A 50,117-nucleotide genomic window follows, 5' to 3' on the forward strand; every position below is an offset into this window, starting at 1 on the left:
CCCGGGCGATTAGCTCAGCGGGAGAGCACTTCGTTCACACCGAAGGGGTCACTGGTTCGATCCCAGTATCGCCCACCGGACAGCATGCAGGCCCTGATCGGGATACCGGTCAGGGCCTGCGGCGCGTTCGGGGCCGCCCCGCTACGCCGCCGCCTCGCAGCCGTGCTCCGGTTCCAGGCGCCGCCCGCAGCCGCACCTGGCCGGCCGCAGCGGCCAGGACAGGTCCACCCGCTCCGGCGTCCCCGACCGGTCGAACCAGTTCTGCAGCCCCCGCGCCTGCGCCGCGTGCCAGATCGCCTGCCGCAGGTGCAGCTCCGCCGCCGTGAGCCCGCCCAGCGCCGCCGGGTAGCGGGCGCCGATCGTCCGCGTCAGCGCGAGCGCCGCCGAGGCGTCCGCCGCCGCGTCGTGCGCGCCGGCCAGCTCCACGCCGTAGTGCGCGCACAGGTCGGTGAGCGTCCGGCGGCCCTTGCGGTAGCGGTCCACGTGCTTGTCCAGCACCCGCGGATCCAGCACCACCAAACCGGCCGCGCCCAGCCCACCCGTCAGCGGGAGGCCGTGGTGGCGGCGCAACTCCCGGTCCAGCAGCGTCAGATCGTAGGGCGCGTTCATCACCACCACTGGCCGCCCGGCCCTGGCCTGCGCGGCCAGGGCCCGGGTTATCTCCGCCACGACGGCGCGGGCCGGACGGCCGTGTGCGCGCACGTGGTCGTCGGTGATGCCGTGCACCGCCCGGGCGCCGTCCGGGATCGGGACCCCGGGATCGGCCAGCCAGGTCTCGGTCTGCACGGGCGCGCCCGGGGCGAGTTGGACGACCAGGGCGGCCGAGACGATCCGGTCGTGCTCGACGTCCACGCCGGTGGTCTCGGTGTCGAAGGAGGCGAGTGGGCCGGTGTACCAGTAGTGCTGCATGACTGCCCCTCAGACGTGCGGTCCGCACCCCGGTGATACCCGGTTCTGACGCCCGCTCAACCGTTTGGCGCAGGCCGGGCCGGGGATCCTGCCGGTAGGACCGGGGGGAGGGGCGATGGCGCTGACACAGCCGCAGCCCGACGGGGCGGCGGCGGTCCTGCGGGGGAACCTCGCGGTGACGGCCTGCATGGAGACGCTGCAGGTCGGCTACCTGCACGCGGTCGCCGCGGCGGCCGGCTGCTCGCTCTCCCAGCCCTTCCCGGACAACGGCATCGACTGGCAGGTCAGCCACGGCTCCCGGGCGCACGAGGTCGACGACGAGGTCACCATCAAGATCCAGCTCAAGGCGACCCAGCAGATCGCGCCCGACCCGGCCGGCCCGTTCTTCAGCTTCACCCTGGACAACGACCACCTGCGCAAGCTCGCCCGGGCCCGCGTCGCGGTGCCCCGGATCCTGGTGGTCATGCTGCTGCCGCGCCGGGTCGACCACTGGCTGGCGGCCCGGCCGGACGCGCTCGAACTGCGGCACTGCTGCTACTGGGTCAACCTGGCCGGCCACCCCGTCACCGGGCAGCGCCGCACCAACGTCCGGGTGCCCACCACGAAGGTCTTCGACGACCGCGCGCTGTGCGACATCATGGCCAGGGTCGGCGCGGGCGACAGCCCGTGACGGCCCGGCCCCGGCCGGGAGGAGCCGCACCCATGACACCACCCCACGCACCGGGCGAGCCCGAGCGCGTCCTGCCCGACCCGGCCACCGTCGACCCGGCGGTGCTCGCCACCCTGCTCGCCCGGCACGGCTGGGTGCGGCGCGGCGGCCCCGCCGCCCGCTACGGCCGCTGGACACCGCCGGACGACGACCCCGGCACGAGCCTGCTCGTCCCCGCCGGCGACGGCTTCGACGACGCGGTCGACCTCCTCGCCGACGCCGTCACCGCCCTCTCCCGCTCGCGCAGCCCCTCCGCCCGCTCGATCCTGCTCGCCCTCGCCGTGCCGGGCGACGAACTGCGCTGGCACCGCGAGGTGCCCGGACCGGCCGGCACCGCGCCCTGGGAGGACGCCGAACGCCTCGGGCGGGCCGCGCGCGGCATGCTCGCCGCCGGCGCCAAGGCCGGCCGGACCAGGGCCGCCTACTTCGGCGCCCGCCTGGACACCTGGGCCGACGACTTCCTGGACCGCGTCCTGGTCGTCGAACAGGGCGCCGGCCTCACCGCCTACACCCCCGCCCCGGAGGGCCGCGCCGCCGTCACCACCCTCGTCCGCGCGCTGGAGGCACTGCGCGACGCCGTCGACTACCGGCGGGTCAGCGGCGGGCCCGAGGCCTTCGAGAACGCCGTCCAGGCCGGGGTCAGCCGCGAGCTCGTGCAGTCCGTCGAGGACCTCGTGCGCGGCGCGACCGCCGCCCGCCTCGCCGTCGCCTGGTCGCCCGCCGCCGGGACGCCGGGCGGCTTCGGCGATCGCCGCGTCGTCCTCGACTTCTCGCCCGGGGACCTGCCGGCCCTCGCCGAGGCCGCCGAACTCCTGGAGAGCATCGAGCCCGCCGTCGCCGTCACCGTCGTCGGCGTCGTCGTCCGCCTCAAGCGCGCCGACCCGACCGGCCCCGGCACCGCCCGCCTGCGGGTGCTGGCCGGCGCCGAGGTCCGCGAGCTCAAGGTCCGGCTGCCCGACCCCGACTACCGGCTCGCCGTCGAGGCCCACCTCGGGGGCGTCCCGGTGCGGGTCACCGGCCGGCTGGAGAGCCGCGGCGGATTCCGTCGACTCACCCGCTCGCACGGCCTTGAACTGTGCGGATGGGACGAGGGCGACCGGGAGCGCCTGCTCAAGGGACTCCACGACGGGCTCCGCGACGGGGGCGACGGCCCCTAGACCGCCGTCGGTGGACGGTGGGGGCGGCGCTCTCGGTACCATCGTCACGCGCAGCGCAGTGCTGCGTCCTCTAATCCAGCACGTCAGGAGAGACCGGTGACGGACGTCCGGGTAATCATCAGCCGCGAACCCGATCGGGAAGAGCGCGTGGTGACCACGGGCACTACGGCCGCCGAGCTCTTCGCCGACGACCGTTCGATCATCGCCGCCCGCGTCGGCGGCCAGCTCAAGGACCTCGCCTACGCCGTCCAGGACGGCGACGAGGTCGAGCCGGTCGCGATCGACAGCAAGGACGGCCTGGACATCCTGCGCCACTCCACCGCGCACGTCATGGCGCAGGCCGTGCAGCAGCTCTTCCCCGAGGCCAAGCTGGGCATCGGCCCGCCGGTCAAGGACGGCTTCTACTACGACTTCGACGTCGAGAAGCCCTTCCACCCCGATGACCTCAAGGCCATCGAGAAGAAGATGCAGGAGATCATCAAGCGCGGGCAGAAGTTCTCCCGCCGCGTGGTCACCGACGAGTCCGCCCGCGAGGAGCTGGCCGCCGAGCCGTACAAGCTCGAACTGATCGGCCTCAAGGGCTCCGCCGCCACCGCCGGCGAGGGCGCCGACGTCGAGGTCGGCGCCGGCGAGCTCACCATCTACGACAACCTGGACGCCAAGACCGGCGACCAGTGCTGGGGAGACCTCTGCCGAGGCCCGCACCTGCCCAGCACCCGTCACATCCCGGCGTTCAAGCTGATGCGCAACGCGGCCGCCTACTGGCGCGGCAGCGAGAAGAACCCGATGCTCCAGCGCATCTACGGGACCGCGTGGCCGAGCAAGGACCAGCTCAAGGCCCACCTCGACTTCCTGGAGGAGGCCGAGAAGCGCGACCACCGCAAGCTCGGCAACGAGCTCGACCTCTTCTCCGTCCCCGAGGAGATCGGCTCCGGCCTCGCCGTCTTCCACCCCAAGGGCGGCATCATCCGCCGCGCCATGGAGGACTACTCCCGCAAGCGGCACGAGGAAGAGGGCTACGAGTTCGTCTACACCCCGCACGCCACCAAGGGGAAGCTCTTCGAGAAGAGCGGCCACCTCGACTGGTACGCGGACGGCATGTACCCGCCCATGCAGCTCGACGAGGGCGTGGACTACTACCTCAAGCCGATGAACTGCCCGATGCACAACCTGATCTTCGACGCGCGCGGCCGCTCGTACCGTGAACTGCCGCTGCGCCTCTTCGAGTTCGGGACCGTGTACCGGTACGAGAAGTCGGGCGTCGTGCACGGCCTGACCCGTGCCCGCGGCTTCACGCAGGACGACGCGCACATCTACTGCACCCGCGAGCAGATGGCGGAGGAGCTCGACTCCACGCTGACCTTCGTGCTCAACCTGCTCCGCGACTACGGTCTGACCGACTTCTACCTGGAGCTGTCGACCAAGGACGAGGAGAAGTTCGTCGGGTCGGACGAGACCTGGGAGGAGGCCACCGCCGTTCTGGCGGCCGTGGCCGAGAAGCAGGGCCTGCCGCTGGTGCCGGACCCGGGCGGCGCGGCCTTCTACGGCCCGAAGATCTCGGTGCAGGCGCGGGACGCCATCGGCCGGACCTGGCAGATGAGCACCATCCAGCTGGACTTCAACCTGCCGGAGCGCTTCGACCTGGAGTACACGGCGGCGGACGGCTCGCGTCAGCGGCCGGTCATGATCCACCGCGCGCTGTTCGGCTCGATCGAGCGGTTCTTCGCGGTGCTGCTGGAGCACTACGCCGGCGCCATGCCGCCGTGGCTGGCCCCGGTCACCGTCACCGGCATCCCGATCACCGACGAGCACGTGCCCTACCTGCTGGAGGTCGCGGCCGAGCTCAAGAAGCACGGGATCCGCGTCGAGGTGGACACCTCGGACGACCGCATGCAGAAGAAGATCCGCAACGCGCAGAGGTCCAAGACCCCGTACATGCTGATCGCGGGCAACGACGACGTCGAGGCGGGTGCCGTCTCGTTCCGCTACCGCAACGGCGAGCAGAAGAACGGCGTGCCGCTGGCGGACGCGGTCGCCGAGATCGTGGACGCGGTGAAGAACCGCATCCAGGTGTGACGTAGCGGTTCGATCGACCCCGGTGTGGGGCAGGCTCCCGAGGAGTCTGCCCCACGCGGCTTTGCAAGCACCGTCGGGCGAATATGCTGATCAGCATGACGACTGAGCCGGAACTGCAGCGGGGCGTCGGTGAGCCGGACGGCTTCCGCCGCCTGTGGACCCCCCATCGGATGGCGTACATCCAGGGTGAGAACAAGCCCACCGGCCCGGCTCCGGACGACGGTTGCCCGTTCTGCTCGATCCCGTCGCTGAGCGACGAGGACGGGCTGGTCATCGCACGCGGCGGCTCGGTGTTCGCGGTGCTGAACCTCTACCCGTACAACGGCGGTCACTTGATGGTCGTCCCGTACCGGCACGTCGCGGACTACACGGACCTGGACGCGGCCGAGACCGCCGAGCTGGCCGTGTTCACCAAGAAGGCGATGACCGCGCTGCGGGCCGCCTCCGGTGCGCACGGGTTCAACATCGGGATGAACCAGGGCGCGGCGGCCGGCGCCGGAATCGCGGCGCACCTGCACCAGCACGTGGTGCCGCGCTGGGGCGGGGACACCAACTTCATGCCGGTGGTGGGGCACACGAAGGTGCTGCCGCAGCTGCTGGCGGACACCCGCAAGATGCTGGCCGAGGTCTGGCCGCAGGACTGAGCGGGCGATCGCGCAGAGGAAGGGGCCCGTCACCGGGAGGATTCGGTGACGGGCCCCTTCGTCGCGGTGGGCCGGCTCAGCCGGCGTCGAACTGGTCGACCTTGTACGGCCGGGTGCCCTGCGCCTCGGACTTGATGATCGAGGTGCGGTTCTTGAAGAAGCGCTCGGTGTCGAGGTCGTGCTCCTCCAGGAACTCCAGCGTGGCGGCGTGGACCGCGCTGAGCACCGGGACGGAGGCGTTGAGCGCGTTGTCCGTCATGAAGCGGCTGCTCCACGGCGGGTTAGCCCAGGCGTGCCGGAAGCCGAAGGGCTCGGGCAGGCCGATCCCGCCGCCGAGCCAGGCGAGCAGGCCGGGGACGCGGACGAGGGGCGCGCGCAGGGCCTGGCGCACCACTTCGTCGTTGTCGATCAGGGGGAGCTGGACGGTGCGCTCCTCCCAGAACTTGCCGGTCTTCTGGATCGTCTTCTCCTTGGGAGCGGGCTTGTCCCCGAAGACGCCGGCGACCGGGCCGAGCGCGTAGCCGGCGACCGTCACGGTGAGGGTGTTGGCGAGCAGGGTGACGGTGACGGTGAAGGTGATGATCAGCTTGCCGTCGAAGGTGATGAACTGGGTCGCCAGGTAGTGACGGGCGCCGCCGCCGGAGAAGGTCTGCTTGTCGGCGATGGCCTGGACGGCGAAGTCGCGCATCCGGTCGCCGTCCATGTCCGCGCCGGCGGGGCGGGAGATCTCGTCGGCGTTCTCGCCGACTTCGAGGACCGCCCACTGCTTGATCGAGACGTTGGTCATGCCGCTGTTGGCGACCTCGCTGATCGAGAGCCCCTTGAGGTGGGCGCCGATCTTGCGGACGAGGTCCCAGGGGTGGAAGGCGCGGAAGTCGCTGTGGCCCTCGGCGGGGCGCAGCACGTCGACGAGTCGCCATTCGCCCCAGCGGCGGCCGACGCCGAGGATGCCCTTGGGTCCGGCGTAGTGCTGGACGTTGGTCTCCTGCTCGGCTTCGAGGCGGCCGAGTTTGTCGCGCAGGTCGACGGCCTTCTTGTCGAGGTCGTCGCGGGGGACGGCCTTGGCGACGGTGGCGGCGACGGCGTTGCCCTCGACGAGGGCCTGCCAGCGTGCGCGGAGTTCGCGGGTGGTGCGCAGGACGATGCGTTTGGCGAGGAACCAGCCGATCACCGGGGCGATCATGGTGATGCGCAGGTAGAGGCCGAGGATCCCGGCGGCCGGGGGGCGCAGGGCGAGGAGGACGGCGACGGCGCCGGCGGCGAGGAGGGCGAGGCCGCCGTAGACCTCGTTCTGGCGGGACTTGTCCTTGAGGAGCCAGGTGCGGAGGTAGAACGCGGCCAGCCAGATGAGGGTGCCGGGCAGGGCGAGGACGCCGAAGACCACGGTGATGGTGGTGAGTTGGCGGTCCCGGTTGGCGCGGAACTCCTGGGCGGCGAGGCAGTGTTCGACGATCTGGCGGGTGTCGGTGCCGAAGGAGGGCACGATGGGCTTGCGGGTCGCGCCGAGGGCGCGGGCGATGACGGCGGCGCTGAAGGCCTCGCCGAGATTGGCTCGGAACAGTCGGAAGCGGGGCTTCTTGTAGGTGGCGGCGCCGACCTTCTCGACGAAGGGTTCGATCTCGCCGTCCCGGTAGGCGGCGGAGGAGAGCGCCTGGGTGACGGCGGTCTGCGGGCCGGCGTCGGTCCGGGGTATCTGCGCACCCGGGGTCATGTCGAGTGTGGTCACGGTGGCGTCCCCTCCTCCCCTTGTCAGCGGCAGGTTACCGTGCCGTGGTGGTGCTGCGCGGATGATCGTCTGAAGTACCGTCGCGATCGGGCCGCGTTGGTTCGAGAGGCATGATGCCCAGCTTCGCCGGTGTCGATGCCCGGTGGACGGGGTCCGGTGGGGTGGGTGCAAGATGATCGTGACGTGCGATGGAAGGGGATGCCGTGAAGGATCCGGTGCTGGTTTTCGACGGGGACTGCGCGTTCTGTTCGTCGTGCCTGGGGTGGGCGGAGCGGTACCCGCGGCAGACGCTGGCGTCGGGGGGCTGGGAGGCGGTGCCGTTCCAGTTCGCCGATCTGGCGGCGCTGGACGCGCGGGCGGGTGGTTCGGGGGAGGTCAGCTGGGAGCGTGCGGAGCGCGAGGTGCTGTGGGTGACTCCGGCGGGGCGGGTGTACGGGGGTGCGCAGGCGGTGGCGCGGCTGCTGATGCGGTCGGGTGGCGCGTGGGCGTACCTGGGCGCGGTGTTGACGCTGGCTCCGGTGCGGCCGGCGGCGGCCGTGGTGTACCGCTGGGTGGCGAAGAACCGGCACCGGCTGCCGGGTGGTACGGCGGCGTGCGCGCTACCGAGGCGGGACACGGCTCGGTCCGCGTAGGACCTCAGTCGTCGTAGCGCTCGGCGACGGCGGGCGGCATGGGCTCGTGCCGCAGGTAGGCGCGGGTGAACTCGGCGGTGCCGTGGGTGAGGGAGCGCAGGTCGAGGGGGTAGCGGGTGAGTTCGAGCTCGGGGACCTCGGCGCGCAGGAGGGTGAGTCCGGGGCTGGCGTTGTCGGTGCCGAGGACGCGGCCGCGGCGTGCGGAGAGGTCCCCGAGGACGGCGCCGAGGTAGTCGTCGGGGAGCAGGACGCTGACGGCGGCGACGGGTTCGAGCAGGCGGATGACGGCGTGTTCGGCGGCGTCGCGCAGGGCGAGGGCGGCGGCGGTCTGGAAGGACGCGTCGGAGGAGTCGACGGAGTGGGCCTTGCCGTCGGTGAGGGTGACGCGCACGTCGACGAGCGGGTGGCCGGTGGCGATGCCCTTGGCGAGCTGGGCGCGGACGCCCTTCTCGACGGACGGGATGAAGTGCTTGGGCACCGCGCCGCCGACGACGTGTTCCTGGAACTCGAAGCCGGAGCCGGCGGGGAGGGGTTCGACCTCGAGGTCGCAGATGGCGTACTGGCCGTGGCCGCCGGACTGCTTGACGAGGCGGCCGTGGCCGGCGGCGGCGCTGCCGAAGGTCTCGCGCAGGGCGACCTTGGGTGCGACGGTGTCGACGTGGACGCCGTGGCGGGTGCGCAGGCGATCGAGGACGACGTCGGCGTGGGCCTCGCCGGTGCACCAGAGGACGAGCTGGTGGGTGTCGGGGTTCTGTTCGAGGCGCAGGGCCGGGTCCTCGGCGGTGAGGCGGGTGAGGGCCTGGGAGAGCTTGTCGTCGTCGGCCTTGCTGTGGGCTTCGACGGCGATGGGCAGCAGGGGTTCGGGGAGGGTCCAGCCGTCGAGTTCGACGGGGTGGCCGGGGTCGTGGACGATGTCGCCGGCGCGGGCGGTGGTGAGTTTGGCGGCGCAGACGAGGTCGCCGGCGACGGCGTGCGGGACGGGTCGCTGGAGTTTGCCGAAGGGGCTGCTGAGGGCGGTGACGCGTTCGTCGCCGTCCTGGTCGCCGGCGTGCGCGGGGCCGGTGAGGTGGATGCGGGTGTCGGGGCGCAGGGTGCCGGCGTAGACGCGCAGGAGGCTGACGCGGCCGACGTAGGCGTCGCCGGTGACGCGGACGACCTGGGCGGCGAGGGGGGCGTCGGGGTCGCAGGCGGGGGCCGGGCGGGTGCGTTCGGTGGGGTCGGGGAAGGTGTGGGCGATGAGGTCGAGGAGTTCGGCGGCGCCGAGGCCGTTCTCGCTGGTGGGGACGGCGGGGTGGAGCGCGCAGGCGAGGACTTCGCGGCGCATGCCGGCTTCGAGGGCGTCGGTGTCGAGGGTGTCGCCGGCGAGGTAGCGCTCCATGAGGACGTCGTCCTGGCCGGAGATGGCCTCGACGAGGCTCTCGCGGGCGGGGCCGGTCTCGGGCAGCGGGGTGGCGTCGCCGTAGGTCTGTCCGGTGAGGAGGTCGACGCTGCCGTCGGGGTGGCCGTCGTGGTGGACGGGCAGGAACAGCGGGCGCAGGGTGTCGGGGCCGAGGTCGAAGGCGTCGTGGCACGCGGTGAGGATGTCGTCGAAGCCGCTGCGGGCGAGGTCGAGCTTGGCGACGGCGATGGCGCGGGGGATGCCTTCGGCGGCGCACTCGCGCCAGAGGGCGCGGGTGGGGGCGGTGACGGGGTCGGTGGCGGAGACGACGAAGACGGCGGCGTCGGCGGCGTGCAGGGCGGCGCGCAGGTCGGCGGCGAAGTCCGGGTGGCCGGGCGGGTCGATCAGGTTGATCTTGGTGCCGCGCCATTCGAGGGGGAGCAGCGCGAGCTGGACGGAGCGTTGCTGCTGGTGCTCGATGTCCTCGTGGTCGGAGACGGTGGTGCCGTCGGCGACGCGGCCGGCCCGGCCGGTGGCGCCGGCGGTGAGGGCGAGGGTCTCGGCGAGGGTGGTCTTGCCCACACCGCTGCAGCCGATGAGGACGACGTTGCGCAGGTCGCGGGGGCCGCTGACGGCGGGGGCCTGGCCGGCTCGTGCGGTGCTGCGGTCGGGCATCGGGGTCTCCTCCCGTGGCGCCGAGGCTGTCTTTCGAAAGTCTAGGGTCGGGTTCCGCCGGGGCGCGTGTCGTGCGGGCGGCCGGTCGTCGTGCGCGTGGGCGGGTCGGGCGGTGCGCCGTCGGGCGGTGCGTGCGCCGGAGCGTGTCGTCGGCGTGGCTACGATGGGTGCGCCGGACGGGCTGATCCGTCCGGCCGTCTGCCGCGCGTGTTGCGCCAGGCGGGTACCAGGGAGATCGGAGCGGTCGGGAAGGCCATGCTCAACAAATACGCGCGTGCCTTCTTCACACGTGTCCTGACCCCGTTCGCCGCGTTCCTGATCCGGCTGGGCGTGAGCCCGGACGCCGTGACGCTGATCGGTACCGCCGGTTCGGTGGCCGGTGCGCTGGTGTTCTTCCCGCGCGGGGAGTTCTTCTGGGGCACCATCACGATCACGCTGTTCATCTTCTCGGACCTGGTGGACGGGAACATGGCGCGCCAGCTGGGCCGGAGCACCAAGTGGGGCGCGTTCCTGGACTCGACGCTGGACCGGGTCGCCGACGCGGCGATCTTCGGCGGTCTGGCGATGTGGTACGCGGGCAAGGGCGACAACAACCTGCTGTGCGCGGTGGCGATCGTGTGCCTGGCGAGCGGTCTGGTGGTGTCGTACACGAAGGCGCGGGCGCAGAGCCAGGGCCTGCCGTGCGACGTGTCGGGGCTGGTGGAGCGGGCCGAGCGGCTGGTGGCCAGCCTGGTGGCGGCCGGGGTCGCGGGGCTGCACGAATTCGGGGTGCCGTACGTGGAGTGGCTGCTGCCGGTCGCGCTGTGGCTGGTCGCCGTGGGCAGCCTGATCACGGTGCTGCAGCGGATGCTGACCGTGCGCCGCGAGGCGTTCGAGGCCGACCGCGTGGCGGCCGGGAGCTGATGGGGGGCGTCCTGCGGTGACGGACCGACTGGTGTACTGGGCGTACGCGCTGGGCTGGGCGGTGCTGAGGCACCTGCCGGAGCGGGTGGCGCGGGGGTTGTTCGACCGGCTGGCGGACTACGCGTGGCGCAAGCGCGGCAAGCGGGTGCTGCAGCTGGAGGCGAACCTGCGGCGGGTCCGTCCCGGGCTGGACGAGGCGGCGCTGCGGGCGCTGTCGCGGGCGGGGATGCGCTCGTACCTGCGGTACTGGATGGAGTCGTTCCGGCTGCCGGTGTGGAGCCGGGAGCGGGTCGCCGGGGACGTGCGGGTGGAGGGCTTCGAGCACCTGCGCGGGGCCCTGGAGGCAGGCCGCGGCGCGGTGATAGCGCTGCCGCACATGGGCAACTGGGACCTCGCGGGCACCTGGGTGGCACAGCAGGGCCATCCGTTCACGACGGTCGCCGAGCGGCTGAAGCCGGAGCGGCTGTTCGACCGGTTCGTGGAGTTCCGGGAGGGCCAGGGCATGGAGGTCCTGGCGCTGACGGGCGGCGGGGTGAACGTGATCGGCACGCTGGCGCGACGGCTGCGCGAGGGCCGGCTGGTGTGCCTGGTAGGGGACCGGGACCTGTCGGAGGCGGGCATCGAGGTGTCGTTCTTCGGCGAGGCGACGCGGATGCCGGCCGGGCCGGCGGCGCTGTGCCAGCGGACGGGGGCGGCGCTGCTGCCGGTGACGCTCTGGTACGACGGGCCGCTGCTGCGGGCGCGGATCCACCCGGAGGTGCCGGTGCCGGCGGAGGGCGACCGCAAGGAGCGGACGCTGGCGATGACGCAGGCGATGGCGGACGTGTGGGAGCGGGGGATCGCCGAGCACCCCGAGGACTGGCACATGCTGCAGCGCTTCTGGCTGGCCGACCTTCCCGTCCGTGAGACGGTTGGGGGGACAGCGGGGGAGCAGGTGGGGGAGCGGGTCCTGCCGGCGCGCGGGGACGCGCCGGAGCCGGCCGGCGAGCCCGCGGCGGAGGCGACCGGGTCCTGAGGGGACCGGGCCCCCGCCGTACCGGAGCACGCGAAGGAGCATGAGGAACCCGTGAAGATCGGCATCGTCTGCCCGTACGACTGGGACGTCCCCGGCGGGGTGCAGTTCCACATCCGGGACCTGGCCGAGCACCTGATCGGCCTCGGCCACGAGGTGTCGGTGCTGGCGCCCGCGGAGGACGACGAGGCGCTGCCGCCGTACGTGGTCTCGGCCGGTCGGGCGGTGGCGGTGCCGTACAACGGCTCGGTGGCGCGGCTGAGCTTCGGGATCCTGTCGGCGGCGCGGGTGCGGCGGTGGCTGCACGACGGGCGGTTCGACATCCTGCACGTGCACGAGCCGGCCTCGCCGAGCCTGTCGATGCTGGCCGCGTGGTCGGCGTCCGGGCCGATGGTGGGGACCTTCCACACGTCGAACCCGCGCTCGCGGGCGATGATCGCGGCCTCGCCGATCCTCCAGCCGGGCCTGGAGAAGATGCGGGCCCGGATCGCGGTCTCGGAGTACGCCCGGCGGACGCTGGTCGAGCACCTGGGCGGGGACGCGGTGGTGATCCCCAACGGCGTGGACGTCGGGTTCTTCGCGGAGGCCGAGCCGGACGAGCGCTGGACGGGCGGCGCGGCGGCCGGCGAGCCGGGCACGATCGGCTTCATCGGGCGGATCAACGAGCCGCGCAAGGGCCTGCCGACGCTGCTGGCGGCGCTGCCGAGGATCCTGGCCGAGCGGCCGGGCGTGCGGCTGCTGGTGGCCGGCAAGGGCGACGAGGAGGAGGCCGTGGCGGGCCTGGCCCCCGAGGTGCGGGCGCAGGTCGAGTTCCTGGGCATGGTGAGCGACCGGGAGAAGGCGCGGCTGCTGCGCAGCGTCGACCTGTACGTGGCGCCGAACACCGGCGGCGAGAGCTTCGGGATCATCCTCGTCGAGGCGATGTCGGCGGGCGCGCCGGTGCTGGCGAGCGATCTGGACGCGTTCAAGCAGGTGCTGGACGGCGGCGACGCGGGCGAGCTGTTCCCGGTGGAGGACGCGGACGCGCTGGCGAGGTCGGCGCTGCGGCTGCTGGGGAACCCGGCGCGGCTCGAGGAGCTGCGGAAGGCGGCCTCGCGGCACGTGCGGCGCTTCGACTGGTCGACGGTCGGGGCGGACATCCTGGCGGTGTACGAGACGGTGACGGCGGGCGCGGCGGCGGTCGTCGAGGAGGACGTGCGCAGCGGGCGGCGGGGCCGGTTCGGTCTGGCCAGGGACTGACCGGCCGCCCGGCGGGGGGCAGCCGTCGGCCCGGGTGTTCGCGGAGTTAGGGTCGGTCGACCGTACCGCTGGACGCATGGGGGCGACCGATGCCGCAGATTTCCGTCGACTACTCGTCGAGCCTGGCCGGGACCTTCGACCGCCGGGGCCTGGGCCTCGCGATCAACCGGCTCGCCGAGGAGACGATCGACGCCAAACCGGATTCGTGCAAGACGGTGTTCCGGCAGAGCGAGGTGCTCGTCGTGGGCACCGGCGGGAGGCCCGGGGACGCGCAGGTCTTCGTGGAGTTCCAGATCTTCCCCGGCCGCAGCCCGGAGGCGAAGGCCGCGCTCAGCGAGGGCGTCCTGAAGCTGCTGGCCGAGTACGTGCGCCCGGCGCCGGGGACGCGGCTGTTCACGGCGGTGGACGTCGCGGACATCGACCGGGAGTGCTACCGCAACGCGGCTCTCCAGGGCTGACCCGAGAAGGGCTGCCGGTGACACCCGGTAACGTAGCGGCCCGTGACTACGTGGATCTGGGCCGGCGTGGCCGTGGTGCTGTTCGGCCTGTACCTGAGTTGGACGGCCGGTCGCCTGGACCGGCTGCACGCCCGGATCGACGCCGCCCGGGCGTCGCTGGACGCGCAGCTGGTCCGCCGGGCGTCGGTGGCGATGGAGCTGGCGACCTCGTCGCTGCTGGACCCGGCGGCGTCGCTGCTGCTGCTGGACGCGGCGCACGCGGCCCGGCAGGCGGACGACGAGCAGCGCGAGGTGGCGGAGAGCCAGCTGAGCCTGGCGCTGCGGGCGGTGCTGGCCGAGCCGGAGCAGGTGGCGGTGCTGGTGGCGGAGCCGGGCGGCGAGGAGGCCGTGAGGGACCTCACGGCGGCGGTGCGGCGGGTGCCGATGGCGCGCCGGTTCCACAACGACGCGGTGCGGGCGGCCCGGGCGGTGCGCCAGCACCGGCTGGTGCGGTACTTCCGGCTGGCGGGCAGGGCGCCCTTCCCGATGGCCTTCGAGATGGACGACGCGCCGCCGCCGGCGCTCACCCCGGAGGGCGCTCCGGCGTGACGTCCGGATAGGGCCCGTTTGTCGCATCCGGTGGGGCGGCCTGGACTTGGTGGCGCATGGATGCGTCAATTCATGCGCCTACCATAGGGCGATAGCACTGGTTCATCTTCGAGTGAGGTCTCACGTGTCCACCACCCCCACCACCGCAGACCAGCCGCAGATCGGCACCGCCCGGGTGAAGCGCGGCATGGCCGAGCAGCTCAAGGGCGGTGTGATCATGGACGTGGTCAACGCCGAGCAGGCCAAGATCGCCGAGGACGCCGGCGCTGTCGCCGTCATGGCGCTGGAGCGGGTCCCGGCCGACATCCGCAAGGACGGCGGCGTCGCCCGCATGTCGGACCCCAACATGATCGAGGAGATCATCGAGGCGGTCTCGATCCCGGTCATGGCCAAGTCCCGCATCGGCCACTTCGTCGAGGCCCAGGTCCTGCAGTCGCTCGGCGTCGACTACATCGACGAGTCCGAGGTGCTGACCCCGGCCGACGAGGTCAACCACTCCGACAAGTGGGCCTTCACCACCCCCTTCGTCTGCGGTGCCACCAACCTGGGCGAGGCCCTGCGCCGCATCGCCGAGGGCGCGGCCATGATCCGCTCGAAGGGCGAGGCCGGCACCGGCAACGTCGTCGAGGCGGTCCGCCACCTGCGCCAGATCAAGAACGAGATCGGCCACCTGCGCGCCCTGGACCACAACGAGCTGTACGCCGCCGCCAAGGAGCTGCGCGCCCCGTACGAGCTGGTCAAGGAGGTCGCCGAGCTCGGCAAGCTGCCGGTCGTGCTGTTCTCCGCCGGTGGCGTGGCCACCCCGGCCGACGCCGCGCTGATGCGCCAGCTGGGCGCCGAGGGCGTCTTCGTCGGCTCCGGCATCTTCAAGTCGGGCGACCCGGCCAAGCGCGCCGCCGCCATTGTGAAGGCCACCACCTTCTTCGACGACCCGAAGATCATCGCGGACGCCTCCCGCAACCTGGGCGAGGCCATGGTCGGCATCAACTGCGACACCCTGCCGGAGACCGAGCGCTACGCCAACCGCGGCTGGTAGTCGCCTCCCCCCCCGCACCACCGAGCCGGCCCGCCGCAGCGCTTCGGCGCTCGGCGGGCCGCGCCACGCACTCCCCCAGAAGATCGAACGAGGTTGAAGACCGTGAGCACTCCCGTCATCGGCGTCCTCGCCCTGCAGGGCGACGTCCGTGAGCACCTGGTGGCGCTGGCCGAGGCCGACGCGCTCGCCCGTCCGGTGCGCCGCGCCGAGGAGCTGGCCGAGGTCGACGCGCTGGTGATCCCCGGCGGTGAGTCCACCACCATGTCCAAGCTGGCCCTGCTGTTCGACGTGATGCGGCCGCTGCGCGAGCGGGTCGCCGCCGGGATGCCGGTGTACGGCACCTGCGCCGGCATGATCATGCTGGCCGACAAGATCCTCGACGGCCGTGAGGACCAGGAGACCGTCGGCGGCATCGACATGACCGTGCGGCGCAACGCCTTCGGCCGCCAGAACGAGTCCTTCGAGTCCGGGATCGCCTTCGAGGGCCTGGGCGACGCGCCGGTGCACGGCGTGTTCATCCGCGCGCCCTGGGTCGAGGCCGTCGGCGCCGGCGTCCAGGTGCTGGCCGAGCTGCCGGCCGCGGACGGCCCGGACAGCCGGATCGTCGCGGTGCGCCAGGGGAACCTGCTGGCCACGTCGTTCCACCCGGAGCTGACCGGCGACCACCGGGTGCACGCCTACTTCGTCCGGATGGTCGAGGAGCACCTCGCCGCGTAGCCCGCGCGGGCCGCGTGCTGACCGTGTGCTCCTCACCGGTGACGACACCGGTAAGATCTCATCTGTTTCATTTCCATTTGGCGACGTAAAGGAGCTGGCGATGTCCGGCCACTCTAAGTGGGCTACCACCAAGCACAAGAAGGCCGTGATCGACGCCAAGCGCGGCAAGCTCTTCGCCAAGATGATCAAGAACATCGAGGTGGCGGCGCGCACCGGGGGGCCCGACCCGCAGGGCAACCCGACCCTCTACGACGCCATCCAGAAGGCGAAGAAGAGCTCGGTCCCGATCGACAACATCAACCGCGCCGTCAAGCGCGGTGGCGGTCTGGAGGCCGGCGGCGCCGACTACCAGACCATCATGTACGAGGGCTACGGTCCCAACGGCGTCGCGGTCCTCATCGAGTGCCTCACCGACAACCGCAACCGCGCCGCCTCCGACGTGCGCGTCGCCATGACCCGCAACGGCGGTTCGATGGCCGACCCGGGCTCGGTGTCGTACCTGTTCACCCGCAAGGGCGTCGTGATCGTCCCGAAGGCCGACGGCGTGGACGAGGACAAGCTCTTCGAGGTCGTCCTCGACCAGGAGCCCGAGGAGATCAACGACCTCGGCGACTCGTTCGAGATCGTCTCCGAGGCCTCCAAGATGGTCGCCGTGCGCACCGCGCTGGTGGACGCCGGCGTCGACTACGACTCGGCCGAGGCCAACTTCCTCCCGAGCATGCAGGTCGAGCTGGACGTCGACGGCGCCCGCAAGATCCTCAAGCTGATCGACGCGCTCGAGGACAGCGACGACGTGCAGAACGTCTTCGCCAACTTCGACATCTCCGACGAGGTCGGTGCGCAGCTCGACGCCGAGTGAGTCACCCGGTGACCGGTCCGGCGTGACCGTTCTCACTTCCCGGCCCGGTGGTCCCTGGACCACCGGGCCGGTGTCGTCGGTCGGCCTGTCCGACCGGGACGGTAGCCTTCGCAGGTCGAGGACGAGAGGCGGGGCGTGACGTGCGGGTACTGGGCGTGGACCCGGGGCTGACCAGGTGCGGTGTCGGCGTGGTCGAGGGCACGCCGGGGCGGCCGCTGCGGATGGTCGGGGTCGGCGTGGTGCGCACGCCCGCGGACGCCGAGATCGGGCCGCGGCTGCTGCTGGTGGAGCAGGGCATCGAGGCCTGGCTCGACGAGCACCGGCCCGACTTGGTCGCCGTCGAGCGGGTCTTCGCCCAGCACAACGTGCGGACGGTGATGGGCACCGCCCAGGCCAGCGCGGTCGCCATGCTGTGCGCCACCCGGCGGGGTATCCCCGTCACGCTGCACACCCCGAGCGAGGTCAAGGCCGCCGTCACCGGCTCGGGCCGGGCCGACAAGGCGCAGGTCACCGCGATGGTGCAGCGCCTGCTGCGGCTGGACGCCCCGCCGAAGCCGGCCGACGCCGCCGACGCGCTGGCGCTGGCCATCTGCCACATCTGGCGCGGCCGGACGACGAACCGGCTGGAGGCCGCGATCCAGGCGGCCCGCGCCACCCCCCAGAGAGGAAGCATCCGGTGATCGCCTTCGTGCAAGGACCCGTGGCGGCCATCTCCGCCGGGCTCGCGGTCGTCGAGGTCGGCGGGGTCGGCATGGCCGTGCAGTGCACGCCGAACACGCTGGCCGGGCTGCGGCTGGGTGAGCCGGCCCGGCTCGCGACCTCGTTGGTCGTCCGGGAGGACTCGCTGACGCTGTTCGGCTTCGCCGACGACGACGAGCGGGCCGTGTTCGAGATCCTGCAGGCCGCGCCGGGCGTCGGGCCCAAGCTCGCGCAGGCGATCCTCGGCGTGCACAGCCCCGACGCGCTCCGGCTGGCCGTGGCGGGCGGGGACGAGAAGGCGCTGGTCGCGGTGCCCGGCATCGGCAAGGCCAAGGCGGCCAAGCTGCTGCTGGAGTACAAGGACAAGCTGGGCGCGCCGCACGGCAGCGTCCCGGCGCAGAAGCCGCTCGCCGCCGGGCCCGCGCCGTGGAGCGAGCAGCTGCACTCCGCGCTGGTCGGCCTCGGGTACGCGCCGCGGGAGGCGGACGAGGCGGTCGCCGCCGTCACCCCGGAGGCCGAGGCGCAGGCCGTCACCGACGTCGGTGCCCTGCTGAAGGCCGCGCTGCGCACCCTGAACCGCGCCCGCTGACGCGCACCTGACGATCTGTCCGTTTGTCGACATTGGAGCCCCCGCTGATGACCCCGTACGACTCCGACCCGGCGGCCGACCGGCTGGTCACGGCCGCCGCCGACGGCGAGGACCAGGCGGTCGAGGCGGCGCTGCGGCCCAAGCTGCTGGAGGAGTTCATCGGCCAGGAGCGGGTGCGCGAGCAGCTGTCCCTGGTGCTCCAGGCCGCCCGCAAGCGCGGCGCCGCGCCGGACCACGTCCTGCTGAGCGGCCCGCCCGGGCTCGGCAAGACGACCCTGTCGATGATCATCGCGGCCGAGCTGGGCGCGCCGATCCGGATCACCTCCGGGCCGGCCATCCAGCACGCGGGCGACCTCGCGGCGATCCTCTCCTCGCTCACCGAGGGGGAGGTGCTCTTCCTCGACGAGATCCACCGGATGTCCCGGCCGGCCGAGGAGATGCTCTACATGGCGATGGAGGACTTCCGGGTCGACGTGATCGTCGGCAAGGGCCCGGGCGCCACCGCCATCCCGCTGGAGCTGCCGCCCTTCACCCTGGTCGGCGCCACCACCCGGGCCGGTCTGCTGCCGCCCCCGCTGCGGGACCGCTTCGGCTTCACCGGGCACATGGAGTTCTACGCACCGGCCGAGCTCCAGCGGGTGGTGCACCGCTCGGCCGCGCTGCTGGACGTCGAGATCGACCCGGCCGGCGCGGCCGAGATCGCCGGGCGCTCGCGCGGCACGCCGCGCATCGCCAACCGGCTGCTGCGCCGGGTGCGCGACTACGCCCAGGTCCGGCACGACGGCGTGGTCACCGCCGGGATCGCGGCCCAGGCGCTGGACGTGTACGAGGTCGACGCCCGCGGCCTGGACCGCCTGGACCGCGCGGTGCTGGACGCGCTGCTGCGGCTGTTCGGCGGCGGCCCGGTCGGTTTGTCGACATTGGCCGTCGCGGTCGGTGAGGAGGCCGAGACGGTCGAGGAGGTCGCCGAGCCGTTCCTGGTGCGCGAGGGCCTGCTCGCCCGCACCCCGCGCGGCCGGATCGCCACCGCCGCCGCCTGGCAGCACCTCGGGATGACCCCGCCGGTCCAGACCATCCGGGGCGCCGTCCCGGCCCAGACCGAACTCTTCCCGTCCGACGAGGGCTGAACGGGTGATGGGCGCCCGCCGGTTCCTGCGGGGCCCCGGCGCCACACCGGGCGGAGATGTCGGGGGAGAAGTCCGGGGAAACCGTGCAGGCGGAGGGTCGCCACTTTCGGCGGCAGGATGCGATGCTTGGCGTTGTCCGATCAGTTCGGGGTCGCCTAGACTCCGCCGGACCGCCCCTCTCACCTGACGGGCCGACCAATACCACACAGGCCGCCGTCCGGCGACCCGTAAAGGACCCTGGCTGCAGTGAACTTCATCATCCTTCTCCTCCCCGTCATCGCGATCGTGCTCATGTTCCGTTCGCAGAAGAAGCGCCAGCAGCAGATGCAGAGCATGCAGACCTCGCTGGAGCCGGGGGCCGGAGTGCGCACCATCGGCGGTCTGTACGCCCAGGTGAAGGCGGTCCACGACGAGACCGTCGAGCTGGAGATCGCGCCCGGCGTGTTCACCCACTTCACCAAGAGCGCGGTCGCGGCCGTCCTGGACCCCCAGGAGTACGACGCGATCATCAACGGCCGCCCCGCCGAGGACGAGCTGGCCGAGCCGGAGGACGCGGACGCCGACGCCGCGCCGGCCGAGGACAAGCCGCTGACGCTCACCAAGGACAGCGCCGAGAAGGGCGATGCCGAGGGCGGGGCTCCCGCGAGCAAGTAGTACGGACGGGCAACCCGCCCGGCCGCGCGGCGCAGTGCCGCGAGCCCACAGGACCTCAGGGCCGCAGAACCACCATGCCCCCGTTCCGCCACGAGCCGGACGGGGGTCCGGTCGGCGAAGTGGCATGGACAGGGAGAAACGAGCAAGGTGGCAACACCCAAGTCGCGCCCGCGCGACGGCTACCCAGGGCGGGCGCTGGCCCTCATCCTGGTCGTCACCGTCGGACTGGTCGCCCTCATGTTCGGGACGGGCAACACCAAGCCCCGGCTCGGGATCGACCTCGCCGGCGGTACCAGCATCACGCTGACCGCGAGGTCGACCGATCCCAAGGCGATCAGCAAGTCCAACATGGACATCGCCACCGGGATCATCGAGCGCCGCGTCAACGGGATGGGTGTCTCCGAGGCGGAGGTCCAGACCCAGGGGTCGGACACGATCATCGTGAACATCCCCAAGGGCGGTGACAAGGAGAACTCCGCGGACCAGATCGGTACCACCGCGAAGCTCTACTTCCGCCCGGTCCTGGCCGTGGCGCCCAGCGGTCTCCAGGTCCCCGCGCCCACCGCCACTCCGTCCGCCGGTGCCTCCGGCACCCCGGCCGCGGCCCCCTCGGCCACCGGTTCGGCCGCCCCGAGCGCCGCCGCCGGCACCCCCGGTGCGAGCGCGAGCGCCACCAAGCAGGGCCGCGCGGTCGGTGAGGCCCTCGCCGCCGACGCCAGCCCGTCGCCCGCCGGCACCGGCGTGACCTCCGCCGCGAGCGGCGCCGCGAGCGCCCCGGCCACCGGCGCGCCCTCCGCGGCCGCCTCCGGCGCCCCGAGCGCCCCGGCCACGGCCCCGAACCCGGCGGACCTCTCCGCCGCGATGACCCAGGGCACCGTGCCGCCGGAGCTCCAGACCGCGTTCGCCAACCTCGACTGCACCAACCCCGCCGCGCGCCAGCAGCTGGGAGTGCCGCAGCCCGAGGACAAGGCCGTCGTCGCCTGCTCCCAGAAGCCCGAGAAGGGCGGCGCCTACTCCAAGCTCGTCCTCGGCCCGGTGGCCGTGAAGGGCTCGGACGTCTCCAAGGCCTCGCCCAGCCTGGACACCCAGCAGGGCAACGGCTGGCAGGTGCAGCTCCAGTTCAACGGCAAGGGCACCGACGACTTCGCCGCCGTCACCGGCAAGCTGGCCGCCCTGCCGGACCCGACCAACCAGTTCGCCATCGTGCTGGACAACGAGGTCGTCTCCCACCCGTACGTGCGCAGCGCCATCCCCGGCGGCACCGCCGTCATCTCCGGCACCTTCAGCCAGGCCGAGGCGCAGGACCTGTCCAACGTCCTGAGCTACGGCGCGCTGCCGCTGGAGTTCAACAAGGGCGACATCACCACCGTCTCCCCGCAGCTCGGCTCCGACCAGCTCAAGGCCGGTCTGATCGCCGGCGCGATCGGCATGCTGCTGGTGGTCGCCTACTCGGTGATCTACTACCGCGGCCTCGGCCTGGTCTCGATCGCCGGTCTGATCGTCTCGGCGATCCTGACCTACTCGATCATGAGCCTGCTCGGCGGCGGGATCGGTTTCGCGCTGAACCTGCCGGCGGTCTGCGGTGCGATCGTCGCGATCGGCATCACCGCCGACTCGTTCATCGTGTACTTCGAGCGCATCCGCGACGAGGTCCGCGAGGGCGCCCCGCTGCGCCCGGCGGTCCAGCGGGCCTGGCCGCGTGCCCGGCGCACCATCCTGGTGTCGGACTTCGTGTCGTTCCTCTGTGCCGCGGTGCTCTACGTCGTCTCCGTCGGCAAGGTGCAGGGCTTCGCCTTCACCCTGGGGCTGACCACCGCGCTCGACGTCGTCGTGATCTTCCTCTTCACCAAGCCGATGATCACGATGCTGGCCCGGCGGAAGTTCTTCTCCGACGGCCACCCGTGGTCCGGTCTGGACCCGAAGCGGCTGGGCGCCCGCCCGCCGCTGCGCAGCAGCCGTCGCCGTAGCCCCTCCTCTGCCGCCGTGAAGGAGGCCTGACACCGTGTCACGCTTCTCCAATCTGGGCCACCGGCTCTACCAGGGCGAGATCAGCTTCGATTTCGTCGGACGCCGCAAGATCTGGTACTCGATCTCCGGCGTGATCGTGCTCGTCGCGGCGATCGGCCTGGCCATGGGCCTGCACCTGGGCATCGAGTTCAAGGGCGGCTCGGTCTACACCGTGTCCAAGCCGGGCCTGACCGTCTCGCAGGCGCAGACCACGGTCGATGAGGTCGTGTCCTCGCACCCGCTGGTGCAGTCCACGGACAACAACAAGATCCGCATCCAGGTCAGCACCGACGAGGCGAAGAGCTCGGACGAGATCCGCACGCAGCTCTCGCAGAAGTTCTCCGTGCCGCTGGACACCGTCGAGGCCCAGGTGATCGGCCCCAGCTGGGGCAAGCAGATCTCCCAGAAGGCGCTCACCGGTCTGATCGTCTTCATGATCCTGGTGACGGCCTACCTGGCGATCGCGTTCGAGTGGCGGATGGCGGTGGCCGCCCTGGTCGCCCTCATCCACGACCTCCTGATCACCATCGGTGTGTACGCCCTGGTGGGCTTCGAGGTCACCCCCGGTACGGTGATCGGCTTCCTGACGATCCTCGGGTACTCGCTCTACGACACGGTCGTCGTCTTCGACACCGTGAAGGAGAACACCAAGGGGCTCACCAAGCAGAACAAGCTCACCTACAGCGAGGCGGCCAACGCGGGCCTCAACCAGACCCTGGTGCGTTCGCTCAACACCACCGTGGTCGCCCTGCTGCCGGTGGCCGCGCTGCTGTTCATCGGTGGCGGCATCCTGGGCGCCGGCACGCTGAACGACATCTCGCTCGCGCTGTTCATCGGCCTCGCGGCCGGTGCCTACTCCTCGATCTGCGTCGCCACCCCGCTGCTGGCGCAGCTCAAGGAGGAGCAGCCGCAGATGAAGGCGCTGCGCAAGCGGGTCCTCCAGCACCGCGCCAGCCAGGCGGCCAAGGCCGAGGCGGCCGGGGGCGTCGAGGACGCGCAGGGTGAGGAACCCGCGGACGAGCCGGCGGGTATGGTCGGTCAGCGCGGCCGGTCGGCCGGCACCTCGCGTGCCAAGGGCCGTCCGTCCACCAAGCGCTGAGCCCCGACCCGAAGGACAGGACACCGTGACCACCGCCGACACCGCACTGGCCGAGCTGCTGAACAGCCGCATCCGGGACGTCCCCGACTACCCGAAGCCGGGTGTGCTGTTCAAGGACATCGCGCCGCTGCTCGCCGACGCCGAGGCCTTCGGCGCCCTCACCCGGGCGCTCGCCGACCGGGCGAAGGGGCTCGGGGCGACCAAGGTGGTCGGCCTGGAGGCGCGCGGCTTCGTGCTGGCGGCTCCGGCGGCCTTCGCGGCCGGGCTGGGCTTCGTGCCGATCCGCAAGGCCGGCAAGCTGCCCGGCGAGGTGTTCCGGCGCTCGTACGAGCTGGAGTACGGCTCGGCGACGCTGGAGGTGCAGTGCGACGCCTTCGCGCCCGGTGAGCGGGTGCTGGTGGTGGACGACGTGCTGGCCACCGGCGGGACCATCGGCGCCTCGCTGGACCTGGTGAAGGAGGCGGGCGCCGAGCTGGCGGGCGTCGTCGTGCTGATGGAACTGGGCTTCCTGGACGGCCGCGAGCGGCTGGCCGGGCACCTCGACGGGGCTCCGCTGGAGACCCTGGTCACGGTCTGAGGGGCCTGCGGGGCCCGAGTGACAGCTGCGTGACAGGCGGCGGTCGGATCATCCGACCGCCGCCTTCGCGTGTCCGCACCCGGGCGGCTGAACACCGGAGCGCCCGGCTCGGTACCATGAAGATTCATCCCCTCCCGGTTGTGCGCTGGTGGCGCGGCCCGCGAGGGGCCGGCCCCGGTGCCCCGAGGAGTGTCCTTGCCCGACGAGGTTGTGCCCACGGCCGCAGCGGCCGCCCCCGAAGACCGTCCCACGCCCTCGGGGGCCACCCCGGCACGTCCGGCGCCGACCTCCTCGCGTTCGTTCCCGCCCGCCGGCCGCGGCTCCGCGGCCGGCGGGATGCGCGCCCGCCTGGCCCGGCTCGGCGGCCAGCGCTCCACCGTGCTCAACCCGGTCCTGGAGCCGCTGTTCCGCTCGATCCGGGCGAACGATCCGAAGGCCGACCCGGCGCTGCTGCGCGACATCGAGCGCGCCTACGCGGTGGCCGAGAAGTGGCACCGCGGCCAGAAGCGCAAGAGCGGCGACCCGTACATCACCCACCCGCTGGCCGTCGCGACCATCCTGGCCGAACTCGGCATGGACGCGCCGACCCTGATGGCCGGGCTGCTGCACGACACCGTCGAGGACACCGACTACGGCCTGGAGACCCTGCGCAAGGACTTCGGCGACTCGGTGGCCCTGCTGGTCGACGGCGTCACCAAGCTCGACCGGGTCAAGTTCGGCGAGGCCGCGCAGGCCGAGACCGTGCGCAAGATGGTCGTCGCGATGGCCAAGGACCCGCGTGTCCTGGTGATCAAGCTGGCCGACCGCCTGCACAACATGCGCACGATGCGCTACCTCAAGCGGGAGAAGCAGGAGAAGAAGGCCCGCGAGACGCTGGAGATCTACGCCCCGCTGGCGCACCGGCTGGGAATGAACACCATCAAGTGGGAGCTGGAGGACCTCGCCTTCGCGATCCTCTACCCCAAGATGTACGACGAGATCGTCCGGCTGGTCGCCGAGCGCGCCCCCAAGCGGGACGAGTACCTGGCGACCGTCATCGACCAGGTCCAGGGGGACCTGCGCGGCGCCCGGATCACCGCCTCCGTCACCGGCCGGCCGAAGCACTACTACTCGGTCTACCAGAAGATGATCGTCCGGGGCCGGGACTTCGCCGAGATCTACGACCTGGTGGGCATCCGGGTCCTGGTCGACACCGTCCGCGACTGCTACGCGGCGCTGGGCACCATCCACGCGCGGTGGAACCCGGTGCCGGGGCGGTTCAAGGACTACATCGCGATGCCCAAGTTCAACATGTACCAGTCGCTGCACACGACGGTGATCGGGCCCGGCGGCAAGCCCGTCGAGCTCCAGATCCGCACCTTCGACATGCACCGGCGGGCCGAGTACGGCATCGCCGCGCACTGGAAGTACAAGCAGCGCGCGGTGGCCGGCGCCTCCAAGGTCCGCACCGACACGCCGACCCAGGTCCGCAAGGACGACAAGGCCGGCGCCGTCAACGAGATGGCCTGGCTGCGGCAGCTGCTGGACTGGCAGAAGGAGACCGCCGACCCGGGCGAGTTCCTGGAGTCGCTGCGCTTCGACCTGGCCAGCAACGAGGTCTTCGTCTTCACGCCCAAGGGCGACGTGATAGCCCTGCCGGCCGGTGCGACCCCGGTCGACTTCGCCTTCGCGGTGCACACCGAGGTCGGCTACCGGACCATCGGCGCCCGGGTGAACGGGCGGCTGGTGCCGCTGGAGTCGACCCTGGAGAACGGCGACGCCGTCGAGGTGTTCACCTCCAAGGCGGAGAACGCCGGCCCCTCCCGGGACTGGCTGGGCTTCGTCAAGTCGCCGCGCGCCCGCAACAAGATCCGCGCCTGGTTCTCGAAGGAGCGCCGCGAGGAGGCGATCGAGCACGGCAAGGAGGCGATCGTCCGGGCGATGCGCAAGCAGGGCCTGCCGATCCAGCGGATCCTGACCGGCGACTCCCTGGTCACGCTGGCCCACGAGATGCGCTACCCCGACATCTCCTCGCTCTACGCCGCGATCGGCGAGGGGCACGTCGCCGCGCAGAACATCGTCCAGAAGCTGGTCCAGGCGCTCGGCGGCGAGGAGGGTGCCACCGAGGACCTGGCCGAGACCGCGACCCCGACGCACGACAACCGGCGGGCCGTGCGCCGGCGGGCCAAGGGCGACCCGGGCGTGATCGTCAAGGGCGTCGAGGACGTCTGGGTCAAGCTGTCCCGCTGCTGCACCCCGGTGCCGGGTGACCCGATCGTCGGTTTCGTGACCCGCGGCAACGGCGTCTCGGTGCACCGCGCGGACTGCGTCAACGTCGAGGCGCTGAGCCAGCAGCCCGAGCGGATGATCGACGTCGAGTGGGCCGCCACCCAGTCCTCGGTCTTCCTGGTCGCGATCCAGGTCGAGGCGCTGGACCGCTCGCGCCTGCTCTCGGACGTCACCCGGGTGCTCTCGGACCAGCACGTCAACATCCTGTCGGCGGCGGTGCAGACCTCACGCGACCGGGTCGCGATGAGCCGCTTCACCTTCGAGATGGGCGACCCGAAGCACCTCGGACACGTGCTCAAGGCCGTCCGCGGCGTCGAGGGCGTCTACGACGTCTACCGCGTCACCTCGGCCCGCAAGTGACGCAGGCGGTGCACCCGCCGCGGGCATGAGGGAGGCCCCCGGGCTCTTGGAATCCAAGAGCCCGGGGGCCTTCGCCGTTCAGCGCGCCGAGGGGATCAGCCGCTGAACTCCTCCTGGCTCTTGTGGGCCTGGTCCAGCAGCTCCCGGACGCCGGCCAGCTCCTTCTCGAGCTTGGTGACCTTGGAGGCGTTGCCGGCGGCGCGGGCCTTGTCCAGGTCGGCCTGGATCTTGTCGGCCTTGGCCTGGAAGAGGCCGACCATCCCGGCCGCACGGGCCTTGGCCTCCGGGTTGGAACGCTTCCACTCGCTGTCCTCGGCCTCGCGGATCGCCCGCTCGACCGCGTTCAGCCGGCCGTCCAGCTTCGGACGGGCGTCGCGCGGCACGTGCCCGATCGCCTCCCAGCGCTCGTTGATCTCGCGCAGCGCGGCCTTGGCGGCCTTGAGGTCGGTGATCGGCAGGATCGCCTCGGCCTCGAGCGCCAGCGCCTCCTTGAGCTTCTGGTTCTCCACCTGCTCGGCGTCCCGCTCGCTGAACACCGCGGAACGGGCCTGGAAGAAGACGTCCTGGGCGCCGCGGAACCGGGCCCACAGCTCGTCCTCGACGTCCCGCTGGGCGCGGCCGGCGGCCTTCCAGCGCGCCATCAGGTCGCGGTAGCGGGCCGCGGTGTCGCCCCACTCGGTGGACGAGGACAGCGCCTCGGCCTCGGTGACCAGCGCCTCCTTGGTCTGCCGGGCCTGCTCGCGCTCGTTGTCCAGCGCCGCGAAGTGCGACTTGCGGTGCTTGGAGAAGACCGAGCGGGCGTGCGAGAAGCGGTGCCACAGCTCGTCGTCGCTCTTGCGGTCCAGGCGGGGCAGACCCTTCCAGGTGTCCACCAGGGCGCGCAGCCGGTCGCCGGCCTCCCGCCACTGGGTGGACTCGGCGAGCTGCTCGGCCTCCGCGACCAGCTCCTCCTTGGCGGTGCGGGTCGCGTCCTGGGCCTTGGCCCGGGCGGCCTTGCGCTCCTCGCGGCGGGTCTCGATCTCACCGGCCAGCGTGTCCAGCCGCTTGGCCAGGGCGTCCAGGTCGCCGACCGCATGCCCCTCGGTCACCTGCGCGCGCAGGTGCTCCAGCGCGGTCTGGGCGTCCTTGGCGGCCAGGTCGGTGGTGCGCACCCGCTTCTCCAGCAGGCCGATCTCCACCTCGATGCCCTGGTACTTGCGCTCGAAGTAGGCCAGGGCCTCCTCGGGCGAGCCGGCCTGCCAGGAACCCACGACGCGTTCGCCGTCGGCCGTCCTGACGTAGACCGTGCCCTGCTCGTCGACACGGCCCCACGGGTCGCTGCTCATAGCGCGTCCTCCACATGACGTCGCGCCCGCGCCGGGGCGGCGCGCGTCCGTCGTCCACAGTTGATGTGCGGCGGACCGAAGAAGTCCGCCGTCCCCGTCCGCCGTGCGTTGCCTGCCGAGGGTGACGGCTAAGGCGGGTCCGGGCACCCTACACAACGCCAACATAGGCGACCAGGCCCGGTGCTGTCCGCATCCGGGCCGGGCGATTTCGGGCCGGGGCCGCGCCGGAGCGCGCTCGGGCGCGCGGGGGCGGGCCCCGGGGTCTGTCAACCCTTCGCCGTGGTCACCGAGTTGAGGGTGACGTCGGCCATCGGGTGACCGTCCGGACGGCCCTCCAGGGTGCCCGCGGCGGCGATCTTCTGCAGCACGTCCAGGCCCCCGGTGATCTTGCCGAAGGGGGTGTACTTCGGGTCGAGCTGGGTGTCCTTGTAGACCAGGAAGAACTGGCTCCCGTTGGTCCCCGGGCCGGAGTTGGCCATCGCCACGGTGCCGGCCGGGTAGGTCGCGCCGGTCAGGTTCTCGTCGGCGAACTTGTAACCGGGGCCGCCCGTGCCGCCGGGCACGGTCGCGCTGGCGGTCGGGTCGCCGCACTGGAGCACGAAGATGCCGTTCGTGGTGAGGCGGTGGCACTTGGTGTGGTCGAAGTACTGCTCGCCGGACAGGAAGGCGAAGGAGTTCACCGCGTGCGGGGCCTTGGCCGCGTCCAGCGCGATCGTCACCTTGCCGCAGTTGGTGTCCAGCGTCGCGGTGTAGGTGCCGGAGGCGTCCAGCGTCATCGCCGGCTCGGCCTGCCACTGCTTGCCGTTCGGCTTGCCCGGCGCCGGGTCCGCGCAGCCCTCGACCGGCTTGCGGGTCGGCGCGGGCGGCGCGCTGGCGTCGGTCGCCGCCGGCTGCGTCGGCGCGGCCTGGGCGGTGTCCTTCTTGTCCTTGTCGTCCGAGCTGAAGGCGCCCGTCGCGAAGAGGGTGCCGCCACCGGCCAGGACCACCACGGCGAGCGAGACGCCGAGGATCGTGTTGCGGCGCCTGCGGGCAGCCGCCGCCGCGGCGCGGCGCTCCATCTGGCGCTCGTACTTCTCGCGGGCGAGCTGCCGCCGCCGCTGTTCGCTGCTGACCACCGAGCGTGTCTCCTGAACGATGTGCGCTGGGCCTTCCGCGCCCGGTCGCGGGCGAGGAGGGATGGTGAAGGGTTCCGGAGCGGATCATCGCATCCATCGGCGGCCAAGTGTAGGGACCCGGCCTGTAAGAAGGCGGTGAACCTGTCAGACGAACCGCGCCCGGCGCCCCTATCTGGTTCGCAACCGGACCCGCACCGCCGGTAGGCTGCCCCTAAATCACTCTTGGCAGCATCCGTACTGGCAGCCGTCACAGCCTGTCGCCGCACACCGAAGGACGCGCGTGTTCATCGCCGGATTCCCCGCTGGAGCCTGGGGCACCAACTGCTACCTGGTCGCCCCGGGGCCCGGTGAGGAGTGCGTCATCGTCGATCCCGGCCACCAGGCCGCCGCGGGCGTCGAGGAACTGGTCCGCGAGCACCGGCTGAAGCCCGTCGCCGTGCTGCTCACCCACGGCCACATCGACCACGTCGCCTCCGTGGTCCCGGTCTGCGGCGCCCGCGGCGTCCCGGCCTGGATCCACCCCGAGGACCGGTACATGATGGCCGACCCGGAGAAGGCGCTCGGCCGCTCCCTGGGCACCCAGCTGATGGGCGAGCTCACCGTCGGCGAGCCCGACGACGTGCGCGAGCTCACCGACGGCAGCGTGCTGGAGCTGGCCGGCCTGCAGCTCACCGTGGACCACGCCCCGGGCCATACCGGGGGGTCGGTGACCTTCCGGACGCCCGGTGCCGAGGACCTCCCCCCGGTGCTCTTCTCGGGCGACCTGCTGTTCGCCGGCTCCATCGGGCGCACCGACCTCCCGGGCGGGGACAGCGAGGCGATCATGCGGTCGCTGGCCCGGGTGTGCCTGCCCCTCGACGATTCCACCGTGGTCCTCTCCGGCCACGGCGGTCAGACCACCATCGGCCGCGAGCGCGCCACCAACCCCTACCTCCGACAGGCAGCGGGGGCGGCCGGCGCCCCGGCTTTCCCGCGACGAGGAATGTGACGGAAGAGAAGTTGAGCACCTTCACCGCCCCCAAGGGCACCTACGACCTGCTGCCCCCCAGCTCCGCGACCTTCCTGGCGATCCGCGAGCGCATCGCCGCGCCCGCGCGCCGGGCCGGTTACGGCTACATCGAGACCCCGGTCTTCGAGGACGTGAAGCTGTTCTCCCGCGGAGTCGGCGAGTCCACCGACATCGTGACCAAGGAGATGTTCTCCCTCACCAAGCGCGGCAAGGAGGACCTCGCGCTGCGCCCCGAGGGCACCGCCTCGGTGCTGCGCGCCGCGCTCCAGGCCAACCTGCACAAGCTGGGCAACCTGCCGGTCAAGCTCTGGTACTCCGGCTCGTACTACCGCTACGAGCGCCCGCAGGCCGGCCGCTACCGCCAGTTCTCCCAGGTCGGCGCCGAGGCGATCGGCGCCGAGGACCCGGCGCTGGACGCCGAGTTGATCATCCTCGCCGACGACGCGTTCCGCTCGCTGGGCCTGTCGAACTACACGCTGCTGCTCAACAGCCTCGGCGACAAGCAGTGCCGCCCGGTCTACCGCGCCGCCCTGATCGAGTTCCTCTCCGGCCTCGACCTGGACGAGGAGACCCGCCGCCGCGCCGAGATCAACCCGCTGCGCGTCCTCGACGACAAGCGCGAGTCCGTCCAGGAGCAGCTCGTCGGCGCGCCGATGCTGCGCGACTTCCTGTGCGAGGACTGCAAGGCGTACGACGAGAAGGTCCGCGAGCTGCTCACCGCCAACGGCGTCGCGTTCACCGACGACCCGAAGCTCGTGCGCGGCCTGGACTACTACACCCGCACCACCTTCGAGTTCGTGCACAACGGCCTCGGCGCCCAGTCCGCGATCGGCGGCGGCGGCCGTTACGACGGCCTGTCCGAGATGATCGGCGGCCCGGCGCTGCCGTCCGTCGGCTGGGCCCTCGGCGTGGACCGCACCTACCTCGCGCTGGAGGCCGAGGGCGTCGTCCTCGACCTGCCGGCCGCCACCTCCGTCTACGCCGTCGCGCTCGGCGAGGAGGCCAAGAACCTGCTGTTCGCCAAGGTCGTCGAGCTGCGCCGGGCCGGCGTCGCCACCGACCTCGCGTTCGGCGTCAAGAGCATCAAGAACGCCATGAAGTCCGCCGACCGGTCCGGCGCCCGCTTCGCCCTGATCGCCGGGGACCGGGACCTCGCCGAGGGCGTCGTCCAGCTCAAGGACATGAGCACCGGCGAGCAGTCCCCCGTCGCCCTCGACGCACTCGTCACCACCCTGAAGGAGAAGCAGCTGTGATCCGCACGCACGACGCGGGCACGCTCCGCCCGGAGCACGCAGGCACCACCGTCACCCTGGCCGGCTGGGTCGCCCGCCGCCGCGACCACGGCGGCGTGGCCTTCATCGACCTGCGCGACGCCTCCGGCACCGTGCAGATCGTGGTCCGCGACCTGGACTCGGTGCACGGCCTGCGCGCCGAGTACTGCGTCAAGGTCGTCGGCGACGTCCGGGTGCGGCCCGAAGGCAACGAGAACCCGGACATCCCGACCGGTGCCGTCGAGGTCGTCGTCAGCGACATCGAGGTCCTCTCCGAGGCCGCGCCGCTGCCCTTCCCGGTCGCCGAGTACGAGCCGGGCACGGTCAACGAGGAGGTCCGGCTGCGCTACCGCTACCTGGACCTGCGCCGCGAGGGCCCGGCCAAGGGCCTGCGGCTGCGCTCGAAGGTCAACAACATCATCCGCCGGGTGATGGAGGAGAACGACTTCCTCGACATCGAGACGCCGTACCTCACCCGCTCCACCCCCGAGGGCGCCCGCGACTTCCTCGTCCCGGTCCGCCTGCAGCCCGGCCACTGGTACGCGCTGCCGCAGTCGCCCCAGCTGTTCAAGCAGCTGCTGATGGTGGCCGGCATGGAGCGCTACTACCAGATCGCCCGCTGCTTCCGCGACGAGGACTTCCGCGCCGACCGGCAGCCGGAGTTCACCCAGCTGGACATCGAGGCCTCGTTCGTCGACCAGGAGGACGTCCTGGCCCTCGGCGAGAAGATCGTCGGCTCCATCTGGCGCGAGGTGCACGGCTACGAGGTCCCGAACCCGCTGCCGCGGATGACCTACGCGGACGCCATGGCCCGCTACGGCTCGGACAAGCCGGACGTCCGCTTCGGCCAGGAACTCACCGACCTGACCGAGTACTTCAAGGGCACCGAGTTCCGCGTCTTCCAGGCCCCGTACGTCGGCGCCGTGGTCATGCCGGGCGGCGCCTCGCAGCCCCGCAAGGCCCTCGACGCCTGGCAGGACTGGGCCAAGGCGCGCGGCGCCCGCGGCCTCGCCTACGTCGTGATCGACGCCGAGACCGGCGAGCTGCGCGGCCCGGTCGCCAAGAACCTCTCCGAGGAGCACCTGGCCGGCCTCGCCGCCGCGGCCGGTGCCAAGAACGGCGACGCGATCTTCTTCGCGGCCGGCAAGCAGCGGGCCTCGCAGGAGCTGCTCGGCGCCGCCCGCCTGGAGATCGGCCGCCGCTGCGGGCTGATCGACGAGTCGCAGTGGGCCTTCCTCTGGGTCGTCGACTTCCCGATGTTCGAGCCGATCGAGGACGACAAGGGCGAGTTCCAGGGCTGGCACGCGGTGCACCACCCGTTCACCGCCCCGACCGCGGAGTCGCTGGCCACCTTCGACACCGACCCGGGCTCGGCGTTGTCCAACGCCTACGACCTCGTGCTCAACGGCTCGGAGCTGGGCGGTGGTTCGATCCGCATCCACCAGCGGGACGTCCAGAAGCGCGCGTTCGACGCGATCGGCCTGTCCGAGGAGGAGGCGGCCTCGCAGTTCGGCTTCCTGCTGGACGCCTTCAACTACGGCCCGCCGCCGCACGGTGGTGTCGCCTTCGGCCTGGACCGGATCGTCACCCTCCTCGGTGGGTACGACACCATCCGGGACGTCATCGCCTTCCCGAAGACGTCCACCGGTGGCGACCCGCTGACCGGTGCCCCGACCCCGATCACCCCGGCGCAGCGCCGCGAGGCCGGCGTGGACGCCCAGCCCAAGGTCCGCGAGGACGCCAAGTCCGAGGCGCAGCCGAAGGCCTGACGCGCCATCGGCTAACCTGCGACGGCCCCGGACGGTGGTCCACCCACCGTCCGGGGCCGGTCCACAACGACGTGTGACACAGGGAGGGTTGACCACCCATGATGGTCAGTACCAGAGTCGAGTGTCCGGACGACGCCCCGGCGACCCGGCGGGTCCACATGGCGGCGTTCCCGGGCCCGGACGAGGCGGACCTGGTGGACGCGCTGCGGCGTGATCCGGCCTGGCTGCCCGGGCTTTCGGTGGTGGCGGTCGACGACGGCGGGCTCGTGATCGGGCACGCCCTGCTGACCCGGCTGCGGGTCGGCGAGGACGGCGAGGGCCTGGCGCTCGCGCCGGTCGCGGTCGCGCCGGAGTGGCAGCGCAAGGGCGTCGGCGAACTCGTCGTGCGCGCCGCGCTGTCGGCGGCCGAGGAGGCGGGGGAGAAGCTCGTGGTCGTCCTCGGCGACCCGGCCTACTACCGCCGGTTCGGTTTCGCGCCGGCCGGGACGCACGAGGTGACCGGCCCGTTCGACGTGCCGGAGACGTACTTCCAGACGCTCGCGCTGCCCGCGTACGACGGCACGCCCCGCGGCCTGTGCCGCTACCCCGACCCGTTCGAGACGGCCGCCTAGTCCCGGCTCCCGGAGCCGAACGTGGCCCGGCAGCTGTGCACGAACGCAGCCATCGCCGGGGTGAGTTGGCGGTCCTTGGGCCAGTAGAGCCCGACCTGGCTGGGACTCAGGTCCGCCACCGGCCGGTACGCGACGTCCTCGCGCGGTGCCAGCCGGCTCATGGTCTCCGGTGCGATCCCGATGCCCTGGCCGCACACCACCGCGGCCAGCCACTCGTCGGTGTTGTGCGCCACCGCGCCGATCCGCACCGGACGCCCGCGCCGCTCCTCGCCGGCGAGCCAGTACTCGCGCCAGTGCCCGGCCTCGTGCGGGATCGCGACGAACGGCTCGTCCAGCAGGTCCGCCAGGCGCACCTGCGCCAGTGCCGCCAGCCGGTGCCCGGCGGGCATCGCCACCACCCGTGGCTCCTCGCCCAGCACGGCGACGTTGTACTGCGAGGCCAGGTAGGGCGGCGCGTGCCAGAGGGTGAGGTCGATCTCCCCGGTGGCCAGGCCCGAGGTCGGGTCGAACCAGTTGTTCTGCCGCAACTCCACCTGCCAGCCGGGCATCCGCCGGGAGAAGTCGGCGACCGTGCTGCGGGTCATCAGGTTGATGATGCCGCCCTCGAACCCCACCCGCAGCGTCGCCACCTGCTCGGCGGCGGCCGCCCTGGTGGCGCGCAGCGCCTCGTCCCAGCCGGCCAGCATCGCGCCGGCGTGCCCGGCGAGCGCGCGGCCGGCCGGGGTGGGGGCCATGCCCCGGCGCGAGCGTTCGAAGAGCTCGACCCCGAGCAGCGTCTCCAGCTGCCGGATCTGCTTGGTCAGCGTCGGCTGGGAGACGAACAGCCGGGCCGCGGCGGCCGTCAGCTGCCCCTCCTCGCAGACCGCGGCGAAGCTGCGCAGCAGGCGGGTGTCGATATCCATGCCCCAAGGTTATGGAACCGGAAATTGGACCGGTCCGGCAGGTCTGGGCGAAGGTTGATCGCTCGGCCTCGCGGCCGGTGATCGGGGGAGCGCGGCAGCGGCGGTTCAGGGGGCCGCCGCTGCCGCCCGCGCCCGTCCACGACCTGCGGATCCGGCCTGCGGCGCCTACCGTGAGGGATCATCAGCGGGCGGACGGAGGATCCCGGGTGGCCAAGGTGCAGCGGCTGGCGAAGAAGCCGTACGAGCGGGAACTGCTGCGACTCCAGGAGGAGCTGGTCAAGCTCCAGGAGTGGGTGCGGGTCGAGGGCGCCCGGCTGGTCGTCGTCTTCGAGGGCCGCGACGCGGCGGGCAAGGGCGGCGCGATCAAGCGGGTGACGGAGTATCTGAACCCCCGCATCGCCCGGGTCGCGGCGCTGCCCACGCCGACCGAGCGGCAGAAGAGCCAGTGGTACTTCCAGCGGTACGTCGAGCAGTTGCCGGCGGCCGGGGAGATCGTGCTGTTCGACCGCAGCTGGTACAACCGGGCCGGCGTCGAGCGGGTGATGGGCTTTTGCACCGAGGAGGAGTACTGGCAGTTCCTGCACCAGTGCCCCACCTTCGAGCGGATGCTGATCGAGGCCGGCATCCTGCTGCGCAAGTACTGGTTCTCGGTGAGCGACACCGAACAGGAACAGCGCTTCCGGGACCGCCTGGACGACCCGATGAAGCGTTGGAAGCTCTCCCCGATGGACGTCGAGTCGATCGCCCACTGGGAGGACTACTCGCGGGCCAAGGACGAGATGTTCGTCTACACCGACACCCCGGACTCGCCGTGGCACGTGGTGGAGAGCGACGACAAGCGCCGGGCCAGGATCAACATGATCGCCCACCTGCTGTCCACCGTGTCGTACCGCGAGGTGGCCGCGCCGCGGATCGACCTGCCGCCGCGCCCGGCCCCGCGCGGCTACCAGCGGCCCCCGCGCGACCTCCAGAAGTACGTTCCGGACCACGCTGCCAAACTGGAGTAGACGGGGCAATTCCGGGCGCCGCACTCCTGCGATCGGCCCCCGTGGCGCCCGGGCGACGTCGGGAGGCGCGCTCATGTTCGTTCGTACCGTCTATGCCACCGGGCATCCGGACCGGATCGACCGGACCCTCGACGGGCTCAGGGTCGAGGCCGTCGGCCGGCTCGCCCCGCAGCCCGGCTACCTCGGCTACGGGCTGTACGCCGACCGGACGGTCGGCAAGATCGTGATGGGCTCCTGGTGGGAGTCCGCGCAGGCCGAACGCGACAGCGACCGGGAACTCGGCGAGCGCCGGGCCGAACTGCTCGCGCCGCTGGCCGGCACGGCGACCACCGAGGTGTGGGAGGCCGTGGCGGTGGCCCCGCCCGGCGAGTCCGGGCCCGGCGCGGCGTTCCGGCTGACCCGGACCGATGTCGACCCGGCCAAGGTGGACACGGCCGCCGGGATCTTCCGGGACCGGGTGCTGCCGGTGCTGGAGAAGTCGCCCGGATTCGTGACCGGCGCGATGCTGGCCGACCGCACCACCGGCCGCCTGTCGGTGGGCTCGATCTACGCGGACCAGGCGAGCTTCGCGGCCTCGCGGGGGCCGCAGGCCGATGCCAGGGCGCAGGCGCTGGCCGCACTGGGCGCCACCCTGCGGTCGCTGGAGGAGTTCGACGTCGTGCTGCTGGACCGCCGCAGGAGGTGACCGGGCGTGTCGGCGCCCTCGCATAGGCTTCCGGTGTGGACGAACCGGACCTCTTCACCGCCGCCGCCGAGGAACGCCAGGCCAAGGAGCCCGGCCGGGCCCCGCTGGCCGTGCGGATGCGCCCGCGCACCCTGGACGAGGTCGCCGGGCAGCGCCAGCTGCTGAAGGACGGCTCGCCGCTGCGCCGGCTGGTGTCCGGCTCGCGCGGGCCGGCGGCGACCAGCTCGGTGATCCTCTGGGGCCCGCCCGGTACCGGCAAGACCACGCTCGCGCACGTCATCAGCCAGGCCGTCGAGGGCCGCTTCGTCGAGCTGTCCGCGATCACCGCGGGCGTCAAGGAGGTGCGCGCGGTCATCGACGGTGCCCGGCGGGCGGTCGGCATGTCCGGCCGCGAGACGGTGCTCTTCCTGGACGAGATCCACCGCTTCTCCAAGGCCCAGCAGGACTCGCTGCTGCCGGCCGTCGAGAACCGCTGGGTCACCCTGATCGCGGCGACCACCGAGAACCCGTACTTCTCGGTGATCTCGCCGCTGCTGTCGCGCTCGCTGCTGCTCACCCTGGAGTCGCTCACCGACGACGACGTCCGCGCGCTGCTGCGCCGCGCGGTGGCCGACGAGCGCGGCCTGGACGGCGCTCTGGAGCTCACGGGGGAGGCCGAGGACCACCTCGTGCGGCTCGCGGGCGGGGACGCCAGGCGGGCGCTCACGACGCTGGAGGCGGCGGCCGGGGCGGCGCTGGAGAAGGGCGAGTCGAGCATCACGCTGGCCACCACGGAGACGGCCGTCAACCAGGCGGCGGTGCGCTACGACAAGGACGGCGACCAGCACTACGACGTGGCGAGCGCGCTGATCAAGTCGATCCGCGGCAGCGACGTGGACGCCACGCTGCACTACCTGGCCCGGATGATCGAGGCGGGGGAGGACCCGCGCTTCATCGCCCGGCGGCTGATGATCTCGGCCAGCGAGGACGTCGGGCTGGCGGACCCGACGGCGCTGCAGACGGCCGTCGCGGCGGCCCAGGCGGTGGCGCTGATCGGCTTCCCGGAGGCGCGGATCATCCTGTCCCAGGCGGCGATCGCGCTGGCCCTGGCGCCCAAGTCGAACGCGGCCTACCTGGCCATCGACGCGGCGCTGGCGGACGTCCGGCAGGGCCTCGCGGGCGCGGTGCCGCCGCACCTGCGGGACGCGCACTACGGCGGCGCGGGCAAGCTCGGTCACGGCAAGGGCTACCAGTACCCGCACGACCTGCCGGAGGGCATCGCGGCCCAGCAGTACGCGCCGGACGCGGTGCACGGCAAGGACTACTACCGGCCGACCCGCCGCGGCGGCGAGGCCCGCTACGCGGACGTCGTGGAGTGGACGAGGGGGCGGCTCAGGGGCGAGTGAACAGCCTGTCGGCGCGCCGGTATACTCGATCGGAGTGCCACGTCCCGGGACGGCGGCGGGGGAGACCCCACCGACCGGCCGCACCAGCGGGACGCCGGCCGTTGGCCCCTTGCGAGGGGCCCGCAACAGGAGCGTCGCGCACCGTTTCGGTGTCGCGGGCGGGCCAGTTCACTGGACCGTCCGTGTGACAAGCACATGCGTGCCCGGCTCCGGAGAGCGGCTGATCCCACCGCGCAGGCGGCGGGGTTTTCTCCGGGTCGCGAGATGCGACCTCCGTCAACACCTGGTGAAGCCGTATTCGAAAGCAAGGAAGGTTTGGTTCATGGCGAACCAGAAGCGTCCCAAGGTCAAGATCGCGCGTGCGCTCGGCGTGCCGCTGACCCCGAAGTCCGTCAAGTACTTCGAGGCCCGCCCGTACCCGCCCGGCCAGCACGGCCGTGGCCGCAAGCAGAACTCGGACTACAAGGTCCGTCTGCTCGAGAAGCAGCGTCTTCGCGCCCAGTACGACCTGAGCGAGAAGCAGCTGTCGCGTGCGTTCGACCGCGCGAAGAAGGCCGAGGGCAAGACCGGTGAGGCGCTCGTCGCCGAGCTGGAGACCCGTCTGGACTCGCTGGTGCTGCGTTCGGGCATCGCCCGCACCATCTACCAGGCCCGCCAGATGGTCGTCCACGGCCACATCGAGGTCAACGGCGGCAAGGTCAACAAGCCGTCGTTCCAGATGAAGCCGGGCTACGTGGTGACCGTCCGCGAGCGCTCCAAGGAGAAGGTCCCCTTCCAGGTCGCCCGTGAGGGTGGCTACGCGGGTGAGGGCCAGACCCCGAAGTACCTCGAGGTCAACCTGAAGGCCCTGGCCTTCCGCCTGGACCGTGCGCCGCAGCGCAAGGAGGTCCCGGTGATCTGTGACGAGCAGCTCGTCGTCGAGTACTACTCGCGCTGATCCGCGACCGGTTCCGCACTTCGCAGAACCACAGCGAGCCCCCACCGCCCCTCGGGGTGGTGGGGGCTCGCCCCTTTCCGGCTCCGACCGGCCTTTGCGTTCCGCTCAGCCGGCCTCGCCGGTCATCGCGGCGGCCAGCCGCAGGTGCGGGCGGGCCTCCGCGGTGCGGCCCTGGCGCTCCAGGGTGCGTCCGAGCATCAGCCGGGCGTAGTCCTCGGCCGGGTCGGCCTCCAGGATCCGGAGCAATTCGGCCTCGGCGTTGCGCAGTTGGGCGGAGTGGTAGTAGCTGCGGGCGAGCAACAGGCGGACCGAGAGGTTGGCCGGCTCCTCGGCGAGCACGCCCCGCAGGATGAGGGCGGCCTCGCTGTACGCCTTGGACTCGAAGTGGAACTTCGCCCGGCGGTACTCGTCAGCGGCGGTGTGGACGGCCATGGTGGCTCCTTCCGACTTGGTACTTGCCTCCTCAAGCAATCCGCAAGCTTCAGCTATTCCGCACCGGCGCGGGCGCCGGGGCCGGCGGCACCGAGCACGGCCCCGGCCCGGCTCCGGGCCCGCCCGGGGAGCCACCGGCGCCGAGGGCCCGGGAGACCGCCGCGTCGAGGTCGAGCCGGGCGCCGGCCGCGTAGCAGTCCTCGTACTCCTGCTCGGTGAGCCCGGCGCGGGCCCGTTCGGCGCACTGCCGGTGCGGGCCGAAGAAGAACCGCGAGCCGAGGAAGGGCGTGCCGACCGTGCGCCAGATCCGGTGCGCCGCGCCCTGGAGCAGCCGGGCCTCGCGCAGGTCGCCCGGGACGCCGGGGCCGGCGGGCTCGGTCTCCAGCAGGGCCAGCAGGTCGATGCCGAGGACGATGCCCAGCAGGTCGTGGAACAGGTGGTTGAGCCGCACGCTCTCCCGGGCGAGGACCCGGGCCGGGCGGACGTCGCCGTCCGTCCACTGCGAGAAGGCCATCGCGTACAGCACGTACGCGTACGCCCACTGCTCGCCGTGCTCCTCGCACACCTCGCGGGCCTGGCCGAACCACAGCTCACCGCTCTCCCGGTCGCCCTGGAAGACGTAGGCGAGGCCCAGTTCGAGCATGGCCATCAGGACGTTGCTGTTGAGCTCGCCGATCGTCCGGTAGTGCCACAGCGCCTCCTCGAACAGCTCGGCGGCGCGCTCGGGTTCGTCGCCGATCAGGGCCGCGCAGCCCTGCCGGTGGACGGCGTAGGCGAGCGCGCGGTCGTCGCCGGTAGCCAGCGCCTGGCGGCGGCACTCCTCCAGCGCCGGGCGGGCGGCGGGCAGGTCGCCCTGGAGGGTCGCCATGTAGCCGGTCACCCAGAGCGCCTTGGCACGCGCCTCGGTGGGCTCGCCGTCGAGGGCGAGCGCGCGGTCCAGCCAGTGCCGGCCCTCGCCGAGGTGCCCGCTGCCGACCCAGTAGAACCAGAGCGTGCCGGCCATCAGCAGGGCGAGCTGCTCCTCGCCGGGCTCGGAGAGGCAGAACTCCAGCGCGGCCCGGAGGTTGGTGTGGGCGAGCCCGGTGCGTTCGGCGGTCTCCGCCTGCCGGGGGCCGAACCACTCGACCTCGCCCCAGGTGGCGATCCCCAGGTACCAGTCCCGGTGGCGGCGCCGCAGCCGCTGCTCGTCGCCGGCGGCGCGCAGCCAGAGGCCGCCGTACTCGCGCAGGGTGTCGAGCAGCCGGAAGCGGACGCCGTACGCGGTGTCCTCGCGCAGGACGACGGACTTGGCGACGAGTTCGCAGAGCAGGTCGAGGACGTCCTCGGCGTCGATGCCCTCGGCGGCGCACACGTACTCGGCGGCCTCCAGGTCGAAGCCGCCGGCGAAGACCGAGAGGCGGGCCCAGAGTAAACGTTCCTGCACCGTGCAGAGCTCGTGACTCCAGCCGATCGTCGTGCGCATCGTCTGGTGCCTGGGCAGGGCCGTCCTCGCGCCGCCGGTCAGCAGCCGGAAACGGTCGTCCAGCCGGGCGGTGATCTGCTCGACCGACAGCGCGCGCAGCCGCCCGGCCGCCAGCTCCACGGCGAGCGGGATGCCGTCCAGCCGGCGGCACAGCACGCCCACCGCCTCGGCGTTCGCCTCCGTCACGGCGAAGGACGGCAGCACGGCACGCGCCCGCTCGGCGAACAGCTGTACCGCGTCCGGCAGCATGCCCGGCCCCGGCCACCCGCCCGCCACCGGGCCCACCGGCAGTGGGGCCACCGTGAACAGGTGCTCGCCGCCGGCGCGCAGCGGCGCCCGGCTGGTGGCCAGCACCCGCAGGCCGGGCACCGCCCGCAGGAGGGTGTCCGCCAGCTCCGCGCAGGCGTCCACCAGGTGCTCGCAGCCGTCCAGCAGGAGCAGCAGACGGCGGCCGGCCAACTGCTCGGTCAGCACCTCCAGCGGCGGCCGGGCGGTGCCGTGCGGCAGCCGCAGCGACTCCAGGACGGCGTGGCCGAGCAGGAGCGGGTCCTGCACGGGGGCGACGTCGACCAGCCGGGTGCCGTCCGGGAACGCGCCCGCGGCCCGGGCCGCCGCGCGCAGTGCCAGCCGGCTCTTGCCGACCCCGCCAGGCCCGGTGACCGTCACCAGTCGGGCGTTCGCCAGCAGCCCGGCCAGCTCGGTCAGCTCCCGCCGCCGCCCGACGAAGCCGGTGACCTCGGCCGGCAGCCGAGCGGGCTCCGCCGCCCGCGGGGGCGGGTCGGCCGCCCGGGGCTGTGCTCTCCAGTCGCCGGCCAAGCGCTGCTCCCCGTGCTCCGGGCCCGGACCGCGCGGGCCCGGACGTGCGTCGGGCCGTACGGGCGACGACCCGCCTGGCAGAACGAGGTGACCGGCCGGTAGGTTACGCGGGCGGTTCGCACACCCGACCGGACCACGGGGCCCGTCCCCGGCCTCCCGGCGTCCGCCGGAGGGTGGGCGCGGCGCGGGTCCGGGCGCCGGCCCACGGGCGGGAGTCCCGGAGAGGGTCCCGGAGCCCGCTGCGCCACCGTGGACCCGGTCCGGGAACCGGGCGTGGGCGCGATAGGGTTCCGTTTGGAGAACAGCAAGGCGAGGGAGCGCGCAAAGGTGTCCGTGGGAGAGCTGGCCGGGTTGCTCGTCGCCGTGTTCTGGGCGGTCCTGGTCACCCTGCTCGCCGTGGTGCTGGTCCGCCTCTCGCGGGTGCTCAAGGAGGCCACCGTCCTGGTCTCCGCCGTCACCGAGCAGGCCGTGCCGCTGCTGACCGAGGCGGGCGCCGCGGTGCGCAGCGCCAACGAGCAGCTGGAGCGGGTCGACGAGATCACCGCGAACGTCCAGGACGCCGCCGCCAACGCCAACGCGCTCTCCTCCACCGTCGCGGCCACCCTGGGCGGGCCGCTGGTGAAGGTCGCGGCCTTCAGCTACGGCGTCCGCAAGGCGGTCGCCAGGCAGCAGGGCGGCGGACTGTCCGTGCCCGCCCAGCCGGGCGAGCGCGAGGAGCTGGCCCGGCTGATCCGGGCCGAGGTGCGCGCCGCGACCGCCCCGCGAGGCGGCCTGCTCGCCCGGGTCCGGCGCGCGGTGAGGGGCTGACGCCGTGGTGCGACGCATCTTCTGGATGGCGGTCGGCGCCGGCGCCACCGTCTGGGCCATGAACAAGGCCAACGAGGCCGTGCACCGGCTCACCCCGGACAGCCTCTCCGGCACCGCCGCGCGCGGTGCGCTGCACCTGGGCGACCTGGCCAAGCAGTTCGCCCAGGACGTGAAGGCCGGCATGGCCGAGCGCGAGGACCAGCTGCGCGACGACCTCGGACTCCACGGCACCGCCGTCGTCGAGCCCCGGCGCGAGCGCCGGGTCCTGCGGGGCGAGCCCCAGTACCGAGCTATCTCGGCGGCGCCCGGCAGTCCGGCCGCCGCCCTGCCGCCGTCCAGCAGTGCCCGCAAGACCCCCAGAGCCATTGAAGAAACGCCCCGCCGCGCCCTGCCGCCGCGGGGTGGCACCCCGAACCGGAAGGACCACTAATGGAGTCGGCTGAGATCCGCCGCCGCTGGCTGCGCTTCTTCGAGGAGCGCGGCCACACCGTCGTTCCGTCGGCGTCGCTGGTCGCCGACGACCCCACCCTGCTGCTGGTCAACGCCGGCATGGTGCCGTTCAAGCCCTACTTCCTGGGCGAGGTCAAGCCGCAGTTCTCGCGCGCCACCAGCGTCCAGAAGTGCGTGCGCACCCTGGACATCGAGGAGGTCGGGAAGACCACCCGGCACGGCTCCTTCTTCCAGATGTGCGGCAACTTCTCCTTCGGCGACTACTTCAAGGAAGGAGCCATCAAGTTCGCGTGGGAGCTGCTCACCACCCCCGTCGCGGACGGCGGCTACGGCCTTGAGAAGGAGAAGCTCTGGATCACCGTCTACAAGGACGACGACGAGGCCGAGCAGATCTGGCGCGACGTCATCGGCGTGCCCTCGGAGCGCATCCAGCGCCTGGGCATGAAGGACAACTTCTGGTCGATGGGCGTCCCCGGCCCGTGCGGCCCGTGCTCGGAGATCAACTACGACCGCGGCCCCGCGTACGGCGAGGAGGGCGGCCCGGCCGTCAACGGCGAGCGCTACCTGGAGATCTGGAACCTGGTCTTCATGCAGTACGAGCGGGGCCACGGCGACGGCAAGGACGGCTTCGAGATCCTCGGCGACCTGCCGAGCAAGAACATCGACACCGGCCTCGGTCTGGAGCGCCTCGCCGCCATCCTGCAGGACGTCGACAACCTCTTCGAGATCGACACCAGCCGGATGATCCTCGACCGCGCCGCCGAGCTCACCGGCCACACCTACGGCGCCGACCACAAGTCGGACGTGTCGCTGCGCGTGGTCACCGACCACATCCGCACCGGCCTGATGCTGGTCGGCGACGGCGTCACCCCCGGCAACGAGGGCCGCGGCTACGTGCTGCGCCGCATCCTGCGCCGCGCCATCCGCAACATGCGCCTGCTGGGCGCCACCGGTCCGGTCGCCAAGGACCTGATCGACATCGCGATCAAGGCGATGGCCCCGCAGTACCCGGAGCTGGAGGCCGACCGCAAGCGCATCGAGACGGTCGTCGTCGGCGAGGAGTCGGCGTTCCTGCAGACCCTGAAGGCCGGCACCAGCCTGCTGGACGCCGCCGTCACCGAGACCAAGCAGGCCGGCGGCGCCGTCCTCTCCGGTGACCAGGCGTTCAAGCTGCACGACACCTACGGCTTCCCGATCGACCTGACCCTGGAGATGGCCGAGGAGCAGGGCCTCCAGGTCGACGAGGCCGGGTTCCGCCGCCTGATGCAGGAGCAGCGGGACCGCGCCAAGGCGGACGCCAAGGCCAAGAAGATGGGCCACGCCGACGTCGCCGCGTACCGCGAGGTCGCCGACAAGTCCGGCGCGAGCCTGTTCACCGGCTACACCCTCACCGAGGGCGAGGCCACCGTGGTGGGCCTGCTGGTGGACGGCGTCCCGTCGCCGGCCGCCTCCGAGGGCGACGAGGTCGAGATCATCCTCGACCGCACCCCGTTCTACGCCGAGGGCGGCGGCCAGCTCGCCGACCACGGCCGGATCCGGCTGGAGTCCGGCGCGGTCGTCGAGATCCGCGACGTGCAGCAGCCCGTCCCCGGCGTGATCGTCCACTCCGGTGGGGTGCTGTTCGGCGAGGTCCTGCTCGGCGCGGCCGCGTACGCGACGATCGACACCGACCGCCGCCGCGCGATCGCCCGCGCCCACTCGGCCACCCACCTGACCCACCAGGCGCTGCGCGACGCGCTCGGCCCGACGGCCGCCCAGGCCGGTTCCGAGAACGCCCCGGGCCGCTTCCGCTTCGACTTCGGCTCGCCGGCCGCCGTGCCGGGCAGCGTGCTGACCGACGTCGAGCAGAAGATCAACGACGTGCTGACCCGCGAGCTGGAGGTCACCGCCGAGGTCATGACGATGGACCAGGCCCGCAAGGCCGGCGCCATCGCGATGTTCGGCGAGAAGTACGGCGACGAGGTCCGGGTCGTCACCATCGGCGACTTCTCCAAGGAGCTGTGCGGTGGCACCCACGTCGGCAACACCGCCCAGCTGGGTCTGGTGAAGCTGCTCGGCGAGTCCTCGATCGGCTCCGGCGTGCGCCGCGTCGAGGCGCTGGTCGGCGTCGACGCCTACAAGTTCCTGGCCCGCGAGCACACCGTGGTCTCCCAGCTCACCGAGCTGGTCAAGGGCCGCCCGGAGGAGCTGCCGGAGAAGATCTCGGGCATGCTCACCAAGCTCAAGGACGCCGAGAAGGAGATCGAGCGCTTCCGCGCCGAGAAGGTCCTGGCCGCCGCGGCGGGCCTGGCCGACTCGGCCGAGGACGTGCACGGCATCTCCGTGGTGGCCGCGCAGGTCGCCGACGGGGTCGGCGCGGACGAGCTGCGCAAGCTGGTCCTCGACGTGCGCGGGCGCCTCGGCTCGCGCCCGGCCGTGGTCGCCGCCTTCACCGTGGCGGGCGGCCGCCCGCTGACCGTGATCGCCACCAACGAGGACGCCCGCGGCCGCGGCATCAAGGCCGGCGAGCTCGTGCGCGTCGCCGCCAAGACCCTCGGCGGCGGCGGTGGCGGCAAGGACGACGTCGCCCAGGGCGGCGGGTCCAACCCGGCCGCGGTCGGCGAGGCCATCGCCGCGGTGCGCGGCCTGGTCGCGGAGCGCGCCTCCTGATGGAGTTCGAGGAGAGGCCCTTCAGGCGTGGGCGGCGGATCGCCGTCGACGTCGGTGACGCCCGGATCGGGGTCGCGTCCTGCGACCCCGACGGGGTGCTCGCCACCCCGGTGGAGACCGTCCCGGCCGGCGTGAAGTCGCAGGCCAGGATCGCCGCGATCGTCGACGAGTACGGCGCGATCGAGGTGGTCGTCGGGCTGCCGCGCTCGCTCAGCGGCAAGGAGGGCCCGGCGGCGGAGAAGGTCCGCGCGTACGCGGCGCGGCTGGCCGACCGGGTCCACCCGGTGCCGGTGCGGCTGGTCGACGAGCGCATGTCCACCGTCACCGCGACCCACGGGCTGCGGGCCTCGGGCGTCAAGGCGAAGAAGGGGCGCTCGGTGGTCGACCAGGCCGCCGCGGTGGTGATCCTCCAGTCCGCGCTTGAGACCGAACGGGTGAGCGGACGCCCGCCCGGTGAGAGCGTCGAGGCGGCGGGCTGACCGGCCTGCTCTAACGTCCCGGAGAGGGGTCCGTGCGGACGCGTCCGCACGGACCCCTCTCGTTTCTTCCGGGACCGCCGAGGGGGCGCGCCATGACCGACCAGGACTTCCACCCGGGTCTCACGCCCGGCCACCTCGGTGCGCCGGTGCTGGAACCGGAGGGCCGTCCGCCGGGCGCGCCCCGTCCGCGCCCCGATGCACCGGATCCCCACCGATGGCGTAACGGACTGGCCTGCGGGCTCACCGCGCTCGCCCTGGTGGGCGTCTTCGGCGGGGCCGGACTCGCCGGCTGGACCTGGGTGCAGGGGCAGCGCAAGCCCCCGGCCGCCGCCGACTACGCGGGGCAGGGCACCGGGGACGTCCAGGTCTCGGTGCCGGAGGGTGCGGGGCTGTCCCAGATCGCGTCGGCGCTGGTGCGCAACGGCGTGGTGGCCAGCTCCCTGGCCTTCACCCGGGCGGCCAAGGGCAGCGCGGCGGCGGCCGGGCGGATCCAGCCCGGCACCTACACGCTGAAACAGAAGATGTCGGCTGCGGCGGCGCTGGCCATCCTGATCGACCCGGCGAACGCCAACGGCCTGACCATTCCCGAGGGTTGGCGCGGCTACCAGATCTTCGCGGCGATCGACAAGAAGCTGAACCTGCCGGCCGGCACCACCCAGCGCACCGCACAGGAGCAGGGCGCCGAGCTGGGGCTGCCGGACTTCGCCAACGGCAGCCCCGAGGGCTACCTCTTCCCCGCGACGTACAGCGTCACGGACGGGACCACCGCCGCCGACCTGCTGAAGCAGATGGTCGAACGGGCCGGCAAGGAGTACGCCCGCGACGACGCCAACGTCGTCGCCCAGACCCTCGGGCAGAGCCTGTACGGTCTGGTCACGGTGGCGAGCATGGTCCAGGGCGAGGCCGACAACTCCGAGGACATGAGCAAGGTCGCGCGGGTGATCTACAACCGGCTGGCCAAGAACATGCCGCTCCAGCTCGACTCGACGATCAACTACGCGCTCGGCCGCTCCACGCTGAACACCACGGTGACCGACACCAGGCTGGACTCGCCGTACAACACCTACCTGCACCCCGGGCTGCCGCCGTCGCCGATCTCCAACCCCGGGCGCCAGGCCATCATGGCCGCGCTGGACCCGGCGCCCGGCGACTGGCTCTACTTCGTCACCGTGAAGCCGGGCGACACCCGCTTCACCGACAGCTTCGACGTCCAGCAGCGCAACGTGGCGGACTTCAACGCCTACCGGGCGGCCCAGTCGAGCGCCGCGGCCGCGGCCTCCGCCACGCCGTCCCCGACGGCGGCGTCCCAGCCGGGCGGAGCCCCGGCAGGTCAGGGCGGGCGCTGACGGAGGTTTCGCCTTCACGGCGGTATGTCTGCGGTACGGTAACGTCTCCTTCCAGGCGCTGCGCTAGCACGCCGGTTCGAGAATCAGCCGGGACGACGTCCCGCGCGGCCGGTCCGATCCGCCGGTCGTCTCCGTCGGGTAAGGGGATCAATGACCGATCTGGGTCGGGGCTACGGCCCCCAGGGCGCCGAGCCGTGGCACCCCGGTGATCCCGCCTACGGCGGACAGCAAGACGGCCAGTGGCAGCAGACGGCCCAGCAGCACATGGGCCAGCAAGGCTACCCACAGCAGGAGCAGTACCAGCAGCAGATGGCCCAGCAGAACATGGGTCAGCAGGGCATGGGCCAGCCGGGTTACCAGGACCCTCAGGCCTTCCAGCAGCAGGGCTACGGCCAGGGCTACCAGGGCGGCCAGCAGCAGTACCAGCAGCAGGGGCAGCAGGGTCAGTACCCCCAGCAGGGGCAGTACCAGCAGATGCCCCAGCAGGAGATGGCTTCGCAGGGCTTCCCGCAGCAGGGGCAGTACCCGCAGCAGCAGGGCCAGTACCCCCAGCAGGGCTACCCGCAGCAGGGGCAGTACCAGCAGCAGATGCCCCAGCAGCAGATGCAGCAGGCCCCGGTACAGCAGCAGATGCCCCCACAGCAGGTGCGGCAGCCGATGCGGCAGCAGGCTCCGCAGCAGGCCGAGCCCGTCTCCGGGCCCGGTCCGGACGGGATCGACTGGGAGGCCGAGGCCGCCGCGCTCGAGGCGGGCGCCGCTCCGGCGGGGCACGAGCAGGCCGAGGAGGAGTGGGACGACCACTTCGAGGAGGGCCACGCCGACGACGGCCGTCACGGGGACGGCGAGTACGCCGAGAACGACGACGAGATCGGGCAGGCCGGCTTCCTCGGTGAGGAGGACGTCTCCCGCGAGGCGCAGAAGAAGCGCAAGGAGAAGGGCAAGAAGTCGGGCCGCCGCAACAGCGGCGCCTGCCTGGTGGTCGCGCTGGTGTTGGTCGGCGCCATGGCCGGGGCCGGCTGGTGGGGCTACGGCTTCTACAAGGACCACTTCGGCCCGCCGCCGGACTTCACGGGCGACGGCACCGGCTCCGTCCAGGTCGAGGTCAAGTCCGGCGCGGTCGGCGCGCAGGTCGGCCTCGCGCTGAAGAACGCCGGTGTGGTCAAGAGCGTCGACGCGTTCAGCAAGGCCTGTGACGCCGAGCCGAAGTGCACGACCGTGCAGCCGGGCTTCTACACGCTGAAGAAGGAGATGCCGGCCGCCGACGCGCTCAAGGAGCTCCTCGCGCAGGCGGGCGGCGCGGCGATCGTGTTCCCGGAGGGCAAGAACTCCTCCGAGATCTACACGCTGATCGACACCAAGCTGAAGCTGGCCCCGGGCACCACGGCGAACGTCGCCAAGGCCCAGGTCAACACCCTCGGGCTGCCCGGGTACGCGCAGGGCAACGTCGAGGGCTTCCTGTGGCCGACGCGCTACAACATCGCCGACGGCACGAAGCCCGAGGACCTGCTCAAGCAGATGGTGAAGACCGCCACCGACAAGTACGCCAACCTGGACGGCCAGGCCGCCGCGGTGGGGCTGAAGAACGGCTACGAGGTGATCATCGAGGCGAGCATCCTGCAGCGCGAGGGCAACAACCCGGCGGACTTCGCGAAGATGGCCAAGACCATCCAGAACCGCCTGGCCAACGAGCCCGAGACGCACCACCGCCTGGGCATGGACACCACGCTGCAGTACTCGCTGGGCCGCAAGGACCTCAACAAGTCGGACATGGACAACGCGTCCAACAAGTACAACACCTACCTCAACCCCGGTCTGCCGCCGACGCCGATCTCCAACCCCGGCGACGACGCGATCAACGCGGTGCTGCACCCGGCGGACGGCAAGTGGCTGTACTTCATCGCGATGTCCCAGACCGAGACCCGCTTCGCCGAGACGGCCAAGGAGCACTACGCCAACGTGAAGGAGTACTGCCAGTCGGCCGGCCAGAACTTCGACGAGGCCCGCGGCCACTGCACCACCAAGTAGTCCGCACCGGTAACCCGCCCACGGAGAAGCTGCGTTGACCACCAAGCACCGGGCCGCCGTCCTCGGCTCGCCGATCGCCCACTCGCTCTCGCCGGACCTGCACCGGGCCGCCTTCGCGGCGCTCGGGCTGGACGGCTGGCGCTACGACCGGTTCGAGCTGGACGAGGCCGCCCTGCCCGGCTTCGTCGCCGGGCTGGACGAGACGCAGTGGGCGGGGCTGTCGCTGACCATGCCGCTGAAGCGGGCGGTCATCCCGCTGCTCGACGAGGTCAGCGCGACGGCCCGCGCGGTGGACGCGGTGAACACGGTGGTGTTCACCGCCGACGGGCGGCGCACCGGCGACAACACCGACGTCCCCGGCCTGGTGAACGCGCTCCGCGAGCGCGGCATCACCGAGGTGCCGGGTGCCGCGGTGCTGGGCGCGGGGGCCACGGCCTCCTCCGCGCTGGCGGCGCTGGCGCAGGTCTGCACCGGCGAGGTGACGGTCTACGTGCGCAGCGCCGAACGGGCCAGGGAGATGGCCGAGCTCGGCGAGCGGCTCGGTGTCGTCGTGCGGACGGCCGACTGGGAGCGCGGCGCCGAGGCGCTGGCGCAGCCGCTCACCGTCTCCACGACGCCGGTCGGCGCGACCGACGGGTTCGCCGCGGCGCTGCCCGCCGAACCCGGGGCGCTGTTCGACGTGCTGTACCACCCGTGGCCGACGGCGCTGGCGGCCGCGTGCGCCGAGCGCGGGGCCACCGTCCTGGGCGGGCTCGACCTGCTCGTGCACCAGGCGGTGCTGCAGAGCGAGGCGTTCACCGGGCGGACGCCCGGCCCGCTCGCGGCGATGCGCGAGGCGGGGGAGAAGGCGCTCGCCGGGCGCTGAGGCGGGTCCCCGGCCCGCCGGCTCGTCCCGATCGGTCCGGTCCGTCCCGCCGACCGGCCGGTCGCCGTCCGTCACGCGGACCGCGCCCCCGGGTGACCTCGGGACATGAAAGGATTCGGTCAGAAGGCACGCCCGGGGCGGCCCGTTGGCCGGCCCGCTGATGAAGGAGCTCCGTTGGGTACGTTGCGCTGGCTGACGGCGGGGGAGTCGCACGGTCCCGCACTGGTCGCGACGCTGGAGGGCCTGCCCGCTGGTGTACCGGTCACCACCGCCGTGGTGGCCGATGCGCTGGCGCGTCGCCGGCTCGGTTACGGTCGCGGCGCGCGGATGAAGTTCGAGCAGGACGAGGTGACGTTCCTCGGCGGTGTGCGGCACGGTCTGACGATGGGCAGCCCGGTGGCGGTCATGGTGGGCAACACGGAGTGGCCGAAGTGGGAGCAGGTCATGTCGGCCGACCCGGTCGACCCCGAGGTGCTCGCGGGGCTGGCCCGCAACGAGGCGCTGACCCGTCCCCGTCCGGGTCACGCCGACCTGGCGGGGATGCAGAAGTACTCGATCGAGGAGGCCCGCCCGATCCTGGAGCGCGCGAGCGCCCGTGAGACGGCGGCCCGGGTCGCGCTGGGCGCCGTCGCCCGTGCGTACCTGAAGGAGACCTGCGGGATCGAGATCGTC

The 50,117-nt window shown here is 72.4% G+C and carries 45 protein-coding genes and 1 tRNA gene; 38 read left to right on the forward strand and 8 right to left on the reverse strand.

Annotation, left to right across the window (positions count from 1 at the left end):
• The first annotated feature begins 3 nt into the window (after positions 1-3).
• Positions 4-75: transfer RNA gene (locus PUR71_RS04910), tRNA-Val, on the forward strand.
• A gap of 66 nt (positions 76-141) precedes the next feature.
• Here PUR71_RS04910 and PUR71_RS04915 read toward each other — a convergent pair.
• Positions 142-909, reverse strand: coding sequence for an exonuclease domain-containing protein (locus tag PUR71_RS04915; RefSeq protein WP_329925079.1), 768 nt, complete (start codon positions 907-909; stop codon positions 142-144).
• Positions 910-1,024: 115 nt separating this feature from the next.
• On the opposite strand from PUR71_RS04915, the gene PUR71_RS04920 reads away from it, so the two are divergent.
• The 4 genes from PUR71_RS04920 to PUR71_RS04935 all read left to right on the forward strand — a co-directional run bounded on the left by PUR71_RS04920 (position 1,025) and on the right by PUR71_RS04935 (position 5,495).
• Positions 1,025-1,579: a DUF4365 domain-containing protein gene (locus tag PUR71_RS04920; RefSeq protein WP_329925080.1), complete on the forward strand. Its 555-nt coding sequence runs from the start codon at positions 1,025-1,027 to the stop codon at positions 1,577-1,579.
• Between the two features lie 32 nt (positions 1,580-1,611).
• The gene (locus PUR71_RS04925) at positions 1,612-2,775 is read left to right on the forward strand and encodes a hypothetical protein (protein WP_329925081.1); all 1,164 of its coding nucleotides are present in this window, start codon (positions 1,612-1,614) and stop codon (positions 2,773-2,775) included.
• Between the two features lie 96 nt (positions 2,776-2,871).
• Complete coding sequence (gene thrS / locus PUR71_RS04930) at positions 2,872-4,851, forward strand: threonine--tRNA ligase (RefSeq protein ID WP_329925082.1); 1,980 nt, start codon at positions 2,872-2,874, stop codon at positions 4,849-4,851.
• 83 nt (positions 4,852-4,934) lie between these two features.
• Positions 4,935-5,495, forward strand: coding sequence for an HIT family protein (locus PUR71_RS04935; RefSeq protein ID WP_329925083.1), 561 nt, complete (start codon positions 4,935-4,937; stop codon positions 5,493-5,495).
• A gap of 76 nt (positions 5,496-5,571) precedes the next feature.
• Here the strand turns inward: PUR71_RS04935 and PUR71_RS04940 are convergent, their stop codons facing one another.
• The gene (locus PUR71_RS04940) at positions 5,572-7,221 is read right to left on the reverse strand and encodes a hypothetical protein (RefSeq protein WP_329925084.1); all 1,650 of its coding nucleotides are present in this window, start codon (positions 7,219-7,221) and stop codon (positions 5,572-5,574) included.
• A gap of 188 nt (positions 7,222-7,409) precedes the next feature.
• Between PUR71_RS04940 and PUR71_RS04945 the strand changes: the two genes are divergently transcribed.
• Positions 7,410-7,853 carry a thiol-disulfide oxidoreductase DCC family protein gene (locus PUR71_RS04945; RefSeq protein ID WP_329925085.1) on the forward strand — a complete coding sequence of 148 codons (444 nt, stop codon included), beginning with the start codon at positions 7,410-7,412 and terminating at the stop codon, positions 7,851-7,853.
• Between the two features lie 4 nt (positions 7,854-7,857).
• On the opposite strand, the gene PUR71_RS04950 is transcribed toward PUR71_RS04945, so the two are convergent.
• On the reverse strand, positions 7,858-9,906 hold the full coding sequence (locus PUR71_RS04950; RefSeq protein WP_329925086.1) for an elongation factor G-like protein EF-G2: 2,049 nt from the start codon (positions 9,904-9,906) through the stop codon (positions 7,858-7,860).
• Positions 9,907-10,161: 255 nt separating this feature from the next.
• Between PUR71_RS04950 and pgsA the strand changes: the two genes are divergently transcribed.
• The 16 genes from pgsA to PUR71_RS05030 all read left to right on the forward strand — a co-directional run bounded on the left by pgsA (position 10,162) and on the right by PUR71_RS05030 (position 26,098).
• Entirely contained in the window at positions 10,162-10,809 is a 648-nt protein-coding gene (pgsA, locus tag PUR71_RS04955) for a phosphatidylinositol phosphate synthase (protein WP_329925087.1), read from the forward strand.
• Positions 10,810-10,825: 16 nt separating this feature from the next.
• The gene (locus PUR71_RS04960) at positions 10,826-11,824 is read left to right on the forward strand and encodes a phosphatidylinositol mannoside acyltransferase (RefSeq protein WP_329925088.1); all 999 of its coding nucleotides are present in this window, start codon (positions 10,826-10,828) and stop codon (positions 11,822-11,824) included.
• 51 nt (positions 11,825-11,875) lie between these two features.
• Positions 11,876-13,060 carry a glycosyltransferase family 4 protein gene (locus tag PUR71_RS04965; RefSeq protein ID WP_329925089.1) on the forward strand — a complete coding sequence of 395 codons (1,185 nt, stop codon included), beginning with the start codon at positions 11,876-11,878 and terminating at the stop codon, positions 13,058-13,060.
• Between the two features lie 89 nt (positions 13,061-13,149).
• The gene (locus PUR71_RS04970; RefSeq protein ID WP_329925090.1) at positions 13,150-13,518 is read left to right on the forward strand and encodes a 5-carboxymethyl-2-hydroxymuconate Delta-isomerase; all 369 of its coding nucleotides are present in this window, start codon (positions 13,150-13,152) and stop codon (positions 13,516-13,518) included.
• Positions 13,519-13,560: 42 nt separating this feature from the next.
• Entirely contained in the window at positions 13,561-14,106 is a 546-nt protein-coding gene (locus PUR71_RS04975; protein WP_329925091.1) for a hypothetical protein, read from the forward strand.
• A gap of 124 nt (positions 14,107-14,230) precedes the next feature.
• Positions 14,231-15,142 (forward strand): pyridoxal 5'-phosphate synthase lyase subunit PdxS, encoded by a 912-nt coding sequence (gene pdxS / locus PUR71_RS04980; protein ID WP_030286348.1) that lies wholly within the window; start codon positions 14,231-14,233, stop codon positions 15,140-15,142.
• A gap of 102 nt (positions 15,143-15,244) precedes the next feature.
• Positions 15,245-15,859 carry a pyridoxal 5'-phosphate synthase glutaminase subunit PdxT gene (pdxT, locus tag PUR71_RS04985; RefSeq protein WP_329925092.1) on the forward strand — a complete coding sequence of 205 codons (615 nt, stop codon included), beginning with the start codon at positions 15,245-15,247 and terminating at the stop codon, positions 15,857-15,859.
• 100 nt (positions 15,860-15,959) lie between these two features.
• Positions 15,960-16,718 (forward strand): YebC/PmpR family DNA-binding transcriptional regulator, encoded by a 759-nt coding sequence (locus tag PUR71_RS04990; protein WP_196952243.1) that lies wholly within the window; start codon positions 15,960-15,962, stop codon positions 16,716-16,718.
• A 140-nt stretch (positions 16,719-16,858) separates the two neighbouring features.
• Positions 16,859-17,398: a crossover junction endodeoxyribonuclease RuvC gene (gene ruvC / locus PUR71_RS04995; RefSeq protein ID WP_329925093.1), complete on the forward strand. Its 540-nt coding sequence runs from the start codon at positions 16,859-16,861 to the stop codon at positions 17,396-17,398.
• Complete coding sequence (ruvA, locus tag PUR71_RS05000) at positions 17,395-18,006, forward strand: Holliday junction branch migration protein RuvA (protein WP_329925094.1); 612 nt, start codon at positions 17,395-17,397, stop codon at positions 18,004-18,006. Before ruvC ends, ruvA begins: the two co-directional genes overlap by 4 nt.
• Positions 18,007-18,053: 47 nt before the next feature.
• Positions 18,054-19,133 (forward strand): Holliday junction branch migration DNA helicase RuvB, encoded by a 1,080-nt coding sequence (gene ruvB / locus PUR71_RS05005; protein WP_329925095.1) that lies wholly within the window; start codon positions 18,054-18,056, stop codon positions 19,131-19,133.
• A 246-nt stretch (positions 19,134-19,379) separates the two neighbouring features.
• Positions 19,380-19,787, forward strand: coding sequence for a preprotein translocase subunit YajC (yajC, locus tag PUR71_RS05010; RefSeq protein WP_329925096.1), 408 nt, complete (start codon positions 19,380-19,382; stop codon positions 19,785-19,787).
• Positions 19,788-19,934: 147 nt separating this feature from the next.
• On the forward strand, positions 19,935-21,785 hold the full coding sequence (secD, locus tag PUR71_RS05015) for a protein translocase subunit SecD (protein ID WP_443077360.1): 1,851 nt from the start codon (positions 19,935-19,937) through the stop codon (positions 21,783-21,785).
• A gap of 4 nt (positions 21,786-21,789) precedes the next feature.
• Positions 21,790-22,893: a protein translocase subunit SecF gene (gene secF, locus PUR71_RS05020; protein ID WP_329925097.1), complete on the forward strand. Its 1,104-nt coding sequence runs from the start codon at positions 21,790-21,792 to the stop codon at positions 22,891-22,893.
• Positions 22,894-22,918: 25 nt separating this feature from the next.
• Positions 22,919-23,470 carry an adenine phosphoribosyltransferase gene (locus PUR71_RS05025; RefSeq protein ID WP_329925098.1) on the forward strand — a complete coding sequence of 184 codons (552 nt, stop codon included), beginning with the start codon at positions 22,919-22,921 and terminating at the stop codon, positions 23,468-23,470.
• 195 nt (positions 23,471-23,665) lie between these two features.
• Positions 23,666-26,098 carry a RelA/SpoT family protein gene (locus PUR71_RS05030; RefSeq protein ID WP_443077361.1) on the forward strand — a complete coding sequence of 811 codons (2,433 nt, stop codon included), beginning with the start codon at positions 23,666-23,668 and terminating at the stop codon, positions 26,096-26,098.
• A 95-nt stretch (positions 26,099-26,193) separates the two neighbouring features.
• On the opposite strand, the gene PUR71_RS05035 is transcribed toward PUR71_RS05030, so the two are convergent.
• Both PUR71_RS05035 and PUR71_RS05040 read right to left on the reverse strand, forming a co-directional pair.
• Positions 26,194-27,423 (reverse strand): DUF349 domain-containing protein, encoded by a 1,230-nt coding sequence (locus tag PUR71_RS05035; protein ID WP_329925099.1) that lies wholly within the window; start codon positions 27,421-27,423, stop codon positions 26,194-26,196.
• Positions 27,424-27,689: 266 nt separating this feature from the next.
• A complete protein-coding gene (locus PUR71_RS05040) occupies positions 27,690-28,538 on the reverse strand; it encodes a peptidylprolyl isomerase (protein ID WP_329925100.1) in 849 nt (282 codons plus the stop codon).
• Positions 28,539-28,818: 280 nt separating this feature from the next.
• Between PUR71_RS05040 and PUR71_RS05045 the strand changes: the two genes are divergently transcribed.
• From PUR71_RS05045 to PUR71_RS05060, 4 genes are all read left to right on the forward strand, one after another.
• Complete coding sequence (locus PUR71_RS05045; protein WP_329925101.1) at positions 28,819-29,526, forward strand: MBL fold metallo-hydrolase; 708 nt, start codon at positions 28,819-28,821, stop codon at positions 29,524-29,526.
• Positions 29,527-29,537: 11 nt separating this feature from the next.
• Positions 29,538-30,800 carry a histidine--tRNA ligase gene (gene hisS / locus PUR71_RS05050; protein WP_329925102.1) on the forward strand — a complete coding sequence of 421 codons (1,263 nt, stop codon included), beginning with the start codon at positions 29,538-29,540 and terminating at the stop codon, positions 30,798-30,800.
• Positions 30,797-32,587 (forward strand): aspartate--tRNA ligase, encoded by a 1,791-nt coding sequence (gene aspS, locus PUR71_RS05055; protein ID WP_329925103.1) that lies wholly within the window; start codon positions 30,797-30,799, stop codon positions 32,585-32,587. The genes hisS and aspS overlap by 4 nt, the downstream gene beginning before the upstream one ends.
• A 98-nt stretch (positions 32,588-32,685) precedes the next feature.
• Positions 32,686-33,198, forward strand: a complete 513-nt coding sequence (locus PUR71_RS05060) for a GNAT family N-acetyltransferase (protein ID WP_329925104.1) — start codon at positions 32,686-32,688, stop codon at positions 33,196-33,198.
• Here PUR71_RS05060 and PUR71_RS05065 read toward each other — a convergent pair.
• On the reverse strand, positions 33,195-34,100 hold the full coding sequence (locus PUR71_RS05065) for a LysR family transcriptional regulator (RefSeq protein WP_329925105.1): 906 nt from the start codon (positions 34,098-34,100) through the stop codon (positions 33,195-33,197). The genes PUR71_RS05060 and PUR71_RS05065 overlap by 4 nt on opposite strands.
• A 206-nt stretch (positions 34,101-34,306) precedes the next feature.
• On the opposite strand from PUR71_RS05065, the gene ppk2 reads away from it, so the two are divergent.
• The 4 genes from ppk2 to rpsD all read left to right on the forward strand — a co-directional run bounded on the left by ppk2 (position 34,307) and on the right by rpsD (position 38,114).
• The gene (gene ppk2 / locus PUR71_RS05070; RefSeq protein WP_329925106.1) at positions 34,307-35,107 is read left to right on the forward strand and encodes a polyphosphate kinase 2; all 801 of its coding nucleotides are present in this window, start codon (positions 34,307-34,309) and stop codon (positions 35,105-35,107) included.
• A 73-nt stretch (positions 35,108-35,180) separates the two neighbouring features.
• Positions 35,181-35,792: a hypothetical protein gene (locus PUR71_RS05075; protein ID WP_329925107.1), complete on the forward strand. Its 612-nt coding sequence runs from the start codon at positions 35,181-35,183 to the stop codon at positions 35,790-35,792.
• Positions 35,793-35,827: 35 nt separating this feature from the next.
• On the forward strand, positions 35,828-37,177 hold the full coding sequence (locus PUR71_RS05080; protein ID WP_329925108.1) for a replication-associated recombination protein A: 1,350 nt from the start codon (positions 35,828-35,830) through the stop codon (positions 37,175-37,177).
• Positions 37,178-37,499: 322 nt separating this feature from the next.
• The gene (gene rpsD / locus PUR71_RS05085) at positions 37,500-38,114 is read left to right on the forward strand and encodes a 30S ribosomal protein S4 (protein WP_270148363.1); all 615 of its coding nucleotides are present in this window, start codon (positions 37,500-37,502) and stop codon (positions 38,112-38,114) included.
• 105 nt (positions 38,115-38,219) lie between these two features.
• On the opposite strand, the gene PUR71_RS05090 is transcribed toward rpsD, so the two are convergent.
• The gene (locus PUR71_RS05090; protein WP_329925109.1) at positions 38,220-38,546 is read right to left on the reverse strand and encodes a tetratricopeptide repeat protein; all 327 of its coding nucleotides are present in this window, start codon (positions 38,544-38,546) and stop codon (positions 38,220-38,222) included.
• A 49-nt stretch (positions 38,547-38,595) separates the two neighbouring features.
• Complete coding sequence (locus PUR71_RS05095; RefSeq protein WP_329925110.1) at positions 38,596-40,824, reverse strand: ATP-binding protein; 2,229 nt, start codon at positions 40,822-40,824, stop codon at positions 38,596-38,598.
• 327 nt (positions 40,825-41,151) lie between these two features.
• Between PUR71_RS05095 and PUR71_RS05100 the strand changes: the two genes are divergently transcribed.
• The 8 genes from PUR71_RS05100 to PUR71_RS05135 all read left to right on the forward strand — a co-directional run.
• Positions 41,152-41,631: a DUF948 domain-containing protein gene (locus tag PUR71_RS05100; protein ID WP_329925111.1), complete on the forward strand. Its 480-nt coding sequence runs from the start codon at positions 41,152-41,154 to the stop codon at positions 41,629-41,631.
• A gap of 4 nt (positions 41,632-41,635) precedes the next feature.
• Complete coding sequence (locus PUR71_RS05105; RefSeq protein ID WP_329925112.1) at positions 41,636-42,061, forward strand: DUF6167 family protein; 426 nt, start codon at positions 41,636-41,638, stop codon at positions 42,059-42,061.
• Positions 42,061-44,730, forward strand: coding sequence for an alanine--tRNA ligase (alaS, locus tag PUR71_RS05110; RefSeq protein ID WP_329925113.1), 2,670 nt, complete (start codon positions 42,061-42,063; stop codon positions 44,728-44,730). Before PUR71_RS05105 ends, alaS begins: the two co-directional genes overlap by 1 nt.
• Positions 44,730-45,209 carry a Holliday junction resolvase RuvX gene (gene ruvX, locus PUR71_RS05115; protein WP_329925114.1) on the forward strand — a complete coding sequence of 160 codons (480 nt, stop codon included), beginning with the start codon at positions 44,730-44,732 and terminating at the stop codon, positions 45,207-45,209. Before alaS ends, ruvX begins: the two co-directional genes overlap by 1 nt.
• Before the next feature lie 92 nt (positions 45,210-45,301).
• Positions 45,302-46,555, forward strand: a complete 1,254-nt coding sequence (mltG, locus tag PUR71_RS05120) for an endolytic transglycosylase MltG (RefSeq protein ID WP_329925115.1) — start codon at positions 45,302-45,304, stop codon at positions 46,553-46,555.
• 150 nt (positions 46,556-46,705) lie between these two features.
• A complete protein-coding gene (mltG, locus tag PUR71_RS05125; RefSeq protein WP_329925116.1) occupies positions 46,706-48,580 on the forward strand; it encodes an endolytic transglycosylase MltG in 1,875 nt (624 codons plus the stop codon).
• A 34-nt stretch (positions 48,581-48,614) separates the two neighbouring features.
• Positions 48,615-49,445, forward strand: coding sequence for a shikimate dehydrogenase (locus tag PUR71_RS05130; RefSeq protein WP_329925117.1), 831 nt, complete (start codon positions 48,615-48,617; stop codon positions 49,443-49,445).
• A 174-nt stretch (positions 49,446-49,619) separates the two neighbouring features.
• A partial coding sequence (locus tag PUR71_RS05135; RefSeq protein ID WP_329925118.1) for a chorismate synthase occupies positions 49,620-50,117 on the forward strand: 498 nt, incomplete at its 3' end.

Origin of the sequence: Streptomyces sp. SP17BM10, assembly GCF_036322405.1 — a bacterium.
Classification (GTDB): domain Bacteria; phylum Actinomycetota; class Actinomycetes; order Streptomycetales; family Streptomycetaceae; genus Kitasatospora.

Excerpts from the sequence above, each read along its gene's own strand:
- PUR71_RS04915 (WP_329925079.1), bottom strand. The coding sequence starts at position 909 with ATGCAGCACTACTGGTACACCGGCCCACTCGCCTCCTTCGACACCGAG.
- PUR71_RS04920 (WP_329925080.1), top strand. The coding sequence starts at position 1,025 with ATGGCGCTGACACAGCCGCAGCCCGACGGGGCGGCGGCGGTCCTGCGG.
- PUR71_RS04925 (WP_329925081.1), top strand. The coding sequence starts at position 1,612 with ATGACACCACCCCACGCACCGGGCGAGCCCGAGCGCGTCCTGCCCGAC.
- PUR71_RS04935 (WP_329925083.1), top strand. The coding sequence starts at position 4,935 with ATGCTGATCAGCATGACGACTGAGCCGGAACTGCAGCGGGGCGTCGGT.
- PUR71_RS04945 (WP_329925085.1), top strand. The coding sequence starts at position 7,410 with ATGGAAGGGGATGCCGTGAAGGATCCGGTGCTGGTTTTCGACGGGGAC.
- PUR71_RS04950 (WP_329925086.1), bottom strand. The coding sequence starts at position 9,906 with ATGCCCGACCGCAGCACCGCACGAGCCGGCCAGGCCCCCGCCGTCAGC.
- pgsA (WP_329925087.1), top strand. The coding sequence starts at position 10,162 with ATGCTCAACAAATACGCGCGTGCCTTCTTCACACGTGTCCTGACCCCG.
- PUR71_RS04970 (WP_329925090.1), top strand. The coding sequence starts at position 13,150 with ATGCCGCAGATTTCCGTCGACTACTCGTCGAGCCTGGCCGGGACCTTC.
- PUR71_RS04990 (WP_196952243.1), top strand. The coding sequence starts at position 15,960 with ATGTCCGGCCACTCTAAGTGGGCTACCACCAAGCACAAGAAGGCCGTG.
- ruvB (WP_329925095.1), top strand. The coding sequence starts at position 18,054 with ATGACCCCGTACGACTCCGACCCGGCGGCCGACCGGCTGGTCACGGCC.
- PUR71_RS05035 (WP_329925099.1), bottom strand. The coding sequence starts at position 27,423 with ATGAGCAGCGACCCGTGGGGCCGTGTCGACGAGCAGGGCACGGTCTAC.
- PUR71_RS05060 (WP_329925104.1), top strand. The coding sequence starts at position 32,686 with ATGATGGTCAGTACCAGAGTCGAGTGTCCGGACGACGCCCCGGCGACC.
- PUR71_RS05065 (WP_329925105.1), bottom strand. The coding sequence starts at position 34,100 with ATGGATATCGACACCCGCCTGCTGCGCAGCTTCGCCGCGGTCTGCGAG.
- PUR71_RS05075 (WP_329925107.1), top strand. The coding sequence starts at position 35,181 with ATGTTCGTTCGTACCGTCTATGCCACCGGGCATCCGGACCGGATCGAC.
- rpsD (WP_270148363.1), top strand. The coding sequence starts at position 37,500 with ATGGCGAACCAGAAGCGTCCCAAGGTCAAGATCGCGCGTGCGCTCGGC.
- PUR71_RS05090 (WP_329925109.1), bottom strand. The coding sequence starts at position 38,546 with ATGGCCGTCCACACCGCCGCTGACGAGTACCGCCGGGCGAAGTTCCAC.
- alaS (WP_329925113.1), top strand. The coding sequence starts at position 42,061 with ATGGAGTCGGCTGAGATCCGCCGCCGCTGGCTGCGCTTCTTCGAGGAG.
- ruvX (WP_329925114.1), top strand. The coding sequence starts at position 44,730 with ATGGAGTTCGAGGAGAGGCCCTTCAGGCGTGGGCGGCGGATCGCCGTC.
- mltG (WP_329925115.1), top strand. The coding sequence starts at position 45,302 with ATGACCGACCAGGACTTCCACCCGGGTCTCACGCCCGGCCACCTCGGT.
- mltG (WP_329925116.1), top strand. The coding sequence starts at position 46,706 with ATGACCGATCTGGGTCGGGGCTACGGCCCCCAGGGCGCCGAGCCGTGG.